General features: G+C 70.8%; 50 protein-coding genes and 1 riboswitch (1 of these 51 cut by a window edge). Of the genes, 24 read left to right on the top strand and 26 right to left on the bottom strand.

Annotated elements, in window-relative coordinates; all coding sequences use genetic code 11:
* The 4 genes from AC59HU_RS11310 to AC59HU_RS11295 all read left to right on the top strand — a co-directional run.
* Positions 1–584 (top strand): mannosyltransferase YkcB-related protein (locus AC59HU_RS11310; protein ID WP_497223484.1); only part of this gene is annotated, 584 nt, incomplete at its 5' end.
* Positions 585–633: 49 nt separating this feature from the next.
* Positions 634–1,014: a GntR family transcriptional regulator gene (locus tag AC59HU_RS11305; RefSeq protein ID WP_497223483.1), complete on the top strand. Its 381-nt coding sequence runs from the start codon at positions 634–636 to the stop codon at positions 1,012–1,014.
* Positions 1,011–1,916, top strand: a complete 906-nt coding sequence (locus tag AC59HU_RS11300; protein WP_497223482.1) for an ABC transporter ATP-binding protein — start codon at positions 1,011–1,013, stop codon at positions 1,914–1,916. The genes AC59HU_RS11305 and AC59HU_RS11300 overlap by 4 nt, the downstream gene beginning before the upstream one ends.
* A complete protein-coding gene (locus AC59HU_RS11295; protein ID WP_497223481.1) occupies positions 1,913–2,710 on the top strand; it encodes a hypothetical protein in 798 nt (265 codons plus the stop codon). Before AC59HU_RS11300 ends, AC59HU_RS11295 begins: the two co-directional genes overlap by 4 nt.
* A gap of 7 nt (positions 2,711–2,717) precedes the next feature.
* On the opposite strand, the gene AC59HU_RS11290 is transcribed toward AC59HU_RS11295, so the two are convergent.
* Together AC59HU_RS11290 and AC59HU_RS11285 are read right to left on the bottom strand one after the other, a co-directional pair.
* Positions 2,718–4,577 carry an ABC transporter ATP-binding protein gene (locus tag AC59HU_RS11290; RefSeq protein WP_497223480.1) on the bottom strand — a complete coding sequence of 620 codons (1,860 nt, stop codon included), beginning with the start codon at positions 4,575–4,577 and terminating at the stop codon, positions 2,718–2,720.
* A 73-nt stretch (positions 4,578–4,650) separates the two neighbouring features.
* A complete protein-coding gene (locus AC59HU_RS11285) occupies positions 4,651–6,054 on the bottom strand; it encodes an MFS transporter (protein WP_497223479.1) in 1,404 nt (467 codons plus the stop codon).
* Between the two features lie 177 nt (positions 6,055–6,231).
* On the opposite strand from AC59HU_RS11285, the gene AC59HU_RS11280 reads away from it, so the two are divergent.
* Positions 6,232–7,044 carry a ribokinase gene (locus AC59HU_RS11280; protein ID WP_497223478.1) on the top strand — a complete coding sequence of 271 codons (813 nt, stop codon included), beginning with the start codon at positions 6,232–6,234 and terminating at the stop codon, positions 7,042–7,044.
* Between the two features lie 83 nt (positions 7,045–7,127).
* Here the strand turns inward: AC59HU_RS11280 and ribH are convergent, their stop codons facing one another.
* The 5 genes from ribH to AC59HU_RS11255 all read right to left on the bottom strand — a co-directional run bounded on the left by ribH (position 7,128) and on the right by AC59HU_RS11255 (position 11,729).
* Positions 7,128–7,607 (bottom strand): 6,7-dimethyl-8-ribityllumazine synthase, encoded by a 480-nt coding sequence (gene ribH / locus AC59HU_RS11275; protein WP_497223477.1) that lies wholly within the window; start codon positions 7,605–7,607, stop codon positions 7,128–7,130.
* A gap of 79 nt (positions 7,608–7,686) precedes the next feature.
* Positions 7,687–9,018, bottom strand: a complete 1,332-nt coding sequence (ribA, locus tag AC59HU_RS11270; RefSeq protein ID WP_497223476.1) for a GTP cyclohydrolase II — start codon at positions 9,016–9,018, stop codon at positions 7,687–7,689.
* Entirely contained in the window at positions 9,015–9,614 is a 600-nt protein-coding gene (locus AC59HU_RS11265; protein WP_497223475.1) for a riboflavin synthase, read from the bottom strand. The genes ribA and AC59HU_RS11265 overlap by 4 nt, the downstream gene beginning before the upstream one ends.
* 5 nt (positions 9,615–9,619) lie before the next feature.
* Positions 9,620–10,687, bottom strand: coding sequence for a bifunctional diaminohydroxyphosphoribosylaminopyrimidine deaminase/5-amino-6-(5-phosphoribosylamino)uracil reductase RibD (gene ribD / locus AC59HU_RS11260; RefSeq protein ID WP_497223474.1), 1,068 nt, complete (start codon positions 10,685–10,687; stop codon positions 9,620–9,622).
* Positions 10,688–10,781: 94 nt separating this feature from the next.
* Positions 10,782–10,921, bottom strand: a riboswitch (FMN riboswitch).
* Between the two features lie 58 nt (positions 10,922–10,979).
* A complete protein-coding gene (locus tag AC59HU_RS11255; protein ID WP_497223473.1) occupies positions 10,980–11,729 on the bottom strand; it encodes a polyprenol monophosphomannose synthase in 750 nt (249 codons plus the stop codon).
* A 152-nt stretch (positions 11,730–11,881) separates the two neighbouring features.
* Here AC59HU_RS11255 and AC59HU_RS11250 point away from each other — a divergent pair, with 152 nt between their 5' ends.
* Positions 11,882–12,373 (top strand): GtrA family protein, encoded by a 492-nt coding sequence (locus AC59HU_RS11250; protein WP_497223472.1) that lies wholly within the window; start codon positions 11,882–11,884, stop codon positions 12,371–12,373.
* Here the strand turns inward: AC59HU_RS11250 and AC59HU_RS11245 are convergent.
* Positions 12,337–12,762 carry an RbsD/FucU family protein gene (locus tag AC59HU_RS11245; RefSeq protein WP_497223471.1) on the bottom strand — a complete coding sequence of 142 codons (426 nt, stop codon included), beginning with the start codon at positions 12,760–12,762 and terminating at the stop codon, positions 12,337–12,339. The two genes, AC59HU_RS11250 and AC59HU_RS11245, sit on opposite strands and share 37 nt — an antisense overlap.
* 79 nt (positions 12,763–12,841) lie before the next feature.
* Here AC59HU_RS11245 and AC59HU_RS11240 point away from each other — a divergent pair, with 79 nt between their 5' ends.
* On the top strand, positions 12,842–13,954 hold the full coding sequence (locus AC59HU_RS11240) for an FUSC family protein (protein WP_497223470.1): 1,113 nt from the start codon (positions 12,842–12,844) through the stop codon (positions 13,952–13,954).
* 10 nt (positions 13,955–13,964) lie between these two features.
* On the opposite strand, the gene trpS is transcribed toward AC59HU_RS11240, so the two are convergent.
* The 8 genes from trpS to AC59HU_RS11200 form a co-directional block, all read right to left on the bottom strand.
* Positions 13,965–14,978: a tryptophan--tRNA ligase gene (gene trpS / locus AC59HU_RS11235; RefSeq protein WP_497223469.1), complete on the bottom strand. Its 1,014-nt coding sequence runs from the start codon at positions 14,976–14,978 to the stop codon at positions 13,965–13,967.
* 83 nt (positions 14,979–15,061) lie between these two features.
* A complete protein-coding gene (locus tag AC59HU_RS11230) occupies positions 15,062–15,898 on the bottom strand; it encodes an exodeoxyribonuclease III (RefSeq protein WP_497223468.1) in 837 nt (278 codons plus the stop codon).
* An 81-nt stretch (positions 15,899–15,979) separates the two neighbouring features.
* The gene (locus AC59HU_RS11225; protein ID WP_497223467.1) at positions 15,980–17,173 is read right to left on the bottom strand and encodes a YhjD/YihY/BrkB family envelope integrity protein; all 1,194 of its coding nucleotides are present in this window, start codon (positions 17,171–17,173) and stop codon (positions 15,980–15,982) included.
* A 148-nt stretch (positions 17,174–17,321) separates the two neighbouring features.
* Positions 17,322–18,086: a succinate dehydrogenase iron-sulfur subunit gene (locus AC59HU_RS11220; RefSeq protein WP_497223506.1), complete on the bottom strand. Its 765-nt coding sequence runs from the start codon at positions 18,084–18,086 to the stop codon at positions 17,322–17,324.
* A 5-nt stretch (positions 18,087–18,091) separates the two neighbouring features.
* A complete protein-coding gene (sdhA, locus tag AC59HU_RS11215) occupies positions 18,092–19,891 on the bottom strand; it encodes a succinate dehydrogenase flavoprotein subunit (RefSeq protein WP_497223466.1) in 1,800 nt (599 codons plus the stop codon).
* Positions 19,892–19,932: 41 nt separating this feature from the next.
* Positions 19,933–20,385 carry a succinate dehydrogenase hydrophobic membrane anchor subunit gene (locus AC59HU_RS11210; protein WP_497223465.1) on the bottom strand — a complete coding sequence of 151 codons (453 nt, stop codon included), beginning with the start codon at positions 20,383–20,385 and terminating at the stop codon, positions 19,933–19,935.
* Positions 20,385–20,798 (bottom strand): succinate dehydrogenase, cytochrome b556 subunit, encoded by a 414-nt coding sequence (gene sdhC, locus AC59HU_RS11205; RefSeq protein WP_084361606.1) that lies wholly within the window; start codon positions 20,796–20,798, stop codon positions 20,385–20,387. The genes AC59HU_RS11210 and sdhC overlap by 1 nt, the downstream gene beginning before the upstream one ends.
* 198 nt (positions 20,799–20,996) lie before the next feature.
* Positions 20,997–22,151 (bottom strand): glycosyltransferase family 4 protein, encoded by a 1,155-nt coding sequence (locus AC59HU_RS11200; protein WP_497223464.1) that lies wholly within the window; start codon positions 22,149–22,151, stop codon positions 20,997–20,999.
* Between the two features lie 143 nt (positions 22,152–22,294).
* Between AC59HU_RS11200 and AC59HU_RS11195 the strand changes: the two genes are divergently transcribed.
* The 9 genes from AC59HU_RS11195 (at position 22,295) to AC59HU_RS11155 (ending at position 32,582) form a co-directional block, all read left to right on the top strand.
* Positions 22,295–23,416, top strand: a complete 1,122-nt coding sequence (locus AC59HU_RS11195; protein WP_497223463.1) for a mannose-1-phosphate guanylyltransferase — start codon at positions 22,295–22,297, stop codon at positions 23,414–23,416.
* Between the two features lie 3 nt (positions 23,417–23,419).
* Positions 23,420–24,505: a BMP family lipoprotein gene (locus AC59HU_RS11190; protein ID WP_497223462.1), complete on the top strand. Its 1,086-nt coding sequence runs from the start codon at positions 23,420–23,422 to the stop codon at positions 24,503–24,505.
* Between the two features lie 177 nt (positions 24,506–24,682).
* A complete protein-coding gene (locus AC59HU_RS11185; RefSeq protein ID WP_497223461.1) occupies positions 24,683–25,768 on the top strand; it encodes a BMP family lipoprotein in 1,086 nt (361 codons plus the stop codon).
* Positions 25,769–25,918: 150 nt separating this feature from the next.
* Entirely contained in the window at positions 25,919–27,448 is a 1,530-nt protein-coding gene (locus AC59HU_RS11180) for an ABC transporter ATP-binding protein (RefSeq protein ID WP_497223460.1), read from the top strand.
* The gene (locus tag AC59HU_RS11175) at positions 27,445–28,794 is read left to right on the top strand and encodes an ABC transporter permease (RefSeq protein WP_497223459.1); all 1,350 of its coding nucleotides are present in this window, start codon (positions 27,445–27,447) and stop codon (positions 28,792–28,794) included. Before AC59HU_RS11180 ends, AC59HU_RS11175 begins: the two co-directional genes overlap by 4 nt.
* On the top strand, positions 28,791–30,131 hold the full coding sequence (locus AC59HU_RS11170) for an ABC transporter permease (protein ID WP_497223458.1): 1,341 nt from the start codon (positions 28,791–28,793) through the stop codon (positions 30,129–30,131). The genes AC59HU_RS11175 and AC59HU_RS11170 overlap by 4 nt, the downstream gene beginning before the upstream one ends.
* A 35-nt stretch (positions 30,132–30,166) precedes the next feature.
* On the top strand, positions 30,167–30,583 hold the full coding sequence (locus tag AC59HU_RS11165) for a cytidine deaminase (RefSeq protein ID WP_497223457.1): 417 nt from the start codon (positions 30,167–30,169) through the stop codon (positions 30,581–30,583).
* 36 nt (positions 30,584–30,619) lie between these two features.
* Positions 30,620–31,909 (top strand): thymidine phosphorylase, encoded by a 1,290-nt coding sequence (locus AC59HU_RS11160; RefSeq protein WP_497223456.1) that lies wholly within the window; start codon positions 30,620–30,622, stop codon positions 31,907–31,909.
* A 154-nt stretch (positions 31,910–32,063) separates the two neighbouring features.
* Positions 32,064–32,582 (top strand): DinB family protein, encoded by a 519-nt coding sequence (locus AC59HU_RS11155; protein ID WP_497223455.1) that lies wholly within the window; start codon positions 32,064–32,066, stop codon positions 32,580–32,582.
* Positions 32,583–32,594: 12 nt separating this feature from the next.
* Here AC59HU_RS11155 and uriH read toward each other — a convergent pair whose 3' ends face one another.
* Entirely contained in the window at positions 32,595–33,539 is a 945-nt protein-coding gene (gene uriH / locus AC59HU_RS11150) for a uridine-preferring nucleoside hydrolase UriH (protein ID WP_497223454.1), read from the bottom strand.
* 62 nt (positions 33,540–33,601) lie between these two features.
* Here uriH and AC59HU_RS11145 point away from each other — a divergent pair, with 62 nt between their 5' ends.
* Together AC59HU_RS11145 and AC59HU_RS11140 are read left to right on the top strand one after the other, a co-directional pair.
* Positions 33,602–34,813 (top strand): adenosylhomocysteinase, encoded by a 1,212-nt coding sequence (locus AC59HU_RS11145; protein ID WP_497223453.1) that lies wholly within the window; start codon positions 33,602–33,604, stop codon positions 34,811–34,813.
* Between the two features lie 2 nt (positions 34,814–34,815).
* Positions 34,816–35,538, top strand: a complete 723-nt coding sequence (locus tag AC59HU_RS11140; RefSeq protein WP_497223452.1) for an IclR family transcriptional regulator — start codon at positions 34,816–34,818, stop codon at positions 35,536–35,538.
* 37 nt (positions 35,539–35,575) lie between these two features.
* Here AC59HU_RS11140 and AC59HU_RS11135 read toward each other — a convergent pair whose 3' ends face one another.
* Positions 35,576–36,913 carry a hypothetical protein gene (locus AC59HU_RS11135; RefSeq protein ID WP_497223451.1) on the bottom strand — a complete coding sequence of 446 codons (1,338 nt, stop codon included), beginning with the start codon at positions 36,911–36,913 and terminating at the stop codon, positions 35,576–35,578.
* Between the two features lie 129 nt (positions 36,914–37,042).
* On the opposite strand from AC59HU_RS11135, the gene AC59HU_RS11130 reads away from it, so the two are divergent.
* On the top strand, positions 37,043–38,164 hold the full coding sequence (locus AC59HU_RS11130) for an adenosine deaminase (protein ID WP_497223450.1): 1,122 nt from the start codon (positions 37,043–37,045) through the stop codon (positions 38,162–38,164).
* Position 38,165: 1 nt separating this feature from the next.
* Here the strand turns inward: AC59HU_RS11130 and AC59HU_RS11125 are convergent, their stop codons facing one another.
* Entirely contained in the window at positions 38,166–38,540 is a 375-nt protein-coding gene (locus AC59HU_RS11125; protein ID WP_497223449.1) for a glyoxalase superfamily protein, read from the bottom strand.
* An 89-nt stretch (positions 38,541–38,629) separates the two neighbouring features.
* Here AC59HU_RS11125 and AC59HU_RS11120 point away from each other — a divergent pair, with 89 nt between their 5' ends.
* The 3 genes from AC59HU_RS11120 to AC59HU_RS11110 are packed head-to-tail and all read left to right on the top strand — an operon-like array spanning position 38,630 to position 40,463.
* The gene (locus AC59HU_RS11120) at positions 38,630–39,688 is read left to right on the top strand and encodes a helix-turn-helix transcriptional regulator (protein ID WP_497223448.1); all 1,059 of its coding nucleotides are present in this window, start codon (positions 38,630–38,632) and stop codon (positions 39,686–39,688) included.
* 32 nt (positions 39,689–39,720) lie between these two features.
* Positions 39,721–40,194, top strand: a complete 474-nt coding sequence (locus AC59HU_RS11115; protein WP_497223447.1) for a PTS sugar transporter subunit IIA — start codon at positions 39,721–39,723, stop codon at positions 40,192–40,194.
* On the top strand, positions 40,191–40,463 hold the full coding sequence (locus AC59HU_RS11110) for a PTS sugar transporter subunit IIB (RefSeq protein WP_497223446.1): 273 nt from the start codon (positions 40,191–40,193) through the stop codon (positions 40,461–40,463). Before AC59HU_RS11115 ends, AC59HU_RS11110 begins: the two co-directional genes overlap by 4 nt.
* Positions 40,464–40,551: 88 nt before the next feature.
* Here the strand turns inward: AC59HU_RS11110 and poxB are convergent, their stop codons facing one another.
* From poxB to AC59HU_RS11095, 3 genes are all read right to left on the bottom strand, one after another.
* Positions 40,552–42,285, bottom strand: a complete 1,734-nt coding sequence (poxB, locus tag AC59HU_RS11105; protein ID WP_497223445.1) for a ubiquinone-dependent pyruvate dehydrogenase — start codon at positions 42,283–42,285, stop codon at positions 40,552–40,554.
* A 104-nt stretch (positions 42,286–42,389) separates the two neighbouring features.
* Positions 42,390–44,168: a phospho-sugar mutase gene (locus tag AC59HU_RS11100; RefSeq protein ID WP_497223444.1), complete on the bottom strand. Its 1,779-nt coding sequence runs from the start codon at positions 44,166–44,168 to the stop codon at positions 42,390–42,392.
* Between the two features lie 34 nt (positions 44,169–44,202).
* Positions 44,203–45,036, bottom strand: coding sequence for a purine-nucleoside phosphorylase (locus tag AC59HU_RS11095; protein WP_497223443.1), 834 nt, complete (start codon positions 45,034–45,036; stop codon positions 44,203–44,205).
* 97 nt (positions 45,037–45,133) lie between these two features.
* Here AC59HU_RS11095 and AC59HU_RS11090 point away from each other — a divergent pair, with 97 nt between their 5' ends.
* Positions 45,134–46,573, top strand: coding sequence for an NAD(P)H-quinone dehydrogenase (locus AC59HU_RS11090; RefSeq protein ID WP_497223442.1), 1,440 nt, complete (start codon positions 45,134–45,136; stop codon positions 46,571–46,573).
* A gap of 113 nt (positions 46,574–46,686) precedes the next feature.
* Here AC59HU_RS11090 and AC59HU_RS11085 read toward each other — a convergent pair whose 3' ends face one another.
* From AC59HU_RS11085 to AC59HU_RS11075, 3 genes are all read right to left on the bottom strand, one after another.
* Positions 46,687–47,697 (bottom strand): Gfo/Idh/MocA family protein, encoded by a 1,011-nt coding sequence (locus tag AC59HU_RS11085; RefSeq protein WP_497223441.1) that lies wholly within the window; start codon positions 47,695–47,697, stop codon positions 46,687–46,689.
* Positions 47,698–47,973: 276 nt separating this feature from the next.
* Positions 47,974–49,767, bottom strand: a complete 1,794-nt coding sequence (locus tag AC59HU_RS11080; protein ID WP_497223440.1) for an acetyl/propionyl/methylcrotonyl-CoA carboxylase subunit alpha — start codon at positions 49,765–49,767, stop codon at positions 47,974–47,976.
* Between the two features lie 79 nt (positions 49,768–49,846).
* On the bottom strand, positions 49,847–50,557 hold the full coding sequence (locus tag AC59HU_RS11075) for a Maf family protein (protein ID WP_497223439.1): 711 nt from the start codon (positions 50,555–50,557) through the stop codon (positions 49,847–49,849).
* Positions 50,558–50,606: 49 nt separating this feature from the next.
* On the opposite strand from AC59HU_RS11075, the gene AC59HU_RS11070 reads away from it, so the two are divergent.
* Positions 50,607–52,061 (top strand): class I SAM-dependent RNA methyltransferase, encoded by a 1,455-nt coding sequence (locus tag AC59HU_RS11070; protein ID WP_497223438.1) that lies wholly within the window; start codon positions 50,607–50,609, stop codon positions 52,059–52,061.
* 60 nt (positions 52,062–52,121) lie between these two features.
* Here AC59HU_RS11070 and AC59HU_RS11065 read toward each other — a convergent pair whose 3' ends face one another.
* On the bottom strand, positions 52,122–52,406 hold the final stretch of the coding sequence (locus tag AC59HU_RS11065) for a cell wall-binding repeat-containing protein (RefSeq protein WP_497223437.1). Its footprint extends 1,956 nt past the window's final position; the window shows 285 of its 2,241 coding nt (coding positions 1,957–2,241); the start codon falls outside the window, past its right edge; it ends in the stop codon at positions 52,122–52,124.

Below are 52,406 nucleotides of genomic sequence, written 5' to 3'. Positions count from 1 at the left end.
ACGAGTGTCTCGTGGGCTCGGAGATGGGTAGAAGAGACGGTGGCGGCGCGACCGCCGGTGGCGCAACCGGAGCGGGCCGCGGGTCGCTGCCCGCCGCGCCGAACGGGGCGGCGCAGGGCGGCTCCCTGCCCGACGGCGCGACCGACCAGGCGGTCCTCGCCTACGTGCAGGCCAACCGCGGCGGCGCCCGGTACCTCGTCGCCACCTTCGGCGCCCAGTCCGCCGCCGGCTACATCACCGCGACCGACGGCGACGCCGTGCTGCCGATCGGCGGCTTCAGCGGCGCCGACCCCGCGCCCTCCTTCGACGCCTTCACCGCGCTGGTCTCCTCGGGCGAGCTCCGGTACGTGCTGGTCTCCAGCACCGGGGGCTTCGGAGGCGGCTTCGGCGGCGGAGGCGGCGGCGGGGCAGGCGCCGGCGGCACCGGTGCGACCGGCGCGTCCGGCGCGACCGGCGCAACCGGCGGCGCAGCCGTACAGGCCCCCACGATCGCCACCGGCGACGTCGCCGCCATCCGCTCGTTGGTCACCGCGAACTGCACCCCCGTCGACTCGGTGACCTACCTCTACGACTGCGCTCCGTAGAAAATCCTTGACACCGTTCGCCCCACCTGGTTGGTTAGTTACATGAGTAATGAACCAACCAGGTGGGTCGACCGTGGATGACTCGCGGCCGATCTTCGTTCAGATCGCCGAGTTGATCGAGAACGACGTCCTGGCCGGCGCTCTGCCCGAAGAGAGCCAGGTTCCCTCGACGAACGAGTTCGCGGCCTTCCACCGCATCAACCCGGCGACCGCCGGCAAGGGCGTGAACCTGCTCGTCGACGAGGGGATCCTCTACAAGAGAAGAGGCATCGGCATGTTCGTCGCAACGGGGGCGCGTGAGCGCCTGGTCTCGAAGAGGCGCCAGCAGTTCCAGAACCAGTACGTCCGGCCACTCGTCACGGAGGCCGAGAAGCTCGGCATCTCCCGTGCCGCGCTGGTCGACATGATCCGAGAGGAGGACGACGCATGACCGCCGTCGTCGAGGCCCGTGGCCTCACCAAGCGCTACCGCACCGTCACCGCCGTCGACCAGGTCGACCTGACGATCGAGGAGAACACGATCTACGGCCTCCTCGGCCGCAACGGCGCGGGCAAGACCACCCTGATGCAGCTGCTCACCGGGCAGGAGTTCGCCGGCTCCGGCAGCATCCGCGTCTTCGGGGAGGACCCGGTCGAGAACGCCCGCGTGCTCAGCCGGATCAGCTTCATCAAGGAGAGCCAGAAGTACCCGGACGACTTCACCGCCAAGCACGTGCTCGCGAGCGCCCCGTGGTTCTTCCCGGAGTGGGACGCCGAGTTCGCCGCCCGCCTGGTCGACGACTTCCGGCTGCCGCTGAAGCGCCGCATCAAGAAGCTCTCGCGCGGGCAGCTCTCGGCCATCGGCGTCATCACCGGGCTGGCGTCGCGCGCACCGCTGACCTTCTTCGACGAGCCCTACCTCGGGCTGGATGCGGTGGCCCGGCAGACCTTCTACGACCGCCTCCTCGAGGACTACGCGGCGCATCCGCGCACCGTGGTGCTCTCGACCCACCTGATCGACGAGGTCGGCGACCTGCTCGAGCACGTGATCGTGATCGACGACGGCGCCATCGTGATCGACGAGGATGCGGAGAGCCTCCGCGGGTCGGCCAGCACCGTCGCCGGCACCGCCGCCGCGGTCGACGCCTTCACCGCCGGGCGCGAGGTGCTGCACAGCGAGCGGCTGGGCGGCCTGGCCTCGGCCACCGTCGGGCGGCTGAGCGCCGCCGAGCGGGCCGAGGCGGTCTCGGCAGGGCTCGAGATCGGACCGGTGTCGCTGCAACAGCTCGTGGTGCGGATCACCGCGGGCACCGTCCCCGCATCCCCCTCGATCGAACAGGAGCAGAGCGCATGACCGCCTACAGCCCGCCCACGACCGTCGCGGCGACCCACGTCGCCGACGCACCCCGCCGGCCCCACCGCATCCTCGCTGTGGCGCGGTTGCAGGTGATGAACCGGATGAGCGTGTTCGGGGTGCCGTGGCTCATCCTCGCCTTCATCTTCCTGGTCAACCTGGTGATCTGGTGGATCATCTTCCAGTCGGTGGCCGACCCCGCCGATCGGGCCGACGCCCTCGAGGGTCTGCAGTACTCGGGCGCCTCGTTCTACTTCTTCGTCTACATGCTCGTGCTCGGAGTGCTCTCGATGGCGCAGTACTTCCCGCTCGCGCTGGGGCTCAGTGCGACCCGGCGGGAGTTCTGGCTCGGCAGCTCCCTGGTGTTCGTGGCGCTCTCGGTGCTCTACGGCATCGCCTTCACGGTGCTCGCGACGATCGAGCGGGCCACCGAGGGGTGGGGCTTCGGCGGCCGCATGTTCACCGTGGTCTACTTCGGCGGCTGGGATGCGCCCTGGTACGCCCGGCTCGGGCTGTTCACCGCGGCGTTCCTGTTCTTCTTCTTCGTCGGAGCCGCGATCGCCACGATCTACCAGCGGTGGCGGGTGAACGGGATGCTCGTCTTCTTCGCGACCCTCGGTGTCGTGCTCGTGGGCGCGGCAGTGCTGATCACCCTGGCGTCGGGCTGGCCGGCGGTCGGCGCGTGGTTCGTCACGAACGGGGCGGCGGGGGTCGTGGCCTGGGGCCTCATCCCCACCGCGCTCGCGGCGCTCACCGGCTACCTCGTCCTCCGCCGGGCCACCCCCCGAGGCTGAAAGACGGTCACACCAGGAGCTGGTGCTTCGCCAGGTCGCGGTAGAGGGGCGTCGAGACCACGAGCTCGGAGTGGGTCCCCACCCCGACCACCCGGCCGTGGTCGACCACGACGATCTGGTCGGAGTCGACCACGGTCGAGAGCCGGTGCGCGATCACGATCAGCGACCGGTTCTCGGCCACGGCGTCGATGGCGCCGCGCAGCATCTGCTCGTTGAGGCCGTCCAGCGACGAGGTCGACTCGTCCAGCAGCAGCACCGGGGGAGCGGCCAGGAGCGCCCGCGCGATCGCGAGCCGCTGGCGCTCGCCGCCGGAGAGCATCACACCGTCCTCGCCGACCGCGGCATCCAGCCCCTCGGCCGAGCGCGAGAGCACCTCGCCGAGGTTGACGGCGTGCAGCACCTCGATGCACTCCTCGTCGGTGGCGTCGGGGCTCGCCAGCAGCAGGTTCTGGCGGATGCTGCCGGCCAGCACCGGTGCATCCTGCTCGACGTAGCCGATCTGCGAGCGGAGCTCGGTGCGCGACAACCGCCGCACGTCGACCCCGCCGAAGCGCACCGCGCCCGAGGTGGGGTCGTAGAAGCGCTCGATCAGCGCCAGGATCGTGCTCTTGCCGGCGCCGGAGGGCCCGACGATCGCGGTGCGCTTGCCCCGCGGGGCGGCGAAGCTCACACCGTGCAGCACGCCGGTCGAGACCTCCTCCTCCGGTGCGTCCTGAAGACCCGAGTCGCCCGCCTTCCGCACCTCGTCGTAGGCGAAGTGCACGTCGACGAACTCGACCGCGGGGGCCTCGGGCGACGCGGAGCCGGCGACCGAGCGGGCCGCGATCTCCCGGTCGTCCTGACCCTCGACCGGCAGGTCGATGATCTCCTGGATGCGGCCGAGCGCCCCCAGCGCCTGGTTCACCGAGTTGAGGGCGCCGAAGGCCTGCCCGAGCGGCATGATCATCATGAACAGGAACAGGATGAACGACACCAGGCTCGCGATCGTGATCGCGCCGGACGCGACGCGGAAGCCGCCCACGCCGAGGACGACCAGGAGCGACACCTGCAGGGCGATGCCCGCGATCGGCACGACGAGGGCCGAGATCTTGGCGACCTTGACGCCCGCCTCCCAGGCGCCCTGCGCATCCTTCTCGACCGTCGCGGTCTCGCGCTCGGTGGCGTTGGCGGCGCGCACGGTGCGGATGGCGCTGATCGAGCGCTCGACGGCGGCGGCCAGGTCGCCGACCTTCTCCTGCTGCTGACGGCTCGCGGTGCGCACCCGGCCCGAGATGAGCACCACGGTCACCACCGAGACGGCGATCACGAGCACGGTCAGCCCGAGCAGCACCGGGTCGATGATGAGCATCGCGACCAGCGCGCCGAAGAAGACCAGCGATCCGCCGATCGCGTCGACGAGCCCCTGGGTGATGACCGCGTACAGCAGCGTCGTGTCCGACCCGACGCGCGAGACGAGGTCGCCGGTGCGGCGGGTGTCGAACTGGCTGATCGGCAGGCGCAGCATCCGGTAGACCAGCTGGCGGCGGGCCGAGAGCACGACGCTGGTGCCGGTGCGCTGCAGCAGGTAGTGCTGGAAGCCGCTGATCACGCCGGAGACGACGACCAGGGCGACCAGCGCCCAGACCAGCATGTCCAGCGGCCGGCCGGCCTGGACCACGGTGATGACCTGGCTGACCAGCAGCGGCTGGGCGAGGCTCGCGGCCGCGCCGAGGATGCTGAGCACCACGACGACCCCGAGCACCTTCTTGTGCTCGAACAGGAACGGCAGCAGCTGGCGGAACTTCGCCCGCGGTCCCTCGTCGGTCTTCCGGCCGCGCGCGAACGGGCTCCGCGATCGCGGGGGTGCTGACGTCGTCGAACTGGACATGCTCTTCTTTCTGGAAACGCCGGAGGGCGAGCGGATCGCATCCGCTCGCCCTCCAGGATAAGTCCCGCGCCTGTCAGCTCAGCCGGTCGGCGAAGTCGACGTCGTCGGCCTTCTCCGGCTTGCTGATCAGCAGCGCCGTCAGGGTGATCAGCGCCATCAGCGACAGGTAGTTGCCCACCAGCGCCGTGCTGCCGTTCGCCGCCTGCCAGAGGGCCACCGCGATGAACGGGGCGACGGCCGCGCCGAGGATCGAGGCGACGTTGTAGCTGATCGCCGATCCGGTGTACCGCACGTTCGCCGGGAAGAGTTCGGGCAGCTCGGAGCCCATCGGCCCGAAGGTGAGCCCCATCAGGGTGAAGCCGATGATCAGCAGCGCCATGACGCCCACGAAGCCCCCGGCGAACAGCGGCACGAAGAGCAGGCCGAACGCGGCGATGCCGACCGTCGTCCAGATCAGCGCGTTGCGGCGCCCGACCTTCTCGGCCAGCGGGCCGGAGACCAGCGTGAAGATCCCGAAGAACACGCAGCCGACCACGAGCATGATCAGGAAGTCGTTGCGGCCGTAGCCGAGCCCCGGCACGAAGGTCGAGGGGTCGAAGGCCTTGCCCGCCTTGGTGGCGGCGGCCTGCGCGGCCTCGACCGAGGAGGCGGTGGTGCCGAAGGTGAGGGTGAACGTGGTCATCAGGTAGAAGAGCACGTAGGTGGCCAGCATGATGAAGGTGCCGAGGATCAGCGGGCGCCAGCTGGTCTTGAACACGCGCGCCAGCGGCAGCTTCGCCACCTCGCCCTTCTCGACGACCTTCTGGAACGCGGGCGTCTCGACCAGGCGCACCCGCACGTAGAGGCCGACGATCACGAGCACGGCCGAGACCAGGAACGGCACCCGCCAGCCCCAGGCGAGGAAGGCGTCGGAGGCGAGGGTGGTGCTCAGGATGAGGAACACGACGTTCGCGATGATGAAGCCGATCGGCGCGCCCAGCTGCGGGAAGGTGCCGTAGATCGAGCGCTTGCCCTTCGGCGCGTTCTCGGTCGCAAGGAGCGCCGCACCCGACCACTCGCCGCCGAGGCCGAGACCCTGGCAGAAGCGCAGCAGCACCAGGAACCCGGGGGCGAGGATCTCCCAGCCGGGCGTCAGACCCGTCGGCAGGCAGCCGATCAGCACCGTCGCGATGCCCATCGTGAGCAGCGAGGCCACGAGGGTGCGTTTGCGCCCGATCCGGTCGCCGAAGTGGCCGAACAGGATGCTGCCCACCGGCCGCGCGACGAAGGCGACTCCGAAGACCGCGAACGACTGCAGCAGCGAGATCGTCGGGTCGGAGTTCGCGAAGAACAGGGAGGGGAAGACCAGGACGGCGGCCGTCGCGTAGACGTAGAAGTCGTAGAACTCGATCGAGGTACCGATCAGGCTCGCGAGGATCACCCGGCTGCGGGTGTTGGCCGGCGCCGCCGGGGGCGCGTCGAGGACAGAGGAGGACATGGCGTCTCGTGCTTTCAGGAAGGAGGAGTCGAGGGACGGGTGCCTCAGAGGAAGGGGCGACGACACCGGTCGGGCGTCGTCGCGGGCACCGGTGTCAGCGTAAGGGCGAGGGTCGCTCGCGAACGCCTAGTTTACGCGCACCGTAGGATGCTGAGGGACGTTTTCGAAGGAGTGCACGTGGGTACCGTTGTCGTGGTCGGTTCGTTGAACATCGATTCCGTGGTGGCGGTCGAACGCCATCCGTCGCCGGGGGAGACCCTGATGGGCGGGGATCTGGTGAAGCACTTCGGCGGCAAGGGCGCCAACCAGGCGGTCGCCGCGGCCCGGGCGGGAGCCCGCGTCGGCTTCGTCGGGCGGGTCGGCGACGATCCGGACGGCGACGCGTACCTGCGCCGCCTGCAGGCCTACGGGGTCGACACCACGCACATCGCGCGCACGACCGGCGTCGCGACCGGGCACGCCGCCATCGCGGTGGATGCGCGGGGCGAGAACACGATCATCGTCTCGCCGGGCGCGAACGGGCGGGTGACCGTCGCCGACCTGGCGTCGCTCAACTCGCTGCAGCCGGGCGACGTGCTGCTCGGCTCGCTCGAGGTCGACACCGACGTGATCGCCGAGGCCACCCGGATCGCGGCGGCCCGCGGCGCCCGCGTGGTGCTGAACCTCGCGCCCTTCGCTCCGCTCCCCGGAGACGTGCTCGACCTGGCCGACCCCGTCGTGGTCAACGAGCACGAGAACGAGCAGCTCGCGGCCGACGGTCTCTCGCCCCGATCGGTGCTCGTCACGCTCGGCGGGGCGGGCTCGCGCTGGGGCGAGCACGTCGTGCCCGCCGGTGCGGTGGCCGAGGTGATCGACACGACCGGTGCGGGCGACTGCTACTGCGGCACCCTCGCCGCGGGCCTCGCCGCCGGGCTGAGCGACGCCGACGCGATGCAGGCTGCCTCGACCGCGGCCGCGCAGTCGGTGGGCTGGGTCGGCGCTCAGCCCTGACCGGCGGTGCCGGCGGTGGCGTCGAGCGGCCGGCTCGCCCTGACCGGCGGCGCTCAGCCCGACCGGCGGTGCCGGCGGCCGGCTCAGCCCTGCCGGATCGCCCGCAGCGTGACGGCGGTGGCGACGGCGGCCTGAGCCGCCTCGCGGCCCTTGTCCTCCTTCGACCCCGGAAGGCCGGCGCGGTCGAGCCCCTGCTGCTCGTCCTCGAGCGTGAGCACGCCGAAGCCGACCGGCTTGCCGGTGAGGATGCTGACCTGCGTGAGGCCAGAGGTGGCCGCATCCGACACGTACTCGAAGTGCGGGGTGCCGCCGCGGATGATGACGCCCAGCGCGACCACCGCGTCGGCCCCGGACTCCAAGGCGGCCTTCGACACGACGGGCAGCTCGAAGCTGCCTGAGACGCGCACGAGCGTGCTGGTGGCGCCGGTCTCGTCGAGCGCGGCCTGTGCGCCCGCAATCAGCCCGTCGGTGATCTCGGTGTGCCAGGTTCCGGCGACGATGGTGATGTTCAGGCCCGTGCCGTCGAGGTCGACGTCCAGGGCGGGGGCTCCGGCTCCGCTCATGGCGTGTCCGTCCTTCCGTGGTGGGTGGTTCGGGGTGGGGTGCGGGGTGGATGCGACGCGGCGGCCGGCCGGTGGCCCGTCAGTGGCCCGTGGGCAGCACGTGCCCCATCCGGTCGCGCTTGGTGTCGAGGTACTGCTCGTTGAACTCGGTGACGCCGACCACGAGCGGCACGCGCTCGGCGACGTCGATGCCGTGCTCCTCGAGCTGACGCACCTTCTCGGGGTTGTTGGTGAGCAGGCGGATGGCCGGCACGTCGAGGTCGTTCAGGATCGCGACGGCCGCTCCGTAGTCGCGCGCGTCGGCCGGGAGGCCCAGCGCGACGTTGGCGTCGAGGGTGTCGAGGCCGTCCTCCTGCAGCCGGTAGGCGCGCAGCTTGTTGATCAGGCCGATCCCGCGCCCCTCGTGGCCGCGCAGGTAGACGACGACGCCGCCGTGCTCGGCGATCAGGTCGAGCGCGGTGTCCAGCTGCGGCCCGCACTCGCACTTGAGCGACCCGAAGGCCTCGCCGGTCAGGCACTCCGAGTGCACACGCACCAGGGGCGCGACCGCGGTGCCGTCGGGGCCCGCCGCGTGCAGGTCGCCGGAGAGGATCGCGACGTGGTCGGCACCGGTCTCCAGGTCGCGGTAGGCGCGCATCCGCAGCGGCCCGTGCGTGGTCGGCACCGTGGTCTCGACCTCGAACTGCACCCGAGGATTCGTGCCGCCGGGCACCGAGGCGGTCTGGGCGGCCGCGAGCTGGGCCGCATCCAGGGGCGGGGCGTCGGCCACGGTCGCCTCGACCGCGAGGCCGGCGGCCGCGTCCTGCTCGTCGAGCCACTCGATCAGGAGCGGGATGGTCGTGATCGGGAGACCGTCGCGAGCGGCGACGCGCTGGAGGTCGTCCATCCGCATCGCGGAGCCGTCGTCGGCGATCATCTCGCCGATCACGCCGACCGGGGGCAGCCCCGCCGCCTGCATGAGCTCGACGGCGGCTTCGGTGTGACCGGCCCGGCGACGGACCCCGCCGTCGACGGCCCGCAGCGGGATGACGTGGCCGGGGCGGATGAGGGAGGCCGGCGTCGAGTCGGGGTCTGCCAGCACGGTGAGTGTGCGCGCGCGGTCGTGCGCGTCGATGCCGGTGGTCACGCCCGAGGCGGCGTCGACCGTGATCGTGTAGGCGGTGCGCCGGGTGTCCTCGCTGTGCACGACCATCGGCGGCAGGGCCAGGCGGTCGGCGAGCTCGGCGGGCATGGGCGCGCAGAGGTAGCCGGAGGTGTTGCGCACCATCCAGGCGATCCACTCGGTGCTCGCGAGCGAGGCGGCCATGATCGCGTCGCCCTCGTTCTCGCGGTCGGCGGCGTCCGAGACGAGCACGGGCCGCCCGGAGCGGAGCGCCTCGAGCACCTCGGGGATGGGGGAGAAGGTGGTCATGATCCGCTCCTCAGGCTGAGCAGCCGTTCGACGTGGCGGGCGAGGATGTCGGTCTCGAGGTTCACCCGGTCGCCGGGGGCCAGGGTGCCGAGCGTGGTCGCGGTCAGCGTTTCGGGGATCAGCGAGACCTCGAACCAGTCGTCGCCGACGTCGGAGACCGTGAGGGAGACGCCGGAGACCGAGATGGACCCCTTGTCGACCACCAGGGGCGCGAGCTCGGGATCGAGGGAGAAGCGCAGCACGCTCCAGGCCTCGCCCGGGGTGACGGAGAGCACCGTGCCCGTGCCGTCCACGTGCCCCTGCACGATGTGGCCGCCGAGCCGGTCGCCCACCCGGGCGGCGCGCTCGAGATTGACGCGGTCGCCGACGGCGAGCCCGCCGATCGTGCTCATGACGAGGGTCTGCCGCATCACGTCGGCGGTGAAGGTGTCGTCGGTCCGCCCGACCACGGTGAGGCAGACGCCGGAGACGGCGATCGAGTCGCCGTGCCGCGCGTCGCTGACCGCGAGCGGGGCGCGCACGGTGATCACGGCCGCATCCGCGGTCTCGGTGAGGGCGATGACCTCGCCCTGCTCTTCGATGATTCCGGTGAACATCGGTTCTACTCCTTCGAGGGGGCGACGGATGCCGCCCGGCCTGGGACGGCCTCGTCGCGCGGCCGGGCGATGATCCGGAGATCCTCCCCGAGCCGGTCGAGGCGATGGATGTCGAGACGCCGCTGATCCTGGATCCGGTCGACCCCGAGATCGGTGATCGCGAGCCGGGGCCCACCGATCAGGGTCGGTGCGACGTAGACCAGCACCTCGTCGGCGAGACCGGCGGCGAGGAACGCGCTGGCGAGGGTCGGGCCGCCCTCGACGAAGACCGAGCGCACCTCGTCGCGGTACAGCTCGTCGAGCGCGGAGGCCAGGTCGTGGGTGGCGAGGTGACGCAGGGGCACCGGATGCGCGTGGAGGCGCGCCCCGGCCGGCACGGTGCGCTCGCCGATCACGACCGGGGCGGGCTGGTGCGGGAACAGGGCGTCGCCGTCGCGCGCGGTGAGCGAGGGGTCGTCGGCGAGCACCGTGCCGGTGCCGACGGCGACGACATCGGCCTCGGAGCGGCGGAGGTGCACGTCGGCGCGCGCCTCGGGCCCGGTGATCCAGCGGCTCGAGCCGTCGGAGGCCGCGGCCCGGCCGTCGAGGCTCGAGGCCCACTTGACGGTCACGTAGGGGCGGCCCCGTCGCACCGCGGTGAGCCAGGGGCGGATGGCCTCCTCGACCGCGTCGGCCTCGAGACCCTGCTCGACGTCGATGCCGGCCCCGCGCATCCGTTCGCCGCCGCCGGCGGAACGTGCCCCGGGGTCGGCGACGGCGTAGACCACGCGGGCAACGCCCGCTTCGATCAGGGCCACGCTGCACGGCCCGGTGCGGCCGAGGTGGTTGCAGGGTTCGAGGGTGACGACGGCCGTGGCGCCCCGGGCGGTGCCGCCGGCGGCCGTCAGTGCGGCGAGGGCCTCGATCTCCGCGTGGGGAGTGCCGGCGCCGTGGTGCCAGCCCTCGGCGAGCAGCTCGCCGTCGGGGGAGAGGAGGAGGCAGCCGACCTGCGGATTGACGCCGGATCGGGGGCCGCGGAGGGCGAGCTCGAGCGCGCGACGCATGGCGTCGGTCTCGTTCAGCACTGCGTTCATCCGGTCCTCGTCCTTCGACGGTCTCCGGGGTGCGCAGGGAAGTGCCGATGGGATCGCTCGCGCGACACCACCCGTGCATCCTCCCATCCGGACTCGACCCGGTCTTTCGACCGGACCATCACCGTCGGTTCCGGAATTCCACCGGATCAACCTCGGACGCCCTGCACGCAGGGCCTCGTCAGTTCGCGGACTGTCACCGCCGGTTCAGATTCTCACTGACCCCGGAGCACGTTACTGATCTCTCAGTTATACCTCAACGAGGTGAGCGCCTCGATATTCCTTGCGGAATGCGTCAGCGGCGGGCGGGCAGCGCGAGCCGCTCGGGCGCCTTGCCCACCAGGCTCGACAGGCCCCACCCGGTGACCTTGAGGAGGGCCTCGATCACGATGCCGGTCGACATCTTCGACACGCCCTCGGCGCGCTCGACGAAGGTGATCGGGAACTCGCCGATCTTGGCGCCCGAGCGCTCGAACAGCCAGGCCATCTCGACCTGGAAGCCGTAGCCCTGGGAGTCGACCACGTTCATGTCGAGCGCCCGCAGCGACTCGGCGCGGAAGCCGCGGTAGCCGCTGGTGAGGTCGTGCAGCTTCGAGCGGAGCATCAGCCGGGAGTAGAAGGTGCCGGTGCGCGAGATCGCCTTGCGGTACCAGGGCCAGTTCACGATCACGCCGCCCGGGATCCAGCGCGCGCCGATGGCCATGTCGCAGCCGTCGGCCAGCAGGGCCTGCAGGCGGGGCAGTTCTTCGGGCTGGTGCGAGCCGTCGGCGTCCATCTCGACGATGAAGTCGTAGCCGTGCTCGAGCGCCCAGCGGAAGCCGGCGCCGTAGGCGGCACCGAGCCCGTTCTTCTCGGTGCGGTGGATGACATTGATCCGCTCGTCGTCGGCCGCCATCCGGTCGACCAGGTCGCCGGTGCCGTCGGGCGAGTTGTCGTCGACGATGAGAACGTTCGCCGCGGCGTCCGTGTTCAGGATGCGTTCGATCACGCTCGAGATCGAGCCGATCTCGTTGTAGGTCGGTATCACGACGACGGTTTTCGCCACAGTTTCCTCTATCATTCAATGGCCGCGAGAGTGAGCGCCGGGGGAAATCGTATCGTTGCTTTCTGGTCTGGCTCCCCACCAACGCTCAGCATTGCCTCGCAAGATTCGAAAGTCCCCAGCTCAACGCATCGGTCGGAAACGGTAGTCCTTCTATGAGCAGTGCTCCCGCACCGAGGTCGCGCATCCGCGTCCTCGCCACGGAGTTCATCCGGTTCGGCCTGATCGGGGGCATCGGATTCGTGGTCGATTTCGGGGTGTTCAACCTCCTCCGCACCACGGTGATGGACCCGGAGAACATGCACGGCGGGCCGGTGATCGCGAAGCTGATCTCGACGGCGCTCGCCATCCTGGTCAACTGGCTCGGCAACCGGTTCTGGACCTTCCGCGACCGCCGCCGGCACGACGTGCTGCGCGAGAGCATCGAGTTCTTCGCCGTCAGCATCGCCGGGATGGGGATCGGGCTCGCCTGCCTCTGGGTCTCGCACTACGTGCTCGGCTACAAGTCGCTGCTGGCCGACAACATCTCCGGCAACGTGATCGGGCTGATCCTGGGCGCCGCGTTCCGGTTCGTGCTCTACCGGGTGTGGGTGTTCGGGCCGCACCGGGTTCAGACGACGCCCTTGGTCAAGACGAAGACGCAGTAGGGCGCGGTCTCCAGCGTCTGCACCACAGCGAAGGCGCGGGCTGCCCGGGCGTAGAGGTCGAATCGGGGCACGACCTCGAAGTCGGCTACATGCGGGTTCGTCGCCGTCGCCACGTCGAGCACCGCGCGCTGGGTGTCGTTCTCGGCCTCCGGGTCGTCGCCGATCTGCATCCGGGCGAGCGGCTGGTCGACGAAGGTGTCGAGGGGGAAGACGCTGAGCAGGGCCTCGATGGTCCGGACGACGCCGGACTCGCCCATCCAGAGCACCGGCCGGCCCCCGGCGTGTGAGGGAAAGTTGCGGTCGGCCAGCACCAGCTCGTCGCCGTGGCCCATCAGGTCGAGGATGCGGAGCACCTCGCCGTTCAGCAGCGGATCGATCCCTTTGAGCACGTCATCCTCCTCGATGCGGTCGGCCGGGCCGGGTTCGTCGGGCCGGTCCAGCGGGCGGATTCAGCCTACTGTGGAGAGGGTGAGGTCGAACGAGAGCGCCCGGTCGCGGCTGAGGGATGCCGCCAGGGCGACGCTCGCGCCGGCCCGGGCCTTCCAGGCCCAGCAGCGCACGCCGCTGCTGCAGGTGCTGAAGACCGCCGCGGCGTCGGTGATCGCCTGGATCGTCTGCTCGTTCATCGCTCCGGGGCAGGTGCCGGTCTTCGGCGCGATCGCGGCCATCATCGTCGTGCAGCCGAGCGTGAACCAGTCGTTCAGCCGGGCCATCGAGCGGTCGATCGGGGTGATCGTCGGGGTGGTCGTGGCCTACCTCGCCGCCCTGGTCTTCGGGGCTCCGAGCTGGCTGGTGCTCGCCGCGATCGTGGTGTCGCTGCTGGTGGGCTGGGCGCTGCGGTTCCCGCAGTCCTCGACCGTGCAGATCCCGATCAGCGCGATGCTCGTGCTCTCGATCGGGGCCCAGACCCCGGGTTACGCGGTCGAGCGGATCATCGAGACCGTCATCGGCGCGATCATCGGGGTGGTCGTCAACTGGCTGATCGTGCCGCCGGTGGCGCTGCAGCCGGCGCACGACGCGGTCAACGCACTCGGCCGCGAGGTCGCGCGCACGATGGAGGCGCTGGCGACGGTGCTGAGCGAGCCCACCGACGAGTCGTTCCGCACCGGGATGCTCGTCGAGGCCCGGCTGCTGCGCCCGATGCAGGCGAAGTCGCAGGGCCTCCTGGATGCGGCCGAGGAGAGCCTGCGGTTCAACCCCCGGCGCACCGGGCACCGCGACCTGCTGACGGCCGACCTCGACCGGCAGGCGATGCTCGTGATCGTCGTGCAGCGGGTCCTCGGCATGGCCCGGGCGCTGAACGACCACTACGACGACACCCTGCACCGTGAGCCGACGGCGATGGGCATCGCGGATCAGCTGCGGCGCGCGGCGCACGACCTCCGGCTGGTGCTGGCCGACGGGGGCGGGGCGACCGCTGCGGCTGCGGCTGCCGAGGCCGTCGCCGACGAGCCCGCACTGACTGCGCCGCTCAAGGCGATCGTGCCCGACCCGACCCACTGGATCCTGATCGGGTCGCTGATGGAAGACCTGCGGCGCGTGCGCGAGGAGATCGTGGGAGCGATCGACGAGGTGCGCTGATGCGCCCGGGTCAGCGCACCCGGCGGAGGAAGCCCACGCGGTCGTAGACCGTGTCGAGCGTCTGCTGGGCCACCGCGTTCGCGCGGTCGGCGTTGACACCGAGGATGCGGTCGAGCTCGCCTGGGTCGTCGAGCAGCTCGAGGGTGCGCTCGCGGATCGGCTCGAGGGTGCCGACGACGACCTCGGCGAGGGCCTTCTTGAGGGCGCCGTAGCCTCCGCCCGCGAACTCCTCGACCACGGAGTCGATCGAGCGGTTGTCGAGGATCGCGAAGATCGTCAGCAGGTTCGCCAGCCCCGGCTTCGCCTCGCGGTCGAAGCGCACCTCGCCGTCGGTGTCGGTGACCGCGCGCATGATCTTCTTGGCTGTGACCTTCGGCTCGTCCATCAGCCAGATCAGCCCGGCCTGCGACTCGGCCGACTTCGACATCTTCGACGACGGGTTCTGCAGATCGAAGATCTTCGCGGTGTCTTTGAGGATGTAGGGCTTGGGCACCGTGAAGGTGTCGCCGAAGCGGGCGTTGAACCGCCCCGCGAGGTCGCGCGTGAGCTCGATGTGCTGCCGCTGGTCTTCGCCGACCGGCACGTCGACCGCCTGGTAGAGCAGGATGTCGCCGGCCTGCAGGATCGGGTAGGTGAACAGGCCCACCGAGGCGGCCTCCTGGCCCTGCTTGGCCGCCTTGTCCTTGAACTGGGTCATCCGGGCCGCCTCGCCGAAGCCGGTGAGGGTGTTGAGCACCCAGGCGAGTTCGGCGTGGGCGGGCACCTGCGACTGCACGAAGAGGGTGGAGCGGGACGGATCGATGCCGGCCGCGATGTACTGCGCCGTGGTGCGCCGGGTGTTCGCGCGCAGCTGCTCGGGCTCCTGCGGCACGGTGATCGCGTGCAGGTCGGCCAGGAAGAAGAAGGCGTCGTGGGTCTCCTGCAGCGCCTTCCAGCTGAGGAGGGCGCCGATGTAGTTGCCCAGGTGGAGGGAGTCGGCGGAGGGCTGCATGCCCGAGAGCAGGCGCGGTTTCGGTTCAGTCATGGCATCTCCGAGCGTAGTCGTCGTCTGCGGGCCCGACGAAGTCGGGAGCGGTGCCTGGGGCGGGGCCACGGCCTGTGCGGTGGCTACAGCGCGTAGTCGACGACCACGGGGGCGTGGTCGCTCCAGCGGGCCTCGTGCGAGGCGGCACGGTCGATCGTGTACGAGGTGGCGGTCGCGGCGAGCTCCGCGGTCGCGAGCTGGTAGTCGATCCGCCAGCCGGTGTCGGTGTCGAAGGCGCGGCCGCGCTGCGACCACCAGGTGTACGGGCCTTCGACCTCGCCCTCGAACCGTCGGTGCAGGTCGATCCAGCCCAGGCCTGCGCCCGCGTTGTACTCCGGGTCGTCCTCCGCCCCGATGAAGCGGTCGAAGTACGCGCGCTCGGTGGGCAGGAACCCCGCCTTCTTCTGGTTGCCCCGCCAGTTGCGGATGTCGAGCCGCCGGTGGCCGACGTTCAGGTCGCCCACGACGAGCGAGAGCGGGTTGTGGGCGTGGAGCTTCGGGAGGTGCTCCTCCATCGCATCGAGGAACTTGTACTTCTCGACCTGCTTGGGCGTGCCGTCCTCCCCGGAGTGCACGTAGGTCGAGACGACCGTGACCAGCCGGTCGCCCCACTCGTAGTCGGCCTCGAGCCAGCGGCCGGCGCTGTCGAAGTCGTCGGGGCCGAGGGTGACGCGGTGGATCTTCGCCTTGTCGCGGCTGAGCAACGCGACCCCCGCGCGGCCCTTCGCCGTGGCCGGGTCGTGCAGGATGTTCCACGCGTCGCCGACCAGGGCCTCGATGTCCTCCGTCTGCGCCCGCACCTCCTGCAGGGCGAGGATGTCGACGTCCCGCCCGTCGAGCCAGTCGGCCATCCCGTTGCGGAAGGCGGCACGGATGCCGTTGACGTTGACGGAGGCGACTCTGAGGGGCTTGCTGGGCATGATCCAACAGTAGCGGGGGCCTCCGACACCGGGCCCCTGCGCCGGTGACCACCGGTCTCCGACTCCCTGCCCCGCCGCGGGTCAGTGCTTCTTGGCCAGCTCCACCGCGCGGGCCTCGTCGAGGCGCTCGAGCCGCTCCAGCTTCTTGCGGATCCGCCGGTGCACGAGACCGCTCGTGGTGGCCAGCTCGCTGGTGAGCCGCTCGCGTTCGGCCGACACCAGGGTGTCGCGCGCATCCGCCACCCGCTTCTCGCGCTCGATCTCCTGCTGCTCGGGCGTGAGGGCCCGGGCGTCGAGGCCGGCGTCGTCCATGCCCACGGCGATCCAGGTGGCCGAGATGAGGATGACGCGGCAGACCAGGTTGAGGAAGATCATGATCCCGATGATCACCGCGAACGAGGCCAGCAGCGGGTTGCTCGTCGCTCCTCCGAGCAACTGGCTGCCGAGGATCTTCAGCACTCCGAGCGCGGCGCCGCCGATCGCAGCACCCGCAAGCAGGCGTCGCCGCGGGATCTTGACGCCCGAGAGCACCCGGAAGGCGGCGGCGAGCACGAGCGTGTCGAAGACGAACACGACCACCACGCCGACCAGCCAGCCGACGACGTCGGCGAAGGGGGACTTCGTGTCGATCCCGAGCAGGTCGAAGGCGAGCGAGAGGCCCTGGTTGCTGATCAGGCTGGCCGCCGACGACAGCACGATCGCGACGCCGAAGGCCAGTGCCAGACCGAAGTCCTTGAGCTTCAGCAGGACGGGGTTCGTCTTCGGCGGGTCGAGCTTGAACAGGCGGCGCACCGAGTCGCGCGTCGAGGCCAGCCAGCCGACCGCGGTCAGCACCAGGCCGACCAGGGCGATGGCGCCGGTCCAGCCGAAGACGCGGGCCTCGGCGAGGGCGTCCGGCTTGATCGCACCGTCGTCGCCGATCAGGCCGGGGATGGCGTTGCTGAGCTGATCGACCACGGCGCTCATCAGCTGCGGGTTGCCGGCCAGCACGATGCCGAAGATCGAGAACCCGACCCAGATGCCCGCGAAGATGGCGAACACGGCCTGGAACGACATCCCGGAGGCCATGATCTCGCCGCCGCTGGCGCCGAACCGGAGGAACACCCGCACGGGCTTCAGCGCCATCACCCAGGCGATCAGCTTCTGGATGCCCGTCTTCGGCTTCTCGACCTCGGTCTTCTTCTCGACCTCGATCGTCGGCCTCCCGGCCGCCGTGCTCGCGGTCGTGGCCTTGTCGTCCTTCACGGCGGTGCCGCTGCGCCCCTGATCGCTCATGTCCCGAGCCTAGAACGGACCGCCGCCCCCCGCCCGTCCCCGCCGCACCCGGTGGCCGGGGCAGGGACGGAAACGACGGAGCCTCAGTCCGGGAGGGGACTGAGGCTCCGTCGTCAGCGCCGAGGGCGCGGGCCCAGAGGGGCGGTGCCTACGGCTTGCCGCGCATGATCGCCTGCTTCACCTCGGCGATGGCCTGCGTGACCTGGATGCCGCGGGGGCAGGCATCCGTGCAGTTGAAGGTCGTGCGGCAGCGCCACACGCCCTCCTTGTCGTTCAGGATGTCGAGGCGGGTCTGCGCCGCGTCGTCGCGCGAGTCGAAGATGAAGCGGTGCGCGTTCACGATTGCGGCGGGGCCGAAGTACTGCCCGTCGGTCCAGAACACCGGGCACGAGGAGGTGCACGCGGCGCAGAGGATGCACTTGGTCGTGTCGTCGAAGCGGGCGCGGTCGGCGACCGACTGGATGCGCTCCTTGTCCTTCGGCGGGGCCGAGTTCGACTGCAGGAAGGGCTGCACCTCGCGGAAGGACTCGAAGAACGGGTCCATGTCCACGATCAGGTCCTTCTCCAGCGGCAGACCCTTGATCGCCTCGACGTAGATCGGCTTCGAGATGTCGAGATCCTTGATCAGCGTCTTGCAGGCCAGGCGGTTGCGGCCGTTGATCCGCATCGCGTCCGACCCGCAGATGCCGTGGGCGCACGAGCGACGGAAGGTCAGCGAGCCGTCCTGCTCCCACTTGATCTTGTGCAGGGCGTCGAGGATGCGGTCGGTCGCGAACATCTGCACGTCGAAGTCCTGCCAGCGCGGCTCGGTGTCCGTGTCGGGGTCGAAACGACGGATGATCAGGGTGACGGTGAACGCCTCGACGGGCGCCTCGGGTGCCGGGCCGCCCGCGGGGGCCTCGTCGATAACCATCGACATCAGTACTTCCTCTCCATCGGCTGGTAGCGCGTCACGACGACGGGCTTCCAATCGAGCCGGATGTGGTCGGCGGCGTCGCTCGAGTGGGGGTCACCCGAGAGGTACGCCATCGTGTGCTTCATGTAGGTCTCGTCGTCGCGCTTGGGGTAGTCGTCGCGCATGTGCCCGCCGCGGCTCTCCTGGCGGTTGCGCGCCGAGTAGACGACGACCTCGGCCAGGTCGAGCAGGAAGCCCAGCTCGATCGCCTCGAGCAGGTCGGTGTTGAACCGCTTGCCCTTGTCTTGAACCTGGATGTTGCGGTACCGCTCGCGCAGGCCGTGGATCGTCTTCGTGACCGAGGCGAGCGACTCGTCGGTGCGGAACACCTGGGCGTTCTTGTCCATCTCGTCCTGCAGCTCCTTGCGGATGGCCGCGATGCGCTCGGTACCGGTGCCGGCCCGCAGGGAGGCGACGAGGTCGACGATGGCCTTGGCCGGCTCGGGGGGCAGCGGCGTGAAGTCGACGGTCTGCACGTACTCGGCCGCGTTGTTGCCCGAGCGCTTGCCGAACACGTTGATGTCGAGCAGCGAGTTGGTGCCGAGGCGGTTCGAGCCGTGCACCGACACGCAGGCGCACTCGCCGGCGGCGTAGAGGCCGGGGACGACGGTGTCGTTGTCCGAGAGCACCTCGGCCTTGATGTTGGTCGGGATGCCGCCCATCGCGTAGTGCGCGGTCGGCATCACGGGCACCGGCTCGACGACGGGGTCGACACCGAGGTAGGTGCGGGCGAACTCGGTGATGTCGGGGAGCTTGGTCTCGAGCACCTCGGCGCCCAGGTGCGTGCAGTCCAGCAGCACGTAGTCCTTGTGCGGGCCGGCGCCGCGGCCCTCGGCCACCTCCTGCACCATGCAGCGCGCGACGATGTCACGCGGGGCCAGGTCTTTGATCGTGGGGGCGTAGCGCTCCATGAACCGCTCGCCCGAGGCGTTGCGGAGGATCGCACCCTCGCCGCGCGCTCCCTCGGTGAGGAGGATGCCGAGGCCGGCGAGCCCGGTGGGGTGGAACTGGAAGAACTCCATGTCCTCCAGCGGCAGGCCCTTGCGCCAGATGATCCCGACGCCGTCACCGGTGAGGGTGTGCGCGTTCGAGGTCGTCTTGTAGATCTTGCCGAAGCCGCCGGTCGCGAAGATGACGGCCTTGGCCTGGAAGACGTGGATCTCGCCGGTGGACAGCTCGAACGCGACGACGCCGGAGGGCTTCTTGACCCCGTCGACCTCGGTCATCACCAGGTCGAGCACGTAGTACTCGTTGAAGAAGTTGATGCCGAGCTTCACGCAGTTCTGGAACAGCGTCTGCAGGATCATGTGCCCGGTGCGGTCGGCCGCGTAGCAGGCCCGGCGCACGGGCGCCTTGCCGTGGTCGCGGGTGTGGCCGCCGAAGCGCCGCTGGTCGATCTTGCCCTCGGGGGTGCGGTTGAAGGGCAGACCCATGTTCTCGAGGTCGATGACCGCGTCGATGGCCTCCTTCGCGAGGATCTCGGCGGCATCCTGGTCGACCAGGTAGTCACCGCCCTTGACCGTGTCGAAGGTGTGCCACTCCCAGTTGTCCTCCTCGACGTTCGCGAGGGCGGCGGCCATGCCGCCCTGCGCCGCACCGGTGTGGGAGCGGGTCGGGTAGAGCTTGGAGATGACGGCCGTCTTCGCCTTGGGGCCGGCCTCGATGGCGGCACGCATGCCGGCGCCGCCGGCGCCGACGATCACGATGTCGAACTGGTGGTAGTGCACGCCGTCGATCACGGCACCGTCTTCGAACTGGGTCACGGATTCATTCACGCTGATACTTGGCCTGATCTTGGTAGGGACTACTGGTTGACCGGGCAGAACGACGGCAGCAGATCGGCCGGCGAGCCCGCGGGGCACGGATCGAACGCGAAGATCACGACGGTGCCGAGCACGATCTCGGCCACGACCGAGAACAGGATGGCGCCGAGCAGGATCTTGCGGGTGAGGGGGCGCGTCGCGTAGTCGTTCACGATCGTGCGCATCCCGTTGCCGCCGTGGATGAAGGCGAGCCAGAGCATCAAGAGGTCCCAGACCTGCCAGAACGGGCTCGCCCACTTGCCGGCGACGAACGCGAAGTCGATGCTCTTGATGCCGTCACCCAGCAGCAGGTTCACGATCAGGTGGCCGAAGATGAGGATGATCAGCAGCACGCCCGAGGCGCGCATGTAGATCCAGCCCCACTTCTCCCAGTTCACGCCGCGCTTGCGCGGGACCGAGTAGGGGGCGCGGGGGGAGTCGATCGTCGTCGCCATCAGTGCCCCATCTCGCTGAACACGTTGATCAGGTGACGCGGCGCGAAGCCGAGCATCGCCACGACCCAGAGGCCGATCACGACGTAGAACATCACCCGCTGGTACTTCGCACCCTTCGACCACAGGTCGATCAGGATGATCCGGATCCCGTTGAACGCGTGGAACACGATGGCGGCGACCAACGCGGTCTCGCCGAGCCCCATGATGGGGTTCTTGTAGGTGTCGATCACCGCGTTGTACGCGCCCGGAGCGACGGCCACCATCGAGCTGTCGAGGACGTGGACGAGTAGGAAGAAGAAAATCGCGACGCCGGTGATGCGGTGCAGAACCCACGACCACATGCCTTCACGGCCGCGATAGAGGGTGCCAGCGGGCCGCCTCGGCGTCATCGTCCCTGCCGAATTCTCAGGCATGAACAACCCTCCTTGGCTTCAGTTCGAATCGTGCCGCTCGCACTCTGAGAGGGTGCGGATCCGGTCGACGATCTTCCCCAGTCTATGCTCTGTTCGCCGAGATCGGGGATTAGGCGGGCCTTAGTTGTATACACGGCCCCCTTTCGAGGCGATCCGCAGGATCATGCGGCGGAACGGCTTCTGAATACCCGAATGTATTCAGGAGTGTGAGCCGGCCGGAGTGCGCTTTCGCACGGGGAGGGCGGGAGCGGTCACCGATCCGTAGTGGCCGAGGAGCTCGTCGCAAAGGGTCTCCCACGACTTGCCGAGCACCGCGCGCCGGCCCGCCTCGCCCATCCGGAGCCGTAGCGCGGGGTCGCCCACCAGACCGCCCACGCGCATCCGGAAGTCGTCGGCGTCGTCGGGGTCGAACAGGTAGCCGTCGACGCCGTGCTCGATCAGGTCGAGCGGGCCGCCGACCGCGGGGGCGACCACCGGCAGGCCCGCGGCGTGCGCCTCCTGCAGGGTCTGCCCGAAGGTCTCCTCGGTGCCGGTGTGGGCGAACACGTCGAAGCTCGCGTAGGCGTCGGCGAGGTCGTCGCCGGAGAGGCGGCCGAGGAAGGTCGCCGGCATCCCGCGCAGGAGCCCGCGCAGGTGGTCGTCGCTCGGGCCCTCGCCGACGACGGCGAGATGGATGCCGGGCATCCCGTGCAGGGCGCGCAGGCGCTCGAGCCCCTTCTCGGGGGCGAGCCGACCGACGTAGCCGACGACCGTGTCGGCGCCGCCGCGGGACAACAGGGTGCGCAGCGCCTGGGCGGTCGGCCGCGCCCGGTGGTTGGGGTGGTACCGGGCCAGGTCGACCCCGCGACCCCAGAGCCGGATGCGGTCGACCCCGGCCCGCTCGAGGTCGAGCCGCGAGGCCTGGGAGGGGGCGAGCGTGAGGTCGGCGCCGTCGTGGATCCACTTGACGAAGCGCCAGGCCAGCCGCGACGCGGAGCCCAGCCGGTTGCGGCGGGCGTACCCGGCGACGTCGGTCTGGAAGACCGCCACCGACGGGATGCCGAGCCGGTTCGCCGCGGCGATGCCCTGGGCACCCAGCATGAAGGGGGAGGCCGCGTGCAGCACGTCCGGCTGGAACCGCGCGATCAGGCGGGCGACCTGGGCGTTCGGGATGCCGACGGGGAACTGGCGGTAGGCCACCGCCGGCACCTGGTGCACGCGGAAACCGCGGTAGTGCGTCGGCGACCCGGCGGCCGGGGCGATCACGATCGCCTCGTGCCCGTGGTCGGCCAGGTGGTCGAGCACCTTGCAGACGCTGTTGGTGACTCCGTTGACGGTGGGTAGGAAACTCTCGCTGATGATCGCTACGCGCATGACGTGCCTCCGCAGTCGCCGTGCGGCCTCATCCGGCCACGTCTCCGACGGTAGGCAGGGGAGGTGGACCGACGGTGTCGGCGAGGTGGCGCGACGGTGAGCGTCTCATGTCGGCGTCGCACGCGCTCGCTAGGCTGTGCCCTATGAATTCCACCCCCTCCGCGCTCGAGCGGTTCTACAGCGTCATCCCCGCCGGGGGAATCGGGTCGCGGCTCTGGCCGCTCTCGCGGGCCGACGCGCCGAAGTTCCTGCACGACCTCAGCGGCTCCGGCCAGAGCCTGCTCCGCGACACCTGGGAGCGTCTCGCGCCCATCTCGGGCGAGCAGCGGATCATGGTCGTCACCGGGCGGGCGCACCGCGCCGCGGTCGAGGAGCAGCTGCCGAACCTCGACGACCACAACGTGGTGCTCGAGAGCGAGCCGCGCGACTCGACGGCCGCGATCGCGCTGGCCGCCGCCATCCTCGAACGCCGTCAGCCGGGCGTGATCATCGGCTCCTTCGCGGCCGACCACGTCATCGCGAACCCCGACCGCTTCCGCGCCGCCGTGGCCCAGGCCGTCCTCGTCGCCGACTCCGGGTACATCGCCACGATCGGCATCACGCCGACGGATGCGGCGGTCGGCTTCGGCTACATCCGCTGCGCCGAGCCGCTGGCCGTCGACGGCGCCCCGTCGGCGCTCAAGGTCACCAACTTCGTCGAGAAGCCCGACCTGGCCACCGCCAAGCGCTACGTCTCGGCGGGCAACTACCTCTGGAACGCGGGCATGTTCATCACGCGGGCCGACAAGCTGCTCGAGCAGCTCGGCGCCTCCGAGCCCGAGCTGCTGGCCGGGATCAACGAGCTCGCCGACGCCTGGGACACCCCGCAGCGCGGCGAGGTCGTCGACAAGGTGTGGCCGACGCTGAAGAAGATCGCGATCGACTACTCGGTCGCCGAGCCGGCCGCGGCCGCCGGGGCGCTCGCCGTCATCCCGGGTGACTTCGACTGGGACGACGTGGGCGACTTCGCCTCGATCGCGAAGCTGCACAGCGCCGGCCGGGGCTCCGAGCTCGCCATCCTGGGCAAGAACGCGCGCGTGCTCGCCGACTCGTCCTCGGGCATCGTCGTGTCGCAGTCCAAGCGCGTGATCAGCCTGATCGGCGTGCATGACATCGTCGTGGTCGACACCCCGGATGCGCTGCTGGTGACCACCAGCGAGCACGCCCAGCGGGTCAAGTCGGTCGTCGACGCCTTGCGCGCCGGCGGCTCCGGGGATGTGCTGTAGGCCATGACGACCTCCACGACCTTCCGCCTGCTGCGCACCGGCGCCGTGCTCGGCGCCCTGGCCCTCCTGGTCGCCGGCTGCGCCGAGGCGCCCTCGACCTCCACCGGCACCGACTCCGCCACCTCGGCCGCGGGCGATTACTGCGCCCGCATGGTCACGAACTCCGGGGGTCTCGACGACCGGTCGTTCAACCAGTCGAGCTGGGAGGGTCTGGAGAAGGCCCAGTCGGAGTTCGGCATCGACGCGCAGGTGCTCGTCTCCACCAACGAGACCGACCTGGCGCCGAACGTCTCCCAGGCGGTCGACAGCGGATGCGGCTTCGTGCTCACGGTGGGCTACGAGCTCGCCGACGCCACGCTCGCCGAGGCGGGCAGCAACCCGGAGACGCACTTCGCGATCGTCGACGAGACCGTCGAGGCCCCGAACGTCAAGCCGATCCTCTTCGACACCGCCCAGGCCTCCTACCTGGCCGGGTACCTGGCGGCCGGGGTGACCAAGACCGGCAAGGTCGCGACCTTCGGCGGCGGCAACCAGCCCCCGGTGACGCTGTTCATGGACGGCTTCGTCGACGGCGTCGCGAAGTACAACGAGGTGCACGGCACCCAGGTGCAGGCCCTCGGCTGGGACAAGCAGGCCCAGGACGGCGTGTTCACCGGCGACTTCGAGGACATCAACAAGGGCAAGACGGTCACGCAGAGCTTCATCGACCAGGGCGTGGACATCATCCTGCCGGTCGCGGGCCAGGTCGGCGAAGGCGCGGCCGCGGCAGCGCTCGAGAACTCGGGCGTCTCGATCATCTGGGTCGACAACGACGGGTACGACACCCTGCCGGCCGAGTACAAGCCGCTGCTCCTGACCAGCGTGATGAAGAACACCGGCGACGCGGTCGTCGAGATCGTCGGAGCCGACCTCGGCGGCGACTTCTCGCCCGAGCCCTTCGTGGGCACGCTCGGCAACGGGGGAGTGGCGCTCGCGCCCTTCCACGACCAGGAGTCGAAGGTCTCCGCGGAGCTCAGCGGCGAGATCGCCGACCTGTCCTCGCAGATCACCGCGGGCTCGATCACAGTGCAGTCGCCGAGCACTCCCTGACCTCGCCGTTCCAGGCCCGCGTGCTGGACATTTCGCGCAGATTACGGGGTGGTCGCGGCTTTGTAACGCTTCCGACCCGATGCCGCGCATCCTCTGTCGCGCGGCGTAACTTTCGGTAACGTGTTCACTCACACAGCCCCTGCGCTCCTGAGGCAGGGCAGCATCTTGGAGGACATCTTGAGCATCAACCTGCGCCGCGCCAGCGTGGCCGGCTTCGCCACCCTGGGCGTCGTCGCCCTTCTCGCCGGATGCGCGTCCGCTCCGTCGGACACCGCGTCCACCGGCACCGCTGCTGCGGCCGGCGGCGACTTCATCCCCTGCATGGTCTCGGACTCGGGCGGATTCGACGACAAGTCGTTCAACCAGGCCGGCTACGAGGGCATCAACGAGGCCGCCGACGCCCTCGGTGTCAAGGCCGTCACCGTCGAGTCCTCGGCCGACACCGACTTCGCGCCGAACATCGACAACCTGATCTCGCAGGACTGCAACCTGATCATCTCGGTCGGCTTCCTCCTCGCCGACGCGACCAAGGCCGCGGCCGAGGCCAACCCCGAGACCAGCTTCTCGATCATCGACGACTCGTCGATCGACCTGCCGAACGTCAAGCCGATCGTCTTCGACACCGCCCAGGCCGCGTTCCTGGCCGGCTACGCCGCCGCCAGCTACAGCACCTCCGGCACCGTCGGCACCTTCGGCGGCATGCAGATCCCGTCGGTCACCATCTTCATGGACGGCTTCGTCGACGGCGTCAACTACTACAACCAGGAGAAGGGCAAGAGCGTCAAGGCCATCGGCTGGGACGTCGCTGCTCAGACCGGTTCGTTCACCGGTGGCTTCGCCGCCGGCGTCGAGGCCAAGTCGGCCGCGCAGACCCTGATCGACCAGGGCGCCGACGTCATCCTCCCCGTGGGCGGGCCGATCTTCCTCTCCGCCGGTGAGGCCGTTCGCGACTCGGGCAAGAACATCGCCCTCGTGGGTGTCGACTCCGACAACTACGAGACCGCTCCCGACCTCAAGGACCTCTTCCTCACCTCGGTGCTGAAGGGCGTCAAGGCCGGTGTGGTCGACGTGACCGACACCGCCGCAGACGGCAAGTTCGACGCCACCCCGTTCGTGGGCACGCTCGAGAACGACGGCGTGGGCATCGCCCCGTTCCACGACTTCGAGAGCAAGGTCTCGCCCGACCTGCAGGGTGAGCTCGACAAGATCACCTCGGGAATCAAGGACGGCAGCATCAAGGTCGAGTCGCCCTCGACCCCGTAACACCCGCGCGTTCTGAGAACGCGAACCGGTCGGGGGGACCAGCGCTGCTGGTGCCCCCGACCTCTTTCACTTAACGCAGGCTCACTGCACAGACAATTCGTCGGACCGGCCCGGTGCGGGCCCGGATCGTGGAGTAGGTAGATTACCTCTATGAAGCTCGAACTGCGGGGCATCACGAAGCGCTTCGGTGCCCTCACCGCGAACGACCACATCGACCTCACCGTCGAGCCGGGAGAGATCCACTGTCTCCTCGGCGAGAACGGTGCCGGCAAGTCCACCCTGATGAACGTGCTCTACGGCCTCTACCAGGCCGACGAGGGCGAGATCGTGCTCGACGACGTCGTCCAGCACTTCGCAGGCCCGGGCGACGCCATGAACGCCGGTATCGGCATGGTGCACCAGCACTTCATGCTGATCCCCGTCTTCACCGTCGCCGAGAACGTGATGCTCGGCCATGAGAAGACCGGCTTCGCCGGGCGTCTCGACCTCGCCGCCGCCCGCAAGCAGGTGCGCGAGATCAGCGACCGCTTCGGCTTCGACGTCGATCCGGATGCGCTGGTCGACGACCTGCCCGTCGGCGTGCAGCAGCGGGTCGAGATCATCAAGGCCCTCTCGCGCGACGCGAAGGTGCTCGTCTTCGACGAGCCGACCGCGGTGCTCACGCCCCAGGAGACCGACGAGCTGATGGAGATCATGCGGCTGCTGAAGGAGCGCGGCACCTCGATCGTGTTCATCACGCACAAGCTGCGCGAGGTGCGTGAGGTCGCCGACCGCATCACCGTCATCCGGCTGGGCAAGGTGGTCGGCGAGGCCTCGCCCACGGCGACCAACGCCGAGCTCGCCTCCCTCATGGTCGGGCGCGCCGTCGAGCTCACCGTGCAGAAGGAGCCGGCGACGCTCGGCGCCTCGGCCCTGAAGGTCGAGAACCTCTCCGTGATCGACGCCCGCGGCCAGATCGTCGTCAACAACGTCTCCTTCGACGTCAAGGCGGGCGAGATCCTCGCCATCGCCGGCGTGCAGGGCAACGGCCAGACCGAGCTCACCGAGGCACTGATGGGGCTGCAGGACCGCGTCACCGGCACCGTCTCGCTCGACGGTCGCCCCCTGGCCGGGCTCAGCCCGCGCAAGGTGCTGGATGCGGGGGTCGGCTTCGTGCCGGAGGACCGCAAGGAGGACGGCCTGGTCGGCGAGTTCACCATCTCGGAGAACCTCATGCTCGACCGTTCGGAGGGTCGCCCCTTCGTCAAGGGCGGGTCGCTGCAGCTCTCCTACCTCTCGACCTTCGCCGAGGAGAAGTCGCGCGAGTTCGACGTGCGCTCGCAGGGCATCACGACCGAGGTCGGCCGCCTCTCCGGCGGAAACCAGCAGAAGGTGGTGCTCGCCCGCGAACTCTCCCGCGAGCTGCGGCTCTTCGTGGCGGCGCAGCCCACCCGCGGCATCGACGTCGGCTCGATCGAATTCGTGCACAAGCGGATCGTCGCGACCCGCGACGAGGGCATCCCGGTGATCGTGGTCTCGACCGAGCTCGACGAGGTCGTCGCGCTGGCCGACCGGATCGCCGTGATGTACCGCGGGGGGATCGTCGGCATCGTGCCCGGCGACACCTCACGCGACGTGCTGGGCCTCATGATGGCCGGGGAGATCCCGGCCGGAATCGAACTGGAAGGATCGGCCGCGTGAGCGACACCGAGAACACGCCCGACCCGCAAGCTCCCGCCGGGTCGGCCATCCCGGCGCCGGCCACGGTCCCGGCCCCCGCTCCCGCCGGAGGCGCCGACCCCGGGCAGCCCGCCGTCGAGCCGCCGTCGCGCTGGCGCGTGGCATTCAACGAGATCATCGGCGGGTCGGTGATGATCTCGATCCTCGCGGTCGTGCTGGCCATGGTGGCCGGCGGCATCCTGATCGCGGTGACCGACGAGAACGTGCAGAAGGCGGCCGGCTACTTCTTCGCCCGCCCCGGCGACACCTTCGCCGAGATCTGGAAGGCCGTCTCCGGCGCCTACGTCGCGCTGTTCCAGGGCTCGGTGGTCAACCCGAACCGCAAGGACTTCGTCGACGTGATCAAGCCGATCACCGAGACGCTCACCTTTGCCACCCCGCTGATCGCGGCCGGCCTGGGCGTGGGCCTGGCGTTCCGGGTCGGCATGTTCAATATCGGTGGCCGCGGCCAGATGCTGATCGCCGCGGCCTGCGCCGGCTGGGTGGGCTTCACCCTCCACCTGCCCTGGGGCCTCCACCTCGTCGTGGCGATCATCGCCGGCGTCGTCGGCGGCGGGATCTGGGCCGGCATCGCGGGGCTGCTCAAGGCCCGCACCGGCGCCCACGAGGTGATCGTCACGATCATGCTCAACTACGTCGCCTTCTACCTGGTCTCCTACCTTCTGCGCACGCCGGTGCTGCAGGCTCCCGGATCGAACAACCCGAAGTCGCCGCCGATCGACCCGACCGCGGTGCTGCCGGACATCCTGGGCCCGCAGTTCAACCTGCACCTCGGGTTCATCCTCGTGATCGCGGCCACCGTGTTCGTCTGGTGGCTGCTCAACCGCTCGGCGCTCGGCTTCAAGTTCCGCGCCGTCGGCCTCAACCCGAACGCCGCACGGGTCGCGGGCATCGACGTCAAGAACATGTACGTCTACGCGATGCTCATCTCCGGCGGTCTCGTCGGTCTGGCCGGCGTCTTCCAGGTGCTCGGCACCGTGACCACCGGCTTCAGCTCGGGCATCGACGCGGGCATCGGCTTCGACGCCATCACCGTGGCGCTGCTCGGCCGCTCGAAGCCGTGGGGCATCTTCGTCGCCGGCATCCTGTTCGGCGCGTTCAAGGCCGGCGGGTTCGCCATGCAGGCCTCGCAGGGCATCCCGATCGACATCGTGCTCGTGGTGCAGTCGCTGATCGTTCTCTTCATCGCCGCCCCGCCGCTGGTGCGGGCGGTGTTCCGACTGCCGGATCCGGCCAACCCGAAGAAGCCGAAGGCGCCCAAGGCGCCCCGACCGGCTGTGACCCGTGAGACGGTGGCCGCGAAATGAGCGAGAACGTCGGAAACCTGCCCTCGGCCAGCAACCTGGCCTCCACCGCGGGCCTGCCGCCCACAGAGCACAACCACCCGGATTCGGACACGGGGCTCGCCCGCGTGATCGTCAAGAGCTGGAAGGCGCCGATCGCGTTCGGGGTGTTCGCGCTCGTCGCGATCATCCTGTTCGTCGTGTTCGGCCGCGACGGCGACTCGACCTTCCGTCTCTCGACCGACTCCGACCTGATCCAGCTGCCGGCGGTCGTGCTGCCGACGCGCGGCACCGGGCTGGTCATCTCGATCGTGCTGGTGCTGCTGGCGCTGTACTCGGCGTGGCTGGTCCGCGGCGCGCGCAAGGTGCGCATCTGGCTGATGGCCGTGTTCGCGGTGCTGTTCCTGATCGCGTTCCTCGCCTGGGCCTCGGCCGGGCAGACGCTGCCGGTGCCCGGCCTCCTCATCGGCACCGTCTCGCTCAGCGTGCCGCTGATCTTCGGTGCCCTGGGCGGCGTGATCTCCGAACGAGTCGGCGTCGTCAACGTGGCGATCGAGGCGCAGCTGCTCGGCGGGGCCTTCGTCTCCGCGGTCGTCGCCTCGGTCACCGGCAACCCCTTCGTGGGGCTCGTCGGCGCGATCGTCGCCGGTGTGCTGGTCTCCTTCGTGCTCGCCGCCTTCTCGATCAAGTACCTGGTCGATCAGGTCATCGTCGGTGTCGTGCTGAACGTGCTGGTGACGGGGCTGACGTCCTTCCTCTACTCGCAGGTGCTCACCAACAACGCCTCGGTGCTCAACTCGCCGCCGCGCTTCGACCGCTGGGACATCCCGCTGCTGTCCGAGATCCCGGTGATCGGTCCGACCCTGTTCCGCCAGACCGTGATCGTGTACCTGATGTACATCGCCGTCGCGGTGGTCTTCTACGGGCTGTTCAAGACCCGATGGGGTCTGCGCGTGCGTGCCGTGGGCGAGCATCCCCAGGCGGCGGACACCGTGGGCATCAAAGTCAACCGCACCCGGTTCTGGACCGTGTCGCTCGCCGGCGCGATCGCCGGACTGGGTGGGGCGTACTTCACCCTGGGCTCGGTGGGCGCCTTCAACAAGGAGATGACCGCGGGCATGGGCTACATCGCCCTGGCGGCCGTCATCTTCGGTCGGTGGGACCCGATCCGCGCGACCCTCGCCGCCCTGCTGTTCGGCTTCGCGTCGAACCTGCAGAACGTGCTGGGCGTGATCGGGTCGCCGGTGCCGTCGGAGTTCATGCTGATGCTGCCCTACGTCGTGACCATCTTCGCGGTGGCCGGGCTGGTCGGCCGCGTCCGCGGGCCCGCCGCCTCCGGCCGGCCGTACATCGGGTCGTAGACGCCGTCGGCGTCGGGTGAGAAGGAGTCTGTTCCATGGCTGAGATCGACTGGGATTCGCTGCGCGCCGTCGCGCTCGAGGCGATGGAGAAGGCCTATGTGCCGTACTCCAAGTTCCCCGTGGGGGTGGCGGCGATCGTCGACGACGGGCGGGTGATCTCCGGCTGCAACGTCGAGAACGCCTCCTACGGCCTCACGCTCTGCGCCGAGTGCACCCTGGTGTCGACGCTGATGATGACCGGGGGCGGCAAGCTTGTCGCCTTCACCTGCGTCGACGGCCACGGCGGCGCGCTGATGCCCTGCGGTCGCTGCCGCCAGCTGCTGTTCGAGCACTCGGCCGAGGGGATGCTGCTCGAGACCGTCTCCGGCATCAAGACGATCGACGAGGTGATCCCGGATGCGTTCGGGCCGCGCACGCTCGTCGAGTACCGCGAGGAGTCGCTCGCCGAGTAGGCGGACGACCCCACCACAGTAAGGAACCACCAGAGCATGGCCGAGAAGTTCGATGTCGTCGACCTCATCCGCACCAAGCGCGACCGGGGGGCGCTGACGACCGCCGAGATCGACTGGCTGATCGACGCGTACACCCGCGGCTACGTCGGCGACGAGCAGATGGCGGCCTTCGCGATGGCCGTGACGCTGAACGGGATGTCGCGGGACGAGGTGCGCGACCTGACCCTGGCGATGATCGCGTCGGGCGAGCGGATGGACTTCTCGTCGCTGTCGAAGCCCACGGTCGACAAGCACTCCACCGGTGGGGTGGGCGACAAGATCACGCTGCCGCTGATGCCGCTCGTGGCCTCGTTCGGCGTCGCCGTGCCCCAGCTCTCCGGCCGCGGTCTCGGCCACACCGGCGGCACGCTCGACAAGCTCGAGTCGATCCCGGGCTGGCGCGCGAACCTCAGCAACGAGGAGATGTTCGCGCAGCTCGAATCGGTCGGCGGCGTGATCTGCGCCGCGGGTTCGGGGCTCGCGCCGGCCGACAAGAAGCTCTACGCGCTCCGCGACATCACCGGCACCGTCGAGGCGATCCCGCTGATCGCGTCGTCGATCATGTCGAAGAAGATCGCCGAGGGCACCGACTCGCTGGTGCTCGACGTCAAGTTCGGCTCGGGCGCGTTCATGCAGGACATCGCGCTCTCGCGGGAGCTGGCCCGGACCATGGTCGACCTCGGCAATGACGCCGGTGTGCGCACCACCGCGCTGCTGACGAACATGGAGGTGCCGCTCGGTCTCACGATCGGCAACGCGAACGAGGTGCGCGAGTCGGTCGAGGTGCTCGCCGGCGGCGGCCCCGCCGACGTGATCGAGCTCACGCTGGCCCTCGCGCGCGAGATGCTGCGTCTCGCCGGGCAGCCGGACGCCGACGTGGAGGCCGCGCTCCGCGACGGCCGGGCCATGGACACCTGGCGCCGGGTCATCCGCGCGCAGGGCGGGGATCCGGATGCGGCGCTCCCGACCCCGCACGAGACGATGACCGTGACCGCCCCGACCTCGGGCGTGCTGCTGCGGCAGGAGGCGCTGCCGTTCGGCATCGCGGCCTGGCGACTGGGTGCCGGTCGTGCGCGCGCGGCCGACCCGGTCATCCACGCCGCCGGCATCGACCTGCACGCGAAGCCCGGCGACGCGGTCGTCGAGGGTCAGCCGCTGTTCACGCTGTCCGGCGACGACCCGAGCCGGTTCGAGCGGGCGCTCGAGGCGCTCGAGGGCGCCTGGAGCATCGGGCCGGCGGCGGAGTGGACCGGCGCGGCGGCGCTGGTGGAGGACCGGATCTCCTGAGCCGGCGCCTACCGTCGGCCTGCGGGGCTGCGGCCTGCGGCCTGCGGCCTGCGGGCCTGCGTGCCTGCCCGGCCGTGCGCCGGTGGCAGGAACTGCGGGCTGGTTGGCAGCCCGGCGGTGGCGCAGGTCGAGTCCGGGATGCCAGGGTCGGAGGATGACGATCGTTCCCGACGAGAAGAACTGGACCTGGGTGCTCGAGCGCCGCTGCGAGGAGTGCGGTTTCGACTCCTCGGCCACGCCCGCGAGCGAGGTTCCCGGCCTCATCCGCGCCAACGCAGCCGCCTGGCCGGCCGTGCTGGAGCGACCCGACGTGCGGGAGCGGCCGGATGCCGGCACCTGGTCGGCGCTGGAGTACGCGGCGCACGTGCGGGACGTGTTCCGCATCTTCGACGTGCGGCTCGCGCTGATGCTCGAGCAGGACGACCCCGAGTTCGAGAACTGGGACCAGGACGCGACCGCGGTCGCGGAGCGCTACGGGGAGCAGGATCCGGCGGTGGTCGCGGCCGAGCTGACCGCCGCGGCCGAGACGCTGGCCCGGGCGTTCGAGCGGGTGCCCGACGACGCGTGGGAGCGCCGGGGGCTCCGGGGCGACGGCTCGGCGTTCACGGTCGATACCCTCGCCCGCTACTTCATCCACGACCCGGTGCACCACCTCCACGACGTGCGCGGCTGACCGGGCTCGGCCTCAGGCGGGGTCGCCGATGCGCTCGAGCGCGTCGACGATCAGGGCCCAGAAGGCCTCGTGGTCGAGTTCGACGGCGACCTGGGTGTGGCAGTCCGCCGGCGCGGGCGCGCGGAAGTCGGCCACCGTCATCCCGAGCGTCAGCGTGCCGGTGAGCTCGATGTCGACGGGCACGCGCCGGGCCGAGACGACGTCGGGGGCGATGACCCGGGCCACGGCGCAGGGGTCGTGCACGGGCGGGTGCTCGAAGCCCTGGGCCTCGAGGTAGGTCGACGCGAAGAACTGCAGCAGCTCGACCACGAACTGCGCCGGGCCGGTGCCGATCTCCGCGATGCGGGCCACGACCTCGGGGGTCGCGAGCGCCTGGTGCGTCAGGTCGAGCCCGACCATGGTGAGCGGCCACGGCTCGTTGAAGACGATGTGCGCCGCCTCCGGGTCGATGATGATGTTGAACTCGCTCGTCGCGCTCCAGTTGCCCCCGGCGTAGCCGCCGCCCATCAGCACGACCTCCTTGACCAGCGGCACGATCCGCGGCTCCTTGCGGGCGGCCATCGCGATGTTCGTCAGCCCGCCGGTCGGCACGAGCGTGACCGTGCCGGGCTCGTGGGCCATGATCGTCTCGATGATGAGGTCGACCGCGTGCCGGCCGTCGAGCTCGAGCGTGGGCTCGGGCAGCTCGGGCCCGTCGAGCCCCGACTCGCCGTGGATGTCGGGGGCCACCTCGACCGAGCGCACCAGCGGGCGGGCGCAGCCGGCGGCGAAGGGGATGCCCGTGATGCCCGCGACCCTGGCCACCGAGAGGGCGTTGCGGGTCACCTTCTCCAGCGTCTGGTTGCCCACCACCGTCGTGACGGCGAGCAGCTCGATCGACGGGTTGCCGTGGGCGAGCAGGAGGGCGATGGCGTCGTCGTGACCGGGATCGCAGTCGAGGATGATCTTCTGGGGCATGACTCGAGCATAGCGCTGATCGCACAGATGAAATCTGGTTTCATATGTGCAACACTCGGATCATGACCGATCTGACCTCTTCCGCCGACCTCGCAGCGGCCGGTGCCGCCCGCGTCGAGTGGATCCGCTCCCGCATGCCGCTGCTCGCCGCCGCCCGCGAGGAGCTCGCCCGCACCCGCCCCTTCGCCGGTCGGCGGATCGGCATGTCGCTGCACATCGAGCCTAAGACGGCGGTGCTGCTCGAGACCCTCGCCGCCGGCGGCGCCGAGATCGTCGGCACCGGCAACCACGGCTCGACGCAGGACGACGTGGTCGAGTTCCTCCGCGCCTCCTCCGCCGAGGCCGGCCGGAGCATGACGCTCTTCGGCCGTCGTGACGACACCCTCGACGAGCACCACCTCAACGTCGCCCGCGTGCTCGACGCCGAGCCCGACATTCTGCTCGACAACGGCGGAGACCTCGCGGCCGGGATCGTGGCGCGCGGCGCGACCGCGAGCATCCTGGGCGGCACGGAGGAGACGACCTCGGGCGGCGACCGGCTGCGCGGCGAGCTCGCCGGGGCCGTCCCGTTCCCGATGATCGTGATCAACGACAGCCTGCTCAAGGCGATCGGCGAGAACAAGCACGCCGTCGGCCAGTCGGTCGTCGAGAGCTTCATGCGCATCACCAACCTGATGGTGCCGGGCCGCCGCTTCGTCGTCTTCGGCTACGGCTGGTGCGGCCGGGGCGTCGCGCACTACCTGCGCGCGCTCGGCGGCAAGGTCGCCGTGGTCGAGGTCGACGAGCTGAAGGCCTTCGAGGCCGCGCTCGACGGCTTCCGGGTCTCGACCGGGCTCGACCTCGCGCCCTGGGGCGACGTCTTCATCACCGCCACCGGGCATCCGGGTGTGCTGGGCGTCGACGCGATCGAGCGGATGCACGACGGGGCGGTGCTCGCCAACTGCGGGCACTTCCCGTGGGAGATCGACGTCGCCGGGCTGCGCGCCCTCGCGACGGGCAGCCGCGAGATCGTCGACTCGGTCGAGCGCCTCGACCTGCCGAGCGGGCGCCACGTCATCCTGCTGGCCGGGGGGCGGATGTTCAACCTCGCCGGTCGCGAGCCCAAGGGCAACTCGCTCGAGTCGATGGACCTCGGTTTCCTGCTGCAGACCCTCTCGCTCGAGCGGGTCGCGACGGATGCGGCGTCGCTCGTCGCCGGCGCCCAGCCGGTACCCGACGACATCGACCGCACCATCGCCCGGCGGATGCTCGCGGCGATGAACGCGGCCGAGTAGCCGTGCCGCCGGAGTACGCGGTCCCGGCGCTGGAGAAGGCGCTCGACATCCTGGAGACCCTCGCCGACAGCCCGGAGCCGCTCAGTCAGCTCGAGGTCGCGCAGGCCGTCGACCGGTCGCCGAGCCAGATCTTCCGGGTGCTGTCGACGCTCGAGCGGCGGGGGTACCTCTACCGCGACGCGCAGAGCGGGGCCTACTCGCTGTCGCTGCGGCTGTTCGACCTGGCGCACCGGCAGGAACCGCTGCGGGCGCTGACCGAGGCGGCTCTCGGCCCGATGCGCGAGCTGGCCGCCGCGACCGGCCAGTCGTGCAACCTCAGCGTGCGCGAGGGCGGCGGGGTGCGGGTCGTGGCCCAGGTGGAGAGCCCGGCCGACTTCGGGTACCGGGTGCGGGTGGGGGCGTTGTTCCCGATCGAGTCGACCGCGACGGGCGCGGTGCTGCTGGCCTTCGGCGGGACCGGGGAGGGTGCCGGTGAGGATGCCGGTGCGGATGCGCCGCGCGGTCCGAGCGCGGGGATCCGCGACGACGGGTACCTCGAGCGGCCGGATCCGGTGCAGCCCGCGATCACCGACGTCGTCCTCCCGCTGCTCAACCGGGAGCGGATCGCGCTGGCCGCGCTGACGGTGCCCTACGTGGCGACCAGCTACAGCGCGGTGCCGGCGGAGCGTGTGCGGCAGCTCGCCCAGGAGGCGGCGGAGCGCATCAGCGCCTCGCTCGGGATCTAGTCGCGCTCAGCGCCACCGCCCGGGGATGGAGTCCGGCTCAGCGGCACTGCCCGGCGACCTCGATCTGCTCGTCGGTCGGGCGGCCGTAGGCCTCGATGCCCGAGCCGGGCACGTCGAAGCCCTGACTGATCGCCCAGGCGGTCGCCCACATCTCGTGGTCCTCCGAGAACACCGGCCCGGAGAACAGGGGCCAGCAGTTCTCGCGGTACACCTGGGTGTGACCGACCTCGTGCGTCACCACCGCCCGGGGGTTCGTGTCGAGGTCCCATTCCTCCTCGACCGGGAAGTTCAGGCTGATGATCGCCCAGCCGCCGTCGGTGTCCCAGGTCTGCGCGGTGCCGGAGAGCCAGCCCTCGCCGAGCCCGCTCACCTCGGGCGCCCAGACGAAGTCCAGCGTGATGCCGTTGCTGATCGACCGCGCGTAGGCCTCGATGTCGTGGCGCACCGCGAGGTCGGGATCGGCCGCCTCGGCGGCGAGCTGCACCTGCGAGTCGCGCACGGCCTGCTCGGCCGCGCTGAAGGCGGAGACGAAGGCGGCGTCGTGCGAGGCGCTCGACGCGCGATCCTCCGCGACCTCGATCTGCCGGGTCAGGTCGACCTTCGACGACTTCGTGGCGAGCGGGCTGTCGGCGATCGTCTGCTCGGCCCGCGTGCCGAGGGCGCCGAAGTACGCGGCCTCGGCGTCCTCGGCCGCCTGCTCGTAGCCGGCGGCGGTGTCGGCCGCCGACCGGAGCGCCGCGGTGGCGTCGACGGTCTGCCGCGCGAGCTCGTCGGTTGAGGCGGCGGTGGCCTGCACGGCCCAGGGGAGCCGGAAGCCCTCCGCGTCGCCCTCTGTCCCACTGGCGCCGGCGCCGGCGGCTGATGTGTCGTCGGCGTTCTCCGCGATCACCGAGGGCAGCGGCGGGACGGTCGGCTGACCGCCGGTCTCGAGGGCCGCGATCGCCGCGCGGAAGGGCTCGGCCTCGGCCGAGACGTCCGCCGTGAACTCGGGAGCCGCACCGACCGTGCGCACGCGGCTCAGCAGGGTGGAGACGCTGCGCATCCGGGCGTCGAAGGCCCGCTCGGCGTCGCCGTGCTCTTCGACCGCGACCCGGAGCGCGTCGTCGGCGCTGCGGAGCTGCGACTCGGCCAGGATGCTCCACCCCAGGAAGGCTCCGCTCAGCGCCAGCACCGCGGTGGTCACCGAGGCGACGATGACGAGCGGTCTCCGCGACCGGCGGCGCGGTGCGGCCGGCTCGACGGGATCGGTCCGCGCCTCGGCCGGCTCGACCGCTTCCGCTCCCGCGCCGCGCAGCTCCGCGGGGTCCGTCCCCGCCGCCTCGGCTTCCGCGAACTCGTTTTCGGGCAGGCCGTCGACCGGCGCCTCCTGAGTCATCCCCCACGCACTCTCCCCGCCGCGTGCTGTCGCGGCGTCCTCATCCTAGAGGCGCTGCACGACACCTGTCGGCTCCCTGTGCGCGGGACGTCCGAGACGGCGGGGCACCCCGGCACCTAAGGTGGGATCATGACCGCCGCGCCAGAGGAATACCTCGTCCCCGGAACCGCAATCAGCTTCAACTCCCTTCCGAAGGTGTCGCTCCACGATCATCTCGACGGGGGACTGCGTGCCGCGACGATCATCGAGCTGGCCGACGAGATCGGGCTCGCCCTGCCGTCGACCGACGAGTTCGACCTGGCCGACTGGTTCGAGGAGAACGCCGACTCCGGCTCCCTGACGGACTACATCGCGACCTTCGACCTCACCATCGCGGTCATGCAGACCCGGGCCGGTCTCGTGCGGGTCGCGCGCGAGTTCGTCACCGACCTCGCGGCCGACGGCGTGATCTACGGCGAGGTGCGCTGGGCGCCCGAGCAGCACCTCGCCCAAGGCCTGTCGCTGGATGAGGTGGTCGAGGCCGTGCAGGAGGGCATCGACCTCGGTACCGAGGATGCCCGCGGTACCGGCCGCAGCATCCGGGTCGGTCAGCTGCTCTCCGCGATGCGGCACCAGCGGCGCGGTCTCGAGATCGCCGAGCTCGCCGTGCGGCACCGCGACGCCGGAGTCGTCGGCTTCGACATCGCCGGCCCCGAGCTCGGCTTCCCGGCGAAGGACCAGCTCGCCGCCTTCGACTACCTGGCCCAGAACTACCTGCCGGTCACCGTGCACGCGGGCGAGGCCGACGGCCTGGAGAGCATCCGCGGCGCGCTCTTCGACGGCCGCGCACTCCGGCTCGGCCACGGCGTGCGCCTCGCCGAGGACATCGAGATCGAGCGTCAGGACGACGAGAACACCTACGTCTCGCTGGGCCTGCTGTCGCAGTGGGTGAAGGATCGCGAGATCGCCCTCGAGCTCTCGCCGTCGTCGAACCTGCAGACCGGCGCGATCGCCGAGTGGGGCGACGAGCTCGCCGACCACCCCTTCGACCTGCTCTACCAGCTGGGCTTCCAGGTGACGGTCAACACCGACAACCGGCTGATGAGCAACACCTCGCTCAGCCGCGAGCTCGCCCTGCTGACGGATGCGTTCGGGTACGACCTCGCCGACATCGAGGTCTTCCAGTTGAACGCCGCCGCCGCCGCGTTCCTCCCGGTGGAGGACCGCGAAGACCTCGCGGACGCGATCTCGGAGGGCTTCGACTCCCTCTGAGTCAGCGTCGCGGCAGCTCCTGCAGCGACCACGAGTTGCCGTCGGGGTCGCTGAAGTAGACGAAACGGCCCCAGTCGAGATCGGAGATCGGGCTGCACTCCACGCCCCGGGCGACCAGGTGCGCGTGGGCCTCATCGGCCGAGGGCACCACGATCTGCACCGCCTGCAGACTGCCGGGCGTCATCTCGGACACGCCCCGGCCGAACGCGATCGAGCAGGCCGAACCGGGCGGGGTGACCTGCACGTAGCGGATCTCCTCCGAGGGCGAGGCGTCGTGGTCGGCGGTCCAGCCGAGCGTGTCGACGTAGAACGCCTTCGCCCGGTCGATGTCGCTGACGGGGAATGCGATGAGTTCGATCTTCCAGTTCTCGATCATGGGGGATCCCTTCGGTGTGGTGAGCTGATGAATCGACGGTAGGAGAGCATCAGGACGCTTTCTGTCCGCAATGCGGGCAGAATCGAGCCATGACGACGACGGCGTCCCGCATCCTGACCCTGCTCGACCTTCTGCAGACCCACCGGCAGTGGGCGGGCCCCGAGCTCGCCCGGCGGCTCGAGGTCACCGAACGCACGCTGCGCCGCGACGTCGAGCGGCTCCGCGAGCTCGGCTACCGGGTGACGGGCAGCCGCGGCTCGGCCGGCGGCTACCGGCTCGAAGCCGGGTCGGCGCTCCCGCCGCTCCTGCTCACCGACGAGGAGGCCGTCACCATGGCGATCGGCCTTCGGCTCGCCGCGATGCGCGGGGTCGTCGACGGCGAGCGGACCACGCTCGGCGCGCTGGCGAAGTTCGAGCAGGTGCTGCCGGCCGAGCTGCGCCGGCGGGTGAACGCGCTCGCCGCGCACGTGCAGCCGGACGGACCGCGGCCCGGCGCCTGGAGCACGGGCTCCGCCGCGTCTCCGGTGCCGCAGGAGCTGGTCGGGGCGCTCGCCCTGGCGTGCCGGGACCACGAGCGGGTGCGCCTGCACTACACGGCGGCCGACGGCGCCGAGACCGACCGGCAGGTCGAGCCGCACACCCTCGTGGCCTCGGGGCAGGTCTGGTTCCTGGTCTGCTGGGATCTCGGGCGCGCCGACTGGCGCACCCTCCGGGTCGACCGGATGAGCCGGCTGACCGGCACCCGGCTTCGGGCCGAGCCGCGGCCGCTGCCGGCGGAGGACGCGGTCGCGTTCGTGCGGAGGGCGGTGGAGGGACTCCGCCGCCGGCGCACCGCGGAGGTGCACCTCCGGATCCCGCTCGCCGCGATGCGCGAGCGCTTCGGCCGCTACGGCGACGAGGCCTGGAGCCGGGATGCCGACACGACGGTCTGGCCCATCCACGGGGAGACGGTCGCGGCGCTCGCGGCCTGGCTGCCCTGGATCCCGACGGACCTCGAGTACACCGTGCACGGCGACGAGGAACTGCTCGCCCACGTGCGGGCGGCGGCGGGCAGGATGCTGCGGGCCGCGGGTGACACCGGCGGCACCGGCGGCACCGGGCCGGCGCACGGGCAGGGATCAGCCGGGGTGCAGCGAACTCCCCGGTAGCGGGCCCCGCGGGCTGCGATGATGGGGAGGAGATGTCCCAGATCCTCCCGCTCGATCAGCTCCCCGATCCGGCGATCGCACTGAAGGCGGCCGCACCGGACTGGCGGTCGGCCGTGCGCGCCGCCGCCACGGCGCTCGAGGCCACCGGGGCGGCCGACGCGGCCTACGGCGAACGGATGATCGCGCTGGTCGAGGAGTACGGCCCGTACATCGTGATCGCGCCCGGGCTCGCGATGGCCCACGCGCGCCCCGGCCCCGACGTGCACGCGCCCGGCATCGTGCTGGTCACGCTCGCCGAGCCGGTCGCGTTCGGGCACGCCCACAACGATCCGGTCTCGGTGGTGATCGGTCTCGCCGCGACCGAGGCCGACCAGCACGTGGCCTCCATCGCCGCCCTCGCCAACGTCTTCAACGACGAGTCGGTCATCCCCGCGCTCGCCGCGGCGACCACCCGCGACGAGGTGCGGACGCTGCTGGCCGGCGCGGCCGGTATCCTGAACCCGTGAAGATCGTCGCCATCTGCGGAGCGGGAATCGGGACCTCGGAGATCCTGCGGGTCAACGCCGTGCGCGCCCTCGAGCGTCTCGGCATCGACGCCGAGGTCACGGCGACCGACGTCGGCAGCGTGGGCGTGGCCGCGGCCGACGCCCAGGTCATCCTCTCCTCGGCCGAGCTCGTGTCGGCGATCGGCCGCACCAACGCCGACGTCGTCGTGATCGACAACTACTTCGATCTCGAGGAGATCACCGCCAAGCTCGAGATCGCCGTCGGCTGACCCTCGGCCGTCCCGTCGGTTCAGCTCCGCTGGCGGCTCAGCCGACCGGTCGGCTCAGCTGGACAACCTGCTCAGCTGAACAACCGACTCAGCTGAACAGCCGCCGGAACACGTTCGTGTCGGCCAGATCGATCAGCTCGTCCCCGCGCCCCGAGAGCAACGTGCGGATGGCGTAGAGCGTGAAGCCCTTGGCCTGCTCGGCCGTGATGGTCGGCGGGATCGACAGCTCCTGACGGGCGGTGACGACGTCGACGAGAGCCGGCCCGTCGTGCGCGAACGCGGCCCGGAGCGCGCCCTCGAGGTCGTTCGGCTTCTCGACCCGCTGCCCGTGGATGCCGATCGCGTTCGCGAGCGCCGCGAAGTCCGGGTTGTCGAGCTCGGTGCCGAAGTTGACGATCCCGGCCGCCTTCATCTCGACCTCGACGAAGTTGAGCGAGGAGTTGTTGAACAGCACGATCTTGACCGGGAGCTTGTTCTGCCGCAGGGTCAGCAGCTCGCCGAGCAGCATGGCGAGCCCGCCGTCGCCCGACAGGGCCACGACCTGGCGGCCCGGGAACGCGGTCTGGGCGCCGATGGCCTGCGGCAGCGCGTTGGCCATCGACCCGTGGCTGAACGAGCCGATCAGGCGACGTGATCCGTTCATCCGGAGATAGCGGGCGGCCCAGACGACGGGTGAGCCGACGTCCGGGATGAACACCGCGTCCTCGGACGCCAGCTCGCTGACCAGGCGGGCGACGTACTGCGGATGGATCGGCGTGCGGTCATGGTCGTTGTCGGCCAGGGAGTCGAGCTCTCTGCGGGTCTTCGCGTAGTGCTCGGTGCTCGCATCCAGATGGCGGGTGCTCGTCTTGGTCTCCAGCAGCGGCAGCAGGGCGTCGGCGGTGTCGCCCACGTCGCCGACCAGCGCCAGGTCGACGGGGGTGCGCTTGCCGATCTGCTCGCCGCGGAGGTCGACCTGGATGATCTTCGCCTTCGACGGGAAGAACTGCGGGTACGGGAAGTCGGTGCCGAGCATCAGCAGCACCTCGCAGCTCTCCATCGCCCGGTAGCCCGAGGCGAAGCCGAGCAGCCCCGTCATGCCCACGTCGTAGGGGTTGTCGTACTCGAGGAACTCCTTGCCGCGGAGCGCGTGCACGATCGGCGCCTTCAGCGTCTCGGCCAGCGCGATCACCTTCGCGTGCGCGCCCTCGGTGCCTGCGCCGCCGAGGATCGTGACCTTCTTCGTGCCGTTCAGGAGCGCCGCGGCCGCCGCCAGCTGATCGTCGGCGGGCCGGACCACGCTGCGGGTGGCCACGATCGGGGCGGTGCGCCCCTTGCCCTCGTGCTCCTTGAGGAAGATCTCGCCCGGGACGACGACGACCGCCACCCCGCGCTTCTCGATCGCGGCGCGCATCGCGATCTCGAGCACCCGCGGCAGCTGCTCGGGGGTGCTGACCAGCTCGACGTAGACGCTGCACTCGCGGAACAGCTCCTGCGGGTGCGTCTCCTGGAAATATCCGGTGCCGATCTCGGAGGCCGGGATGTGCGAGGCGATCGCCAGCACCGGCACGCGGCTGCGGTTGGCGTCGTAGAGGCCGTTGATCAGGTGCAGGTTTCCGGGGCCGCAGCTGCCGGCGCAGACCGCCAGCTCGCCGGTCAGGGCCGCGTCGGCCGCCGCGGCGAACGCCGCCGCCTCCTCGTGGCGCACGTGCTGCCAGGAGACGGAGTCGCGGCGGCGGATCGCATCCGTGAACCCGTTCAGCGAGTCGCCCGGGAGACCGTAGACCCTCGTCACCCCGGCTTCCGCGATGACGTCGACCATCTTCTCCGCGATTGTGCTCATGCACCGAATCTACGGCCGCAGCGGATGCTCCGCATCCGCCGTCCGTCGAACGTGCGCCGGATGCGGGTGTCCGGGAAGGTCGGCGGCCTCGAGAGCCGTGCCGGTTACGAGAGCCGGTCCCGCATCCCGCCCTCGAGCTTCTGCAGCAGCTCGACGACCGCGTCGCGCCGGTCGGCGAGACTCCCGTCGTCGCTCCAGGCGTCGAGATAGATCTTCAGCTTCGGCTCGGTGCCGCTCGGCCGCACCATCACGCGCGCCCCCGGCAGCAGGATCCGCAGCACGTCGCTCGGCGGAACCCCGTCGACACCCCGGCTGAGGTCGTCGATGCGTTCGACCGGCAGGCCGCCGATCTCGGCCGGCGGATCCTCGCGCAGCGCGGACATCACCGCGTCGATCTGAGCCAGGTCGGTCACGCGGAGCGAGATCTGCGCCGAGCCGTAGTGACCGAAGCGGCCGCTGAACTCGTCGAGCCGGTCGGCGATCGTGCGGCCCGAGGCGGCCAGCTCGGTCGCCAGGTCGAGCAGGGCAATCGCAGCCGAGATGCCGTCCTTGTCGCGCACGGTCGCCGGGTTGACCAGGTAGCCGAGGGCCTCCTCGTAGCCGAAGACCAGGCCGGGAGCGCGGGAGACCCACTTGAACCCGGTGAGCGTCTCGGTGAACCCGAGCCCGTACTCCCGGGCGACGGCGCCGAGGGCGGGGGAGGAGACGATCGAGCAGGCAAGCGTCGCCGACGGCTCCTCGTCGAGCAGGTCGTCGCCGGGCTGCACGGCCGCCGAGGCCGCGGCCTCCGCGGCGCGCCAGCCGAGCAGCTGGCCGACCTCGTTGCCGGTCAGCGAACGGTAGCCGCTGGCCGACGAGCCGTCCGGCACCGCGATCGCGAGGCGGTCGGCGTCGGGATCGCTCGCCACGATCAGGTGCGCGCCGACCGCACGAGCGGTCTCGAACGCGAGGTCGAGGGCTCCCGGCTCCTCCGGGTTCGGGAACGCCACGGTCGGGAACGCCGGATCGGGCTCGATCTGGGCCTCAACGATCACCGGCCGGGCGAACCCGGCACGGTCGAGCACCCGGGAGAACGTCTCCCAGCCGACCCCGTGCATGGCGGTGTAGGCGACGGTGAGCCCGGCCGCCGCATCCTGTCGCAGTTCGCGGGGCGTGGTCGCGACGGCCGCGGTGGCATCGACGTAGCGCTCGACGACGCTCTCGTCGGCGATCTCGTAGTTGCCCGACCGCGGCAGCGCGAGCACGTCGCCGGTCGCGGCGACCCGGTCGATGTGCGCCGCGATCCCGGCGTCGGCCGGCGGCACGATCTGCGAGCCGTCGTCGGCGCCGCCGAGGTAGACCTTGTAGCCGTTGTCGCGCGGCGGGTTGTGCGAGGCCGTGACCATCACGCCGGCCGAGACCTTCAGGTCTCTGACCGCGAAGGCGACCAGGGGCGTCGGCAGCAGACGCGGCAGCAGCACCGCACGGATGCCCGCGCCCGCCATGATCTCAGCCGTGTCGATCGCGAAGACCCGCGAGTTCTTGCGCCCGTCGTAACCGATCACGATCGAGGGGCGCTCGCCGGGCTGCGCACGCTCGAGCAGGAAGGCGGCGAGCCCCGCCGCCGCCTGCGCGACCAGCACCCGGTTCATCCGGTTCGGGCCGGCGGCCAGCTCACCGCGGAGGCCGGCGGTGCCGAAGGCGAGCCGCGACCCGAAGCGCGACCGCAGCTCGTCGGCCGACCCCGGGAGGCTCGAGCCGACCTGCCGCAGCAGCGCGGCGAGCTCGTCGCGGGTCTCGGGATCGGGGTCCTGCGCCATCCACGCCATCGCGGCGTCGACCAGCACCTCGACGTCGTTGCGGGACTCGGGTGCCGGGTTCGCCCCGGCGGTGTTCTCGCTCATCGCGACTCCTCGGTTCCCGGCCGACGGGCGGCCGTCACAGCGCGCCGACCACGCGGGCGAGCATCCCGCCGATCGCGGCCTCGGCGTTGCGGCCGGCCTCGATGACCTCTTCGTGGCTCAGCGGGGTCTTCTGGATGCCGGCGGCGAGGTTCGTGATCAGCGAGAAGCCGATGATCTCCATCCCCGCCTCGCGGGCGGCGATGGCCTCGAGCGCGGTCGACATGCCCACGATGTGGCCGCCGATGGCCTTCGCCATCTGCACCTCGGCCGGCGTCTCGTAGTGCGGGCCTCGGAACTGCACGTAGACGCCCTCGTCGAGCGACGGCTCGACGCTCCGGGCCAGGTCGCGCAGGCGGGCCGAGTACAGGTCGGTGAGGTCGATGAACGTGGCGCCCTCGAGCGGGGAGTCGGCGGTCAGGTTGATGTGGTCGCTGATCAGCACCGGGGTGCCCGGGGTCCAGGTCTCCTTGATGCCGCCGGCGCCGTTGGTGAAGATCATCGTCTTCACGCCCGTGGCGGCCGCGGTGCGCACGGCGTGCACGACCCGGCGCACCCCGTGGCCCTCGTAGTAGTGGGTGCGCGCGCCGATCACCAGGGCGTGCTTGCCGGTCGGCAGCAGGATCGAGCGCAGGGTGCCGACGTGGCCGGGCACGGCCGGCATCCCGAAGCCGACGACGTCGCTCGCCGGGATCGTCGCGACCGTCTCGCCGATCAGGTCGGCGGCCTTGCTCCAGCCGCTGCCGAGCACGAGGGCGATGTCGTGGTGCTCGACCCCGGTCAGCTCGGCGATCCGCGCCGCGGCGGCATCGGCGACCTCGAACGGGTCGGTATCGGGAAGGTCGAGGGGATTCGAGGTCGTGGAGGACATCCATCCACTCTATTCAGTCGCACGCCCGTGCGGTGCCCGGGGATCGTTCGTCATCCGTTGGTTTTGCGGGCTTCGGCCGACACAGGACAATGGAGCCATGGGCAATGCATTCGAGCGCAAGCAGAGGGTCGCCGTCGTCGGGGGAGGCCCCGGGGGGTACGAGGCCGCGATCGCCGGAGCGCAGCTCGGAGCCGAGGTCACGCTGATCGAGCAGGTCGGCGTCGGCGGATCGGCCGTCATCACCGACGTGGTGCCCTCGAAGACCCTGATCGCCGTGGCCGAGGCCACCAACGCGATCGGTGAGGCCGCCGACCTCGGCGTGCAGTTCTTCGCCCGCAACGAGACCACCGGGCGACCCGTGCGGCCCGAGGTCGCCGTGAACCTCGCCCAGGTCAACAAGCGCCTGCTCGGCCTCGCTCGTCAGCAGTCGGAGGACATGCGGGCCAGCCTCATCCGCGCCGGCGTCAAGATCGTCAGCGGCCACGGGCGCCTCGACGGCCCCGACTCGGTCATCGTCTCCACCGGCGCCGGAGCCGACGGCGTCGACTTCGACCACATCGACGCCGACACCATCGTCGTCTCCGTCGGCGCCAGCCCGCGGCTGCTGCCGAGTGCCATGCCCGACGGCGAGCGGATCTTCACCTGGACCCAGCTCTACGGCCTCACCGACGTGCCCGAGCACCTCATCGTCGTCGGGTCCGGTGTCACCGGCGCCGAGTTCGCCTCGGCCTACCGCGCACTGGGCTCGAAGGTGACCCTGATCTCCTCGCGCGACCAGGTGCTGCCGGGTGAGGATGCGGACGCCGCCGCCGTGATCGAGAACGTCTTCAAGCGCAACGGGATGACGGTGCTCTCGAAGTCGCGCGCCGACTCGGTCGAGCGCACCGCGACCGGAGTGGTCGCGACCCTGTCCGACGGCACCAAGGTCGAGGGCTCGCACTGCCTGATGGCCGTCGGGTCCATCCCGAACACCCGGGGCATCGGGCTGGAGGAGGCGGGCATCCAGCTCTCCGAGTCCGGCCACATCCGCGTCAACCGGGTCGCGCGCACCAGCGCCCCCAACATCTACGCCGCCGGCGACTGCACCACCTTCCTGCCGCTGGCCTCGGTCGCGTCGATGCAGGGGCGCACCGCGATGTTCCACGCGATGGGGGATGCGGTGAACCCGACCGAGCTGCGGAACGTGGCGTCGAACATCTTCACCCAGCCCCAGATCGCCACCGTCGGCTGGACCCAGCGGCAGATCGAGGAGGGCATCGCCCAGGGCGACATCTACAAGCTGCCGCTCTCGTCGAACCCGCGCGCCAAGATGATGGGCATCAAGGACGGCTTCGTGAAGCTGTTCGCCCGCACCGGCTCGGGCACGGTCATCGGCGGGGTCGTCGTGGCGCCGAACGCCTCCGAACTCATCTTCCCGATCGCACTCGCGGTCGAGCACCGGCTCACCGTCGACCAGGTGTCGCGGGCGTTCACGGTGTACCCGTCGCTGTCGGGGAGTATCTCGGATGCGGCGCGGGCTATGCATATCGTGCTGTGATGCTGCCGGGATGCGCGTGCTTCGCGCGCGTATCCCGGGTCGCGCCGGTCCCTGCCCGGCGCGACGCGACATGCTCGGGTGAGGTCGCTTCGCGGCCTCGCCCTCACCTTGGGTCAATGAGTACGGCCTGCTGCTTGGATTCGGTCGATCAGGTGCATGGTTCGGGCGTTGTCCTGGGCGTCGCTCGGGGGGTCGGTGGGGGTTTGGGGGGCGCCGGCGACGGCGGCGGCGAAGGAGGTGAGTTCGCCGACGAAGCCTCGGAGATGGAGGTCGCGGGCGGTACCGGACATCGCGCTCTCGGCGGGGCGGAACAGGTCGACGTGCTCGGCGAGGGAGAGCCAGCCGGCGGCGGACCGGGCCGCATCCGGAACCGTGCGGTGCACCCGGAGCTCGACGGCGTCGACGGTCTGCGCGTAGCCGGTGTCGCCGGTGACGTGGAGGGTCTCGGTCTCGCTGGATCCGCTCGGCAGGCCCGTGAGGTCGAGGGTGCCGGCGACGCCCGACTCGAAGCCGACCAGCACCGAGAGGGCCACCCGTGCGCCCTCGCCCGACCCGATCGCGGCCACGGTCGCCACCTCGCCGAAGACGAACCGCACGAGGTCGACCAGGTGGATGGCCGCGAGCTTGAGGTACTCCTCCTCGTCGGCGCAGAACGGTGTGCTGTCGCAGGTGAACCGCAGCGAGAACGAGCGCACGGTGCCCAGCTCGCCTCCCTGCACCAGCTGCCGGAGTCGGCGGTAGACCGGCGCGTGCCGCTTCATGAAGCCCACCCGCAGAACGGTGCCCGCGGCATCCGCTCGCTCGGCGATGCGATCGGCCTCGTCGCCGGTCCAGCCCAGGGGCTTGTCGACGAAGACCGCCTTGCCGGCGTCGATCGCCTCGAGCGCGATCCGGGTCTGGTCGGCGGGCTGGGCGATCACGGCGACGGCGTCGATCGCCGGGTCGGCGAGCAGCTCGGCCGCGGATCCGTACGCGGCGCCCTCCGACCCGATGAGGCGCAGCGCCTCGCGCGAGCGCTCGAGGTCACGCGTGGCCAATCCCGCGACCGGTATCCCGGCGAACGCCAGAGCAGGAACGATGTTGGTCCGCGCATGAAACCCCGCGCCGACAAGTCCAAGATGCACCCCTAAACCCTAGGCCCCCGCCCCACCCACCCCGACCCGTCACCAGTTGTCGCCATTCGCCCCCGTTAGCGACAACAACTGACGTCTCGCCGACAGTCAGGGGGCAACGAAACCCCACTCGACGGCACACAACTCAACGGCACACAAAGCTGCGGGCCATACTCGCCGACCCAGGGTGAGCGCGTCGCCGCGGATCACGACCGAAGGCCGCGATCCGCGACGGCACGCGAACATGTAGCCCGCGCCGGGCAGGGACCGGCGCGGCAGCAACACAGCTCAGATCACATCCAACAACACATGCCCCGACGAAACCGTGCTCCCCACCACCGCCGTGATGTTCCCGATCGTCCCGTCTTTGTGGGCCGTGATCGGCTGCTCCATCTTCATCGCCTCGAGCACCAGCACGAGGTCGCCCTTGACGACCTTGTCGCCGTCGGCGACCGCGATCTTGACGACGGTCGCCTGCATGGGCGCCTTCACCGAGTCGCCGGTCGCGGTCGAGATGCCGGCCGCGACCGCGCCGCGGCGCTTCGGGGCCGCACCGGCGGAGTGACCCGAGGCCTGGCCGGCCGCGGCACCCGCGCGGGCGCTCGCCGACAGCAGTCGGGCGGGGAGGGCCACCTCGACGCGCTTCCCGTCGACCTCGACGACGACGGTGCGGCGCTCGGCCGCGGGAGCCGCATCCTCGAGCGACCCGCTCCACGGCTCGGCCGGGTTGTCGTAGTCGGTCTCGATCCAGCGGGTGTAGATGGAGAACGGCTCGCCGTTCTCGGGCGCGAAGGCCGGGTTGCGGACCACGTCGCGGTGGAACGGCAGCACCGTGGGCAGCCCGGCCACCTCGAACTCGTCGAGGGCGCGTCGGGCGCGCTCCAGTGCATCCTCTCGCGACGACCCGGTCACGATCAGCTTCGCGAGCAGGGAGTCGAAGGAGCCGGAGATGACGTCGCCGGCCTGGACGCCCGAGTCGACGCGCACGCCGGGGCCGCCGGCGGGCTTGAAGACGTGCACCGGGCCGGGCGAGGGGAGGAAGCTGCGCCCCGGGTCTTCGCCGTTGATGCGGAACTCGAACGAGTGCCCGTGCGGCGCCGGGTCGTCGTAGTCGAGCACGCCGCCCTCGGCGAGCCGGAACTGCTCGCGCACCAGGTCGATGCCCGTGACCTCCTCGGAGACGGGGTGCTCGACCTGCAGGCGGGTGTTGACCTCGAGGAAGGAGACCGTGCCGTCCTTCCCGACGAGGAACTCGCAGGTGCCCGCTCCGAGGTAGCCGACCTCTTTGAGGATGGCCTTCGACGCGGAGTAGAGCAGGGCGTTCTGCTCGGGGGTGAGGAAGGGCGCGGGGGCCTCTTCGACCAGCTTCTGGTGCCGGCGCTGCAGCGAGCAGTCGCGGGTGGAGACCACGACGACGTTGCCGTGCGCGTCGGCGAGGCACTGGGTCTCGACGTGTCGCGGGCGGTCGAGGTACTTCTCGACGAAGCACTCGCCGCGACCGAAGGCGGCGATCGCCTCGCGGGTGGCCGACTCGAACTGCTCCGGAACCTCTTCGATCGTGCGGGCGACCTTGAGGCCGCGACCGCCGCCGCCGAAGGCCGCCTTGATGGCGACCGGCAGACCGTGCTCGGCGACGAACGCGAGCACCTCCTCGGCACCGTTGACCGGGTCGATGGTGCCCGGTGCGAGCGGCGCGCCGACCTTCTCGGCCACGTGGCGGGCCGAGACCTTGTCGCCGAGCTTCTCGATCGCCTCCGGGCTCGGGCCGATCCAGATCAGGCCGGCGTCGATCACGGCGCGGGCGAAGTCGGCGTTCTCGGCCAGGAACCCGTAGCCGGGGTGCACGGCGTCGGCGCCGGAGCGGCGGGCGACCGAGAGGATCTTGTCGATCACGAGGTAGGTCTCGGCGCTCGTGGTGCCGTCGAGGGCGTAGGCCTCATCGGCCAGCTGGACGTGCAGGGCGTCACGATCCTGGTCGGCGTAGACGGCGACGGAGACGATTCCGCTGTCGCGAGCGGCCCGGATGACCCGGACGGCGATCTCGCCTCGGTTGGCGATGAGGACCTTGGAAATACGAGGCATAATCCTCAAGCTTATTGCCGCCGCCCCCAACCCTTTTGGCATGTGGCGACAAAAATGCCTTGGGCACTGCTCGCAGTGTCTACAAAGAACCGTGCTCGCGGTCGTGGTTCCACAGCTCGGTCCAGTCGACTCCGGCCTCGCGGAGGAGGTCGCGCACGACCGGCAGCGACATCCCGATCACGGCCGACGGGGAGCCCGTGATGGTGCGGATGAACGGGGCCGCGAGACCGTCGATGGTGAACGCCCCGGCCACCAGCAGCGGTTCGCCCGAGCCGACGTAGGCGTCGATCTCGGCGTCGGTGATGTCGTCGGCGAAGGTCAGTTCGGCCTGGTCGGTGCGGCCGGCGGCCCCGCGTCGCCGCCCGCCGCGGTAGTCGATCAGCCAGTGGCCGGAGTGCAGCACCCCGGTGCGGCCGCGCTGGCCGAGCCAGCGCTCGCGGGCCACCTCGGGGCGGTGCGGCTTGCCGTAGGCGACCCCGTCGAGCTCGAACGCCGAGTCGCCGCCCAGGATGAAGCCGTCGACCGGCTGCGGGTCGTCGGCGAGCGAGTCCGCGGGTCCCTCGAACGGGATTCGGCCGCCGGCTGCGGTCACGGTGTCGGCGACCGCCTCGGCCTTGGCCTCGGCGAGCAGCTGCACCATCTCGGCGGCGGTCAGCGGGCCGCGTTCGGCGACCGCGCGCACGACGGCCGCATCCTCGTCGACCTCGGAGGGGAGCACGACCGGCTCGATACCGATCTGCCGTAGCAGGGCTAGGCGGGCGGGCGAGGTCGAAGCGAGGTAGAGGCGCACGCGCACAGCCTAAGGCGAGTCTCTGATCGCGGTGTGGGATGCTCGGACGATGGCCGAACAACACCCCGCTCCCGTCGAACTGCAGATCGATTCCATCGCGCACGGCGGCGTCTCCGTCGCCCGACTCGACGGGCGGGTGGTCTTCGTCGCCGACGCCATCCCGGGCGAGCGGGTGCTCGCGCGGGTCACCGACGACGGCAAGAGCTCGTTCTGGCGCGCCGACACGGTCGAGGTGCTCGAGGCCTCGCCCGACCGGGTGCCCCACGTCTGGTCGGCCGCCTCGATCGAGCGCGACCCCTCGGGGCGGGCGGGCGGCGCGGAGTTCGGGCACATCGCCCTCGCACGCCAGCGCGCGCTCAAGGCCGAGGTGCTGACGGATGCGCTGCACCGCTTCGGCGGACTCGACCGGTCGGTGCCGATCGAGATCGAGGTCGAGCCGATCGGCAGCGGTTCGGTGCGGGAGGACGGCACGCGCTGGCGGTCGCGGATCCGCCTGCACCGGGGCGCCGACGGGCGGTTCGGGCCGTACGCGGCCCGGTCGCACACCGTGGTGCCGGTCGAGGATCTGCCGCTGGCGACCGCCGCGGTCGAGGAGGCCGCCGCCTTCGGGCGCCGGATGGACGACGTGGATGCCGCGGCGATCGAGATCGTCGAGACTTCGGGCGGCGAGGTGCGCGTGCTGGAGGTCGCCGAGGAGCGGTCGAAGACCGGTCGGGGCGGGCGCGGGCGTGGGGCTGGCGGGCGCGGTGCGGGCGGGCGCGGTGCGAGTCGTGGTCGTGGTCGCCAGGACGGCGGGCGCGGGGCGGGCGGAGGCTTCGATCGGGACGACTCTGGAGCCGCGGGCGCGGCCTCGGGCTCTGGCTCCGGTTCGGGTTCGGGTTCGGCCAAAGCAGCCGCGACCGTCGTCGAGCGCGTGGGCGATCGGGAGTTCCGGCTCGCCGAGAACGGCTTCTGGCAGGTGCACGTCGACGCCGCCCGCACCCTGACCGAGGTGGTGCAGTCGCAGACCCGTGCCGACCTGTTCGACCCCCGTGCCGCCAACCAGGACCTGTACGGCGGAGTCGGTCTGCTCGCCGCCGCGATCGCCGACCGCTTCGGCCCGGCGACCCGCATCACGAGTGTCGAGAGCGATCCGACGGCCACCGACAACGCTTCGGAGAACCTCGCCGAGTGGCTCGGGGCGCGTGCCGTCACGGGTCGGGTCGACCGGTACCTCGCCGAGCTCGAGAAGACCGCGGCCGGCTCGGCCGAGGACCGCCGTCGCCTCGCCGCCGCCACCGTCGTGATCGACCCGCCGCGCTCGGGTGCCGGGCGCCAGGTGGTCGAGTCGCTCGCCCGCCTCGACGTGGCTCAGGTCGTCTATGTCGCCTGCGACCCCGTGGCCTTCGCGCGCGACCTCGCCACCTTCCGCGAGGCGGGCTACGAGCTCGACGCCCTCCGAGCCTTCGACCTCTTCCCCCACACCCACCACTTCGAAACCGTAGGCACCCTCATCCGCGCCTGAGCGGCCGGCGGGTGGAGGCGCACCTCGACCCGCCGACCGATCAGCCAGGATGCTCAGAGGTCAGGGGCTCGGCAGCACGACGAATCCCGTCAGCTGATCGACCACCTCGTCGGAGATCGTCTGCGGCCCGCCCAGAACGACGATGCGATCCGGCTGGAGCGCCTCGAGGGTGGGGATCACCGACGTCGGCAGCGCTCGATCCTGCACGAGCAGCACCGGTGAGTCCTGGGTGATCGCAACGGCCGATGCGGCCAAGGCGTCCGGGAACTCCTGGCCCGACGCGATGTAGACCGTCCCGCCCGTCTGCCCCGCGAACTCCGATCCGGCGACCGCCGCGGCCGTCTC

The organism is Herbiconiux sp. 320_LB (genome assembly GCF_059691755.1).
The sequence above is the reverse complement of the archived record's forward strand: the minus strand, read 5'-3'. Positions and strand labels throughout refer to the sequence as shown.

What these genes read in the sequence shown, in the direction of transcription:
- AC59HU_RS11265 (WP_497223475.1), bottom strand. Translation starts at nt 9,614, where the DNA reads ATGTTCACCGGAATCATCGAAGAGCAGGGCGAGGTCATCGCCCTCACC.
- AC59HU_RS11090 (WP_497223442.1), top strand. Translation starts at nt 45,134, where the DNA reads ATGGGCAATGCATTCGAGCGCAAGCAGAGGGTCGCCGTCGTCGGGGGA.
- AC59HU_RS11200 (WP_497223464.1), bottom strand. Translation starts at nt 22,151, where the DNA reads ATGCGCGTAGCGATCATCAGCGAGAGTTTCCTACCCACCGTCAACGGA.
- AC59HU_RS11290 (WP_497223480.1), bottom strand. Translation starts at nt 4,577, where the DNA reads ATGTCCAGTTCGACGACGTCAGCACCCCCGCGATCGCGGAGCCCGTTC.
- AC59HU_RS11135 (WP_497223451.1), bottom strand. Translation starts at nt 36,913, where the DNA reads ATGACTCAGGAGGCGCCGGTCGACGGCCTGCCCGAAAACGAGTTCGCG.
- AC59HU_RS11145 (WP_497223453.1), top strand. Translation starts at nt 33,602, where the DNA reads ATGACCGATCTGACCTCTTCCGCCGACCTCGCAGCGGCCGGTGCCGCC.
- AC59HU_RS11165 (WP_497223457.1), top strand. Translation starts at nt 30,167, where the DNA reads ATGGCTGAGATCGACTGGGATTCGCTGCGCGCCGTCGCGCTCGAGGCG.
- uriH (WP_497223454.1), bottom strand. Translation starts at nt 33,539, where the DNA reads ATGCCCCAGAAGATCATCCTCGACTGCGATCCCGGTCACGACGACGCC.
- trpS (WP_497223469.1), bottom strand. Translation starts at nt 14,978, where the DNA reads ATGACTGAACCGAAACCGCGCCTGCTCTCGGGCATGCAGCCCTCCGCC.
- AC59HU_RS11125 (WP_497223449.1), bottom strand. Translation starts at nt 38,540, where the DNA reads ATGATCGAGAACTGGAAGATCGAACTCATCGCATTCCCCGTCAGCGAC.
- AC59HU_RS11225 (WP_497223467.1), bottom strand. Translation starts at nt 17,173, where the DNA reads ATGAGCGATCAGGGGCGCAGCGGCACCGCCGTGAAGGACGACAAGGCC.
- ribH (WP_497223477.1), bottom strand. Translation starts at nt 7,607, where the DNA reads ATGAGCGGAGCCGGAGCCCCCGCCCTGGACGTCGACCTCGACGGCACG.
- AC59HU_RS11305 (WP_497223483.1), top strand. Translation starts at nt 634, where the DNA reads ATGAACCAACCAGGTGGGTCGACCGTGGATGACTCGCGGCCGATCTTC.
- AC59HU_RS11160 (WP_497223456.1), top strand. Translation starts at nt 30,620, where the DNA reads ATGGCCGAGAAGTTCGATGTCGTCGACCTCATCCGCACCAAGCGCGAC.
- AC59HU_RS11300 (WP_497223482.1), top strand. Translation starts at nt 1,011, where the DNA reads ATGACCGCCGTCGTCGAGGCCCGTGGCCTCACCAAGCGCTACCGCACC.
- AC59HU_RS11080 (WP_497223440.1), bottom strand. Translation starts at nt 49,767, where the DNA reads ATGCCTCGTATTTCCAAGGTCCTCATCGCCAACCGAGGCGAGATCGCC.
- AC59HU_RS11295 (WP_497223481.1), top strand. Translation starts at nt 1,913, where the DNA reads ATGACCGCCTACAGCCCGCCCACGACCGTCGCGGCGACCCACGTCGCC.
- AC59HU_RS11070 (WP_497223438.1), top strand. Translation starts at nt 50,607, where the DNA reads ATGGCCGAACAACACCCCGCTCCCGTCGAACTGCAGATCGATTCCATC.
- ribD (WP_497223474.1), bottom strand. Translation starts at nt 10,687, where the DNA reads ATGAACGCAGTGCTGAACGAGACCGACGCCATGCGTCGCGCGCTCGAG.
- AC59HU_RS11120 (WP_497223448.1), top strand. Translation starts at nt 38,630, where the DNA reads ATGACGACGACGGCGTCCCGCATCCTGACCCTGCTCGACCTTCTGCAG.
- AC59HU_RS11095 (WP_497223443.1), bottom strand. Translation starts at nt 45,036, where the DNA reads ATGTCCTCCACGACCTCGAATCCCCTCGACCTTCCCGATACCGACCCG.
- AC59HU_RS11155 (WP_497223455.1), top strand. Translation starts at nt 32,064, where the DNA reads ATGACGATCGTTCCCGACGAGAAGAACTGGACCTGGGTGCTCGAGCGC.
- sdhC (WP_084361606.1), bottom strand. Translation starts at nt 20,798, where the DNA reads ATGCCTGAGAATTCGGCAGGGACGATGACGCCGAGGCGGCCCGCTGGC.
- AC59HU_RS11230 (WP_497223468.1), bottom strand. Translation starts at nt 15,898, where the DNA reads ATGCCCAGCAAGCCCCTCAGAGTCGCCTCCGTCAACGTCAACGGCATC.
- AC59HU_RS11190 (WP_497223462.1), top strand. Translation starts at nt 23,420, where the DNA reads ATGACGACCTCCACGACCTTCCGCCTGCTGCGCACCGGCGCCGTGCTC.
- AC59HU_RS11130 (WP_497223450.1), top strand. Translation starts at nt 37,043, where the DNA reads ATGACCGCCGCGCCAGAGGAATACCTCGTCCCCGGAACCGCAATCAGC.
- ribA (WP_497223476.1), bottom strand. Translation starts at nt 9,018, where the DNA reads ATGACCACCTTCTCCCCCATCCCCGAGGTGCTCGAGGCGCTCCGCTCC.
- poxB (WP_497223445.1), bottom strand. Translation starts at nt 42,285, where the DNA reads ATGAGCACAATCGCGGAGAAGATGGTCGACGTCATCGCGGAAGCCGGG.
- AC59HU_RS11220 (WP_497223506.1), bottom strand. Translation starts at nt 18,086, where the DNA reads ATGGTTATCGACGAGGCCCCCGCGGGCGGCCCGGCACCCGAGGCGCCC.
- AC59HU_RS11210 (WP_497223465.1), bottom strand. Translation starts at nt 20,385, where the DNA reads ATGGCGACGACGATCGACTCCCCCCGCGCCCCCTACTCGGTCCCGCGC.
- AC59HU_RS11195 (WP_497223463.1), top strand. Translation starts at nt 22,295, where the DNA reads ATGAATTCCACCCCCTCCGCGCTCGAGCGGTTCTACAGCGTCATCCCC.
- AC59HU_RS11170 (WP_497223458.1), top strand. Translation starts at nt 28,791, where the DNA reads ATGAGCGAGAACGTCGGAAACCTGCCCTCGGCCAGCAACCTGGCCTCC.
- AC59HU_RS11180 (WP_497223460.1), top strand. Translation starts at nt 25,919, where the DNA reads ATGAAGCTCGAACTGCGGGGCATCACGAAGCGCTTCGGTGCCCTCACC.
- AC59HU_RS11115 (WP_497223447.1), top strand. Translation starts at nt 39,721, where the DNA reads ATGTCCCAGATCCTCCCGCTCGATCAGCTCCCCGATCCGGCGATCGCA.
- AC59HU_RS11250 (WP_497223472.1), top strand. Translation starts at nt 11,882, where the DNA reads ATGAGCAGTGCTCCCGCACCGAGGTCGCGCATCCGCGTCCTCGCCACG.
- AC59HU_RS11100 (WP_497223444.1), bottom strand. Translation starts at nt 44,168, where the DNA reads ATGAGCGAGAACACCGCCGGGGCGAACCCGGCACCCGAGTCCCGCAAC.
- AC59HU_RS11285 (WP_497223479.1), bottom strand. Translation starts at nt 6,054, where the DNA reads ATGTCCTCCTCTGTCCTCGACGCGCCCCCGGCGGCGCCGGCCAACACC.